The sequence below is a fragment of the Fodinibius sp. AD559 genome, assembly GCF_052712805.1.
This window is the reverse complement of record NZ_JBQPVW010000006.1, coordinates 57,672-115,342: the sequence shown is the minus strand read 5'-3', so window position 1 is coordinate 115,342 and position 57,671 is coordinate 57,672. Positions and strand designations below refer to the sequence as shown.

The window sequence follows — 57,671 nt, the reverse complement described above, 5'->3', positions numbered from 1 at the left end:
TGAAGCCATTCCGCTAAACTTATTATTATTTACTTTCACCTTATCACCATTGGAAAGCTCACGAGATAGCATACGATAACTACCCGTAACTACCTGCTCACCGGCTTCAAGCCCTGATAAAACCTGAATATGGGTATTATCACTGATGCCTGTTTTAACTTCCTTCCGTTGTGCTTCACCATCTTCAACAACAAACACCACTTTTCGCATATCTTCTTCGGGGATAATCAGATCTTCATCAATATTGGTGGTATCACTTTCCGTAGTATCATTCTGTGCCGATCTATTTTCATCAGCAAAATCTCGCACTGTCACTGCTTGTATGGGAACCGAAACGACATTGCGCACGGTCTGTGTTTGAACGTCTACCGTCGCCGACATTCCCGGCTTAAACGATGGGATAAATTTATCTTCCGGCATTTCTTTCGAAGCCTGCTGAACCAGCTCTTTGTCCCCAACCATATCAAGATTGTGAGGCGTGGCTACCCGAATTTTTACTTCATAGTTAGTGACCTGTTCATTCGTCCCCTCTCCGGAAATTTCAGCAGAGTTAGCTATTTCTGTCACTACCCCATTAAATGTACGGTCGGGATAGGCATCAACCTCAATATTTGCAGTATCTCCGGCTGAAACATTTACGATATCATTTTCATTAACCTGTACCTGAACTTCCATCTGATCCATATTGGCTATCCTAAGGAGTTCCGTTCCTATGGATTGGGTATTCCCCAACACTCGTTCCCCAACTTCGACAGCTAACTTACTTATCGTTCCATCACGAGGCGATCTGATATTTGTTTTTTGCAATTCCTCCTTTGCCTGCTCAAGCTGGGCTTCACTGCTTTGCACCTGGTATTTTGCAGCGTTAAAGTTTGCCTTTTGAGACTCGTAGTTGGTTTTCGATTGTACGTATTCTGTCTTGGAAATAGCTCCTTTCTCGAAAAGCTGCTTATTCTGCTCATAAACCGATTCAGCTTCTAACAGCGAAGCACGGGCCTGTTCCATGCGTGCTTTTTGTGTGAGCAGCATAGCATTGGTTTCATCAATTCTGGCCTGATAAATATCAGGCTTTATACGTACCAAAAGCTCTCCCTGTTTTACATAATCCCCTTCTTTTATAGGTAATTCTATGATCTCTCCGGAAACTTCCGGACGTAAAATCACCTCTACTTCCGGCTGCATCTTTCCGGATGCCGATACAATCTGTGTTATAGTTTTTAGTTTGGCTTCGGTAGCTTCAACATTCTTTGCTGCCGGTTCGCCCCCTATCCATCCCATCGTCTTACCTAATATTGCCCCTGCTCCTAACAATACGATAAGACCTATACCTACGTATAATAGTTTCTGCGTAGCTGACTTTTTCTTTTTTGACATTTTGTTAAGTCTCTTCTCTTAATTTAACGACATTTCTTTATCTAACTTACCTAAGTAATAATCCAAGAGTTTTTCTTGGAATATCAGATTATACAACGCACGGGCATTATCTGACTTTGCCTGAACATAACTTGCATTGGCGTCACTAAGCTCAATTAAAGTACTCGCACCTACATTATATCGTTCTTGTTGGGTTTTATACGTTCTTTCAGCAGCCCGCAATGCCTTTCTTGTTGATTCTAACTCTTTTTGATACGATAAATAATCATTATACGCCTGTGTAACCTCTTGAATGATTTGTAATCTTGTATTTTCTAACCCGAGCTTCGCATTTTTTAAATTTATCTTTGCCGTCTGTATACGATTCATACGATTCCAATTGTTGAAGATTGGAATATTTAGTGAAAATCCTATCGACATCGTATAATTTTGATCGTAAAACTGATCACTAAAGGGAATTCCGCCGCCAAAATATTGATCGCTATATGAAGACGACAATCCAGCATTCGCACTTAAGGTAGGAATCAGGTTATATTTTGCCTGTTTCAACTGAAGCTCAAGTGTCGTTAGATCAGCCATTTTACTTTTAAGATCAGAACGATTCTCCAATGCATTCGTTATTAATTCATCAATATTGAACTCTTGTCCTCCTACCTGAATGTTGCCATCAGATTCAAGTTTCGGGTTTACAAACTCATAATTTCCACGGGGATCAATCTGCAATTGTCGAATTAGTGCAAGCCTGCTCATCTTTAAATTATTCTCTCGCTGTGTCAGGGTTAGTTCATTACTGGCTACCGTTGACTCTTGATTATATAAATCTACTGTAGGACGTGAACCGACTTCTACCTGTGCCTTTACCTGCTTCAACTGTTTTTTAGAGGCTTCCAGATTTTCTTTGGCAATTTGTACCAACTGCTCATCCAAGAGAACCTGCAAGAAACTTGATGCCGCATTGAAAATCACATCTTCTTTAGCTCTTTGCAGCTTTTCTTCAGAAGAAAGTCTATCTGCTTTGCTTATTCTAAGACTTAAAATATTTTCAAATCCATTAAAAAGGGATACGTCTGCACTCAAGTTCCCCCTTAAGCCATTAGTAACATTATCCTCAAACACCTGCGTATCTCCCTGCCGAACCAATTGTTGCCCTTTTCTACTTGATCCACTAAGGTTAGCGGAAATTGAAGGGGCAAAATCAGCATATTCACTCTTAATACTACTTTCAGCTAAATTTAAATTATTGGATGCTTGTTTAAGCTGATAGTTATTCTCCAGAGCTATATCAATAGCCTCTTGCAGTGAAATAGTTTTGGGCTGCGAATCCTGAGCATAGGCAGCAACACTCAATATTAATACACTAAATAATAAACAAATACCTTTGCGCATGTCGATAATTTAATTTTTGGGTTTACAACTCGGGAGGTTACACGATGAATGAGATGAATTGTTACAGAAAGGAAGGTTTTTTTGCGTAAAAGAATTAAAAGGCTTTATTAATCATCCTTTTCAGCATCGCTGGACGATAAGTGCTCTTCAGCCTTTTCTTCAAGGATATTCTCAACATAGTCAGTAGCAAAATTTATAGCTTTGCGAGTAGCAAGTCTCTTTAATTCAGATAAGAGTGCCCCGCTAAAATCTCCCCCATTATCAGATGTGGATGTAGATGACTTTCTTCTTTTATGACCCAATAAAAATCCTATTACCGCTGAGGCTCCAACAATAGGCAAGGGATGCTTCCGAATTATATTTTTGGGATTTAAACTGCTACCTACATCTTCACGAACCTGGTCAATAGAACTATCGAGCTCTCCCTCAATGTTATTTAATTCCTCTTCCAGCTCCTGCTTCTTTTTCTCCAGCTCATCAACTTTTTTTTGTGCCATAATAGTACCTTATCCTTCTTTGGATTTTGAATGCGCTTCTTTTTCAATTTTCAAAGACTCTTTGGCGGACTTTCCATTTTGCTCAATTGACTTTATTACTTCATTTTTAAACTGCTGTTGAATCTGCTTAAATACGCTTTCTGGCTTCAAATACATAAAAAGTCCTCCCACCAGCAATAACGGGAGTGATACCAATACATAGCCTAAACTTCGACTTCCAAACAGATCTCCAAGGTAAATAGCCAGGGCAAACAGAAGAAAACAGATGCCACCCAAAAGCAGAAAAACGCCAATTCCACGCTGTACCGAAGCAGCCATTAATCCGGAAATAGCTTCTCCTATATTGAGCATCGTGAGCTCAATACGCTTTTCGAGATATAGTTTCAAATCAGAGGTTATAGCTCGTAATCGCTTACCCAGCTGATCTTTCTGTTTATCGCTATTCATTATTTTTAGTCTTCTGAACTCAACAACTTGCCAACGATATAACCAATCAATAATCCACCTGCTAAACTTTTAACAGGATGTTTCCGGATTAGATTTTCGGCTCGTAATTTTAACTCCTCAATGCGTTTCGCCAGCTCTTCGTCTTCTACCATTTGGCGGCCACGATCGAGTGCGCTATCCAGCTCTTCATTTAAATTTTCTAAAATCTCTTCATCCATGATTTTGGTAATCTTGTTAACGTAATAAGCTACATCCTCTTAATTATAAGGAAATATGTGGACTTTAAATATTACATATTCTTATTTTTAGCTTCAATCCAGCGTCCCATATACTTTGTACTTTCAGCAGTATGATGCATTAGCATTTGACCGATAAAATTATGGGCACGATGCTCTTGGAGATGTTTCTGAAGATAGTTTAACCTCTCTATTAACTGCCTATTGAAATCCGGTTTTATAAATTCCTTATTAAGAATTAAAAACCCCTTTTCCTGCGCATCATTCCATGTTTTTTCAGCACAATAAAGATTTCGCGCTGCAGCAGCAAAGTCTTCAGGATCATCGACAATTATCCCGGCCCAATTATCTCTATCACGAGTTATACCCTCTGCACCCATACTTGTAGTGACACTTGGCGTTCCGCACTGCATAGCTTCTACCAACTTGCCTTTAAGGCCCGCCCCAAACCGAAGGGGAGCTAACAGTACTTTTGCATTAGCTACAACCTGTTTAGCATCCTCTATCCTGCCTTTCACCAAAAATCCTTCTTCAGGGCTGTGCATCTGTTCTGCTTCCTGCGTAACATAAGCTCCATATACGCACAGCCGTGCATCAGGCAGTTCCTTTCTAATCAACGGCCAAATCTTCTTTTTTAAATACCTGACCGCATCCATATTCGGGGGATGTCTGAAGTTACCAATAGTTACGAAGTCACTTCGATCACTAAAGTCCGGCAACGCGTTCTTTTCATCATCCGTCATTGGATCAAGCAGAAAAGGAACATATTGCAGCAAGTCCGAATCTATATTGAATACGTTACGAAGCAGATCCATTTCGGTATAAGAAATAATTAGAGACAAATCCGATCGAAAAATACTTGCTATCTCCCGCTTGGCATCTTTCGATGATAATAGGTCTTCATTCGTACAGACCCGATTTTCATTATGTGCTTTTTTTCGCGCCCTTCGCAAAAAATGCAAATCTTCGGTATCCAGTATCCGCAGTGCATCCGGACACTCCTCGGCAACACGCCATCCGAACTGTTCTTCAACTACAAATCGATCAAAAAGAACAATAGAAGGATTAAGCTCTCTGACAAATTCGTTAAATGTTGAGCTATTCATCTTGATAGAAACCTGGTCGATACCAATATCCTCCAAGTTGCTCATATGATCTGTTTCGGCAGCAGAGCTTGCGAACGTTACTTCCCACCCCTGATCTTTAAATAGGTGGATTAGTTCAAGCATGCGTTTGCCGGCAGCCGAGGAATTGGGCTCGGGCCATACAAAACCAATTATCAGAACATGCAGTTGATCATCTTTCATTATACGACAGAGAAAATTATTCGTAGCGAAGACTATCGATAGGATCTAAGCGGGCAGCTTTATAAGCAGGATACACTCCAAATAACAAAGCAATGAAGAACATCCCAAAAAAGCCGGTCAACACCGCCCATATCGGGATAACAGGTTCGGTTTCAATCCATAAAGCCATGCCATTGCCAGCCAGTATTCCAAGCGCAATTCCTATAAGTCCACCCAGCTGACAAATAAAAATTGTTTCCGTAAGAAACTGAGACACAATTGCTTTTTTCGTTGCCCCTACTGCTTTGCGGAGCCCAATTTCACGGGTACGTTCGGTTACAGACACAAGCATAATATTCATTACCCCGATACCGGCCCCAAATAGCGTAATACCGCCAATTACAAAACCGACAGCATACAGGATAAACGTAAACTGATCAAAGGTACCTGCCAGAGAATCATTCGTTTCAATTTCAAAATCATTTTCGGCCCCGGGAGCCACTTTGCGAATAACTCTCATTACCCCCGTAATTTCATCCATAGCCGCTTCTATAAAATCCATCGCCGGCGCTTTAACCTGGATATCAATATTGCGGTCACCACCATAAATCATAAGGCCTGCGGTATAGGGAATCAGCACAAACTTATCCTGCGATTGGCCAAAGACACTCCCCTTCTCATCTAACGTACCAATAATCCTGTACTGCTGTCCCGCTATTCGTATACTTTTCCCAAGGGGATTAACATTTTGAAATAACTCTTGTTGAATATCATGCCCGATAATCGCTAACAACCGTCCATACTGGATATCTTCAGAACTAAAATTACGACCCTCACTCAGTTCATAAGCATTGTTATCAAGGTAATACTGGTTACTCCCGATTATTCTCACCGTGGGATCCGTTTCCTCATCCCCATACATTACTTTGGTATAATCAAATGTCTCATCCGGACTCACATCCTCTGCCAACCGTAACATTTCTTGCAGCCGTTCGGCTGTTTCGAAAGTAATATCCTGGCGATTTCGTACATTTTCTGCACTTCCGCCCATCTGAACAGATGGTGTTTTCGAAACGTTAATCACATCTCCTCCCATCACACTCATCGTATTCTGAAAAAAGTTATCCAGTACGGCTACCGCTGTAGTAGAAACAATCACCGAAAAAACGCCTACAACAAGAGCCAACAAGGTTAGTGAGGACCGTAACTTATTGGCCCAGAGAGAATCAAACGCCTGTTTAAATACTTCTTTAATATTCATCTTATTCGTATCTCAATGATTCTATGGGATCTGATTTTGCAGCACGATAAGCCGGGATAAATCCAAAAACCAGGCCTACAATCGAGCACAATATAATAGCTGCAATAACAACGCTGATATCAATGCTGGCCACAAATATCTGGTTCAATAACATGCTCAGTGGATAAGAAAGCAAGAGTCCTATCAACCCACCTAAAAGACACATGATTACGGCCTCAATCAAAAACTGGTATAATATTTCCCACGCTTTGGCTCCTACTGCTTTACGGATTCCAATCTCTTTGGTGCGTTCACGTACTGATACAAACATGATGTTCATCACACCGATACCCCCAATTATTAATGAGAGCGCTGTAAGCCCTCCTCCCACCATATAGAGACCAGCTTTAAATGATGCGAGCTGAGCTTCAAAAGCCTGAGGTTTGTTCAGCTCAAAATCATTGTCTTCGGTAGCATCAAGACCGCGAACACGACGCATTATGCCCTCTATTTCATACTCTCCTTCTTCCAGAATCTCTTCATTTGGGAATTTTACAGCGATTTGAATATTGCTGCGTAAACTAAAAAGCTGCCCATAAGCTTTAATCGGTGTTATAGCACGCCGATCCATATCAGCTAATCCCAAAAATTTTCCTTGTTTTTCCAGTAATCCAATCACCCTAAACCGCTGACCACCGATACGAACCTCTTCATTTAGCGGATTCTTACGATCAAATAGGTTTTCTGCCAGTGTTGCTCCCAAGACCGTCACTTTAGCTCCCCGTTGTATTTCTTCGGGGGTAAAAGCACGACCCATTTCGATGTCCAGTCCGGCCGTATCAAAATATTTATCCGTAACCCCGGCAATAAAAACGCCATCCGCACTCACATCTTCATACCTGATCGATGTCCCCCGCGATGCCGATGCTGAAACAGCAGAAGCAAGCCGACTCGACTCACGGATATCTTCAACATAATCCAACTTAATATCTCTTCGACTGCGATACTTCCACCACTCATAATTAGGTCCCCTATTCCACGGATGCTTCTCAACATATACCACATTCTGACCCATCATAGCCATGCTCTTATCAAATTCAGCATCCATGCCATTACTCACAGCATTCATCAGCGTTACCATCACAATACCAATAATGATGCAAAGCGTCGTGAGAAAGGAACGAGTTTTATTAATGCCCAAAGCGCTCAAAGAAATCTTGAGTCCCTCCCAGCTGCTATTGACAAATCGACTTATCTTAGACATACCCTTCTTTCAGGTTTAAATTGTATAACGTCTCCTTTACGAGCTAAAATAAAAATCGTTACAAGAAAGTTAAGAATTTCATTTTTTAGCGATCCCTCAAAATTCAGCTATATTATACGGTAAAATTGAAAAAACTACATGATATGGAACTGGATATTTTAGCACTGTCTTCTCATCCCGATGATACTGAACTTTGCTGCGGAGGCACACTTGCAGCACTCGTAAATAAAGGCAAAAAAGTTGGAGTAATTGATTTTACGCAGGGAGAAATGGGAAGTCGCGGCACTCCCGAACAGCGGCTGCAGGAAGCCCAAAATGCTTCCAATATTATTGGACTCGAAGTACGCGAAAACTTAGGACTGCCCGATACCAAGCTCGAAAGTACAAGAGAATATCAGAAAAAAATCATCCAAAAAATTCGGAAATACCAGCCGCATATCTGTTTGGTAGGGGCTCCTTCGGATCGTCATCCCGATCATGGCAATGGCACGCAGCTGGCTTTGGATGCCATTTTCTTTAGTGGTCTAACGAAAATTGAAACTTTTGACGAGCAGGGTGATCCACAAGAACGTTGGCGTCCTTCGCATGTGCTCCATTTCATGCAAGATCGCCCCTTTAAGCCCGACATTGTCTTTGATATTTCAGATACGTTTAAAACCAAGAAAGAAGCTATTTTAGCTTTTGAATCCCAATTTAACGTACAAGATCCCGGTGACGAGCCCGAAACATATATCTCCAACGAACAGTTTTTCGAGGGAATTGAAGCCCGTGCCCGGCACTATGGTCATCTGATTGGAACCACTTATGGTGAGCCGTTTAAATATCACAACGGACCGGTACCGATGGCTTCCTTTAATGCTTTTTTTGAGACAGAACCAAGACGGTAACAGACGTTAAACGTGAGATGGCAGACATAGTAAGAGTACTATTAAACATCTGCCATTTGCCGTTTATACGTTTGCTTTTATCTCATCCTTATCAAAATAATTTGTCATCTCTTCTAACAGAAATTTATGCACCACTGGATTTCCTGCTATAATTCGTTTACCAAAAAGCCAATCATCGCCGCCGGACCAATCAGTGACTTTTCCACCTGCCTCCTGAACAATTAAAGCTGCCGCCCCCACATCCCATGGATTAAGAGCATACTCATAGAACCCTTCAAAGCGTCCACAAGCCACGCAGCACAAATCATAGGAAGCCGCCCCCGGACGACGAACGCCCTGAATATTGCTCATCAACATGCGGAAAAACTGCAAATAATTATCCGCAAGACTTAAATCGTTATAAGGAAATCCCGTGCCTACCAGTGCGTCAGCAGGATTATCGAGCTTGGATACCGAGATAGGATTGCCATTCAAATAGGCTCCCTTATCCTGTATAGCTGTAAAACACTCGTCACCCGCAACTTCAAGCACCAATCCCATTTTAGATTCGCCATGTTCCCAAAGTCCGATCGAAACGCAGTACACCGGAAAACCATGCGCAAAGTTTGTGGTGCCATCGATGGGATCAATTAACCAAGTTCGTCCCTCAGGCATTGCCTGTTCTACCGATGACTCTTCAGCAAGAATGTGATCTTCTGGAAATTCCTTTTTGATCACAGAGAGGATTTCTTCTTCCGCCCTTACATCCGCTTCGGTAACCAGATCATTTTTGCCTTTAAAATCGACCGAAAAGTTACTGTCCTTCTGATATTTGCTAATAATTTGAGCCGCTGATTTTGCAGCCTTCTTAGCAACGTTTAATTCTATAGTAAAATCAGACATTCGAACTAATTAATATTTGATTATTACTCCTCACGTTCATGCTTCATTTTATACTCAAACACTTTATCCGACACTTTTTTTGCTACATCAGAATCAGGATCGGGAAACAGTTCATCGATTGGAGATTCCTGCATTAACGTCCGCTGACGCCCCGCCTCTTTCATCGCCTTCATCACCTTTTTTTGCTCACCCTCTTCTTCGGATGAATTATAACGCTCGTATAAATCAACTTGCAGACGATCCAAGTAATGAATCTTAAGTGCCTTTAGGGCACCTTTGGCCGTACGATAAGGATTTTTATCCTTCTTATACTGCACGCCAATTTTTTCGTGGTGACGCTCACTTACGGAATGCTCCTCGAGCACGATTTCACCCACCAGCTCGGGATAGGGATGCTCGCGTTCGGCATAAGCCTCGACCGAAACTTCTTTCTCATCCTTATATCGTTCGATAATATCCTTATAAAAATTGCGGAGCTGCTTATCCTCAAATTGCTGCTCGTTACACTGCGAACCGATATAGTCAATTATATCCCGGTCATACATCAGCATCAGGCGAATCAACTCCTTTTCATAATTGGGACGCTTTTTGGGCGGTTCGGGCTGGTTCTTTTTGGGTGACTGGGAGACTTCCCGATCATTATATCCAACCGAATGAGGTACCGGAGCCTGTGGCCGCTGATCTCCGTCATCCTGTTGCTCCTGTTGACGTCGAGCCTCCCGTTCTTCTCTTCTCTTCTCGCGCTGGCGGGCTTTTTTGCGTTCATCCTTCAGCTGCTTTCGGATTTTACCGAGCTCATCAAAAAGCGCGCGATCTCCAATTTTTGCTTTGCTGTTTAAATGCTGCACATAGGTTTCGCGAGATACCTGATCCGGCATATGCGCAATACTTTCCAGAATCTCGGAAATTACTTTTTTCTTCTCTGCCGGCTCCTCCCACCGTCCCTCTTCTTTTGCTTTATGGATCTGGTAACTCAGAAAATCTTCAGCCTCCTCGCGTTTTAATTCCAAGAATGAGTCTTTTCCAAACTGGCGAACAAATGAATCGGGATCTTCACCCTCGGGCAGCTCCAACAATTTTACATCCATTCCCTCGCGCAGAGCTATATTGATGCCGCGTTTCATCGCACGCTGTCCGGCAGAATCTGCATCATAAATCATCGTAATCGTATCACCATAGCGATGCAGCAGTTTCATCTGATCGGGCGTAAGAGATGTTCCACTTGATGCCGCCACGTTGTTGACTCCATATTGCTGCAGTGAAATCACATCCGTATAACCCTCAACCAAAATAACTTCGTCGGTTTTCCGAATATCATTCTTGGCAAAATTGATGCCGTAAAGTACCTTACTTTTGTTATAAACTTTTGTCTGTGGAGAGTTAATATATTTGGCCGTTTTCTCGTTCCCAAGCACTCGTCCTGCATAGGCAATAACTTTTCCCGAGGGATTGAAAATCGGGAACATCAGCCGACCGCGGAAAGCATCGTAATATCCATCGCCCCTGTTGCTCGGCTTTATGAGTCCGGCTTCAAACAAATATTCTTCATTAAGACCGGAATCCAACGCCGTTCTGTAAAGTTTTTCACCATCCGAAGGTGCATAGCCAAGACCATATTTTTTGATAATACTACGATCATAACCTCGCTCTTGCAAGTAGTCACGGGCTTTTTGGGCTTCCTTGGTTTCCATTAAATGCCGGTGGAAAAATACCCCCGCATATTTCAGCGCATGATATATTCCCTCACGAAGATTATGCTCTTCATCAAACTCTTCGGCATCCTCTTCAGGCAGCGAAACGCCGTAGCGATCGGCAAGAGAGCGCATCGCCTCCACAAAACCCACACCTTCCATCTCCATCACAAAATTAAACACATCACCCGATTCTCCACATCCAAAACATTTATAGATTCCCAGATCGGGAGTCACATGAAAGGAAGGCGTTTTTTCATCATGAAATGGACAAAGACCTTTCCAGCTGCGCCCAGATCGCTTCAATTTTACATAATCCTCTACCACCTCGACGATATCTGCCGCGCCGCGTACTTCTTCTTTTTTTTCATCGGGAATCATAGTAGCCATAACAGCGAAATAATAACAGAAATGCTGATGATAATCATCCCTTTATAATTAAGAATTACGAATAAAGAATTAGTAATTAAAAGATGAAATTAATCCAGCAATTACAACTTTTAAACCACCTTCAAGAGAATAATTCCAAATTTAAAATTCTTAATTCGTAATTAGTTCTTAACTTTTGCCAAATCATGATGATGTCGGTATATTCCGACCGACTTAAGGAAATTATTTTAACTTAATTTAGGAAAGTTCATGAGCGTACTTGTAGGTAATGATACTCGATTAGTTGTACAAGGAATTACCGGCGGCGAAGGAAGCTTCCATGCCGAACAGATGATTGACTACGGCACCAATGTGGTGGCAGGTGTTACGCCTGGAAAAGGCGGACAAGAACACCACGGGCTACCCGTTTATAATACGGTGGCCGATGCGGTGAAAAAAGAAGATGCCAATACATCGGTTATCTTCGTGCCCCCCGCTTTTGCCGGTGATGCGATTTCTGAAGCTGCTTTTGCAGGAATAGAAACCATTATCTGTATTACGGAAGGTATCCCTGTTAAGGATATGGTTACCGCCAAGCAGATTGTTAACAGTCATGGAGCAACGCTCATCGGACCCAACTGCCCTGGCGTGATTACCCCCGGCGAAGCCAAAATTGGAATTATGCCCGGCAATATTTTTATACCCGGTAATGTGGGTCTTATTTCTCGTTCCGGAACACTCACTTATGAAGCTGTTGATCAGCTTACAAAAGCCAATCTCGGACAAAGTACCGCAATCGGTATTGGCGGTGATCCGGTTATCGGGACCACACACACCGATGCTGTAAAACTTTTTGAAGCTGATGATGATACCGAAGCTATTGTACTGATTGGAGAAATCGGTGGTACGGCAGAAGAGGAAGCAGCAGCTTATATCGAAGAAAATGTAGATAAACCTGTTGTAGCATTTATCGCAGGTAGCACAGCCCCTCCGGGCCGACGCATGGGCCACGCCGGTGCCATTATTTCTGGCGGAGAAGGTGGCGCTGATGCCAAGAAAAAAGCGCTGCGTGATGCAGGTGTAACTGTTGTTGACAGTCCCGCTGAAATAGGCATCACACTTAAAAAACTTTTAAAAACAGCCTAACTATCCAACTCGTCCGGTCATAACATCTGATCGGACGAGCTTTTTTTACTATTTCCGAATTTATGACCTACTTCATTTTTGGATTCGCAGTTGGTATTTTCGTCAGCGGACTAATTGAAAAATATCATAAAAATGAAGCAACAAACTGGATAAATTCGTCTTACCTTTTCCTGATCAGCGGCATCGCCTTTGTTATCTACCTATATTTAGACTGGTCTACCCTCCGACAGGTGTTTGATAATCTATTTTCCTGATATACTTCTATCTCTTAGCACTTGCCCCTTCCTTTCTCCATTAAATTTACCACCTTCTCTCACAAGCGTACCATTTACCATAATCCAATCGAAACCATCAGCTAATTTATGGGGGTTGGTAAACGTGGCTCTATCCTGAACATCTTTGGGATCAAATATCAACAAGTCAGCTTTCATCCCTCCTTGTATACGACCCCTATCTTCTATTCCGAGTGTTTTCGCCGGTAAGCCGCTCATTTTATAAATGGCTTCTTCAAGACTAAGTAACTCTTTTTCATTGACATAGTACCGAATCACTTTTGCAAAACTCCCATAACCTCGCGGGTGATGCATCGTCGGACTCCCATCCGAACTCACCATCACACTTTCACCTAACATCAGTCGATCCTGAAGCTCCTGATCCATCACAAAATGAGCCGCAGAAGCTGACTGTGGTCCCATCTCCATTAGCAAATCAACCGCGGATTTGTTTTCCTGATCTGCAGCTTCTTTGAGCGTTATTCCAGCAAATTCACCCGACCCGAAGAGAATGGCTTCCGGACCATTACGCTGGGCTACTTTATTTTCCAAAAATTGACGAAGTACTTCGGGACGCTCCTGCAAGGCATTCTTCCACTCTGATTCGGTTTTAGCCCAATCTGGAAATACAATGCCAATCCCGGTAAAACTGGCCGAATATGGATATATATCAGCCGTTAGATCAATCCCCTGATTGCGAATTTTACTAATATAATTCAGGATTTCTTTTGCCCGATCAACACCTTCTCCGTACACTACTTTTAGATGCGATGCATGAACGGGAGCATATTTACCTTGCATAGCAAGCTCATCCAACGAGGATTCAATTTCAGAATTATCCTCGCTGCGCATATGACTCATAATTATGCCATTTGCATCACCAACAACTTTGGATAGTTCTTCCAGCTCATTCTTCTCGGCATACATGCCTGGCACGTATTCCAATCCCATGCTCATCCCAAATGCCCCGGCATTCAAATCCGATTGCAATAGTTTCCGCATTCGCTTTAACTCTTTTTGCGTAGGATTCTGTTTACCGATATTTACCTTGGAACGAATGCTCCCATGTCCCGAAAACAGCACTATATTAACTGCGGAACTTTTCGCCTCGACCTCTGCAAACCATTCATTTAAGGCTCCCACAGCAGGCGAAGAGCCATCTTGTCCCAGCACAATAGTCGTAACTCCCATCGCCAGAAAGTTGTTGAACTCCGGTGTTTCCAACGGATCACCATGGGCATGCGGATCAATAAAGCCGGGAGTAATAACTTTTCCGGAAGCATTTATAACATGTTCTGCTCGAATGGTATCAGCATTCACCTCCCCGATATAACCAATAGAATCACCGCGAACTAAAACATCAGCCTTGTAGGAAGCTTCTCCAGTTCCATCCACAACTGTGCCTTTTGATATATGCCAATTCCACTGCTGCTGTGCCAAAGCGGAACTCGTCCATAATATTCCTAATGCAAAAAATAAAACTGAACGTTTGATGAGTTTCTCCAAAATCATATAACTCTTTTACTGAATTAACTGTATCGAATAAAACTAAGTTTTACGAATAGTATAAACTTATAGCCTCAGAAATATTTTTTTACGTACTTTAATTTGGTTCACAGACGTTAGTGTAATAATTTGGGAACTACTATGTTAAAGCGTAGAATTAACATATCGACCGGATTCTTGCTGATCCTCCTTCTGGGTATCAGCCTTTCTTTTTCTACGTTACACTCCCACCATAACCTGGAGCTTCACAATTCTTCAGAATTTGCTGATACGGGACATTGCATTACCTCTGATGACACACTTTGTCCCATTTGTGCCAATCTTATCGAACCTGAATTTTTATCGGTAATTGAATCGAGCACTCCCTTTTTCAAAACCGAAGGGCTTATCATAGTTACTGATGATAAAGTACGTTCAGGTTCTATTATCAGTAATCGAGGCCGCTCTCCTCCCCTTCTTGGTTAATAACCGGTCTTTTTAAAAACATGGTTAAAGCATGATGGTCGTGCTGTAACCATAACCCACCTTTAGATATAAAACCAAGAACAATGAATATTTCTACAAATATTTCAAACAAACTAATTGCGTTAACTTTTACCGTTGTAATACTTTTTGCTGGATGTAATAACCTTGCCAGCAATGATGATGACCACGAAGAACATACTGAACCTGATACGATTGAGTTTCTCATAAATGGAGATGTTATAGTTTCCTATACCTATTCAAGTAAAATCACCGAAGGTCAATTCAACGTCACTGTAGGTGAGCAAACGCCATTAATTACCGCTGAATTTAAAGATGAAGACGGGAATGAAGTTCATGATGAAGACCTAAGGGATGAGTACAGTTTAGACTGGGAAATAGCCAATGCTGACATTGCCGAAGTCGTACAAACAGACTCAGATGGACGCTGGCAATTCCATATCACAGGTAAAGCTGCAGGAGAAACCGCTGTTAAATTTACCCTTGATCATAATGGTCATCCAGATTTTCAAACCCCAGGTACAGAACAAGATAATGCGATAACCATACAGGTAACAGAATCAAGTCAATAATAAATACAGCCGAAGATATTATTTATTTCCGGCTATTTATTTTCCCACATCACTTAATAAGACTATTATGGCAAAGTCTTTTAAATTAGTTTTCATCTTCATGGCTTTGGCATTCTCTTGGTTACTGCCACAGTTATTAGCTGCATCTGAACTTCCAAACAATACTCTTACGGGCGTTGTTATCGACGAAGAAACAGGTGAACCCATCAGCTATGCCTATTTATTTATAGAAGGAATTAATCGCGGGCAAACCACACACAGTGATGGTACCTTTACATTTAAAAATATTCCAAGCGGAACCTATAGCATTAAGATGCAGCGGATTGGCTATCAAACACAATCACAAACCATTGAGGTACCGGCCAATGATACACTTAGAATTACTCTGTCAATGACACCTACCATTCTAGATAATGAGGGCATAGAAGTTGTTGGACACCGTCATCAACAAAGCAGCAATCACTTAGAAAATGCAACGCAAACTATATCGGGGCAAACTCTGCGGCAAAACCTCTCTTCCACGCTGGCTAATACACTGGAAGATATACCGGGATTGAGTACGCGGTCGATGGGGGCCGCACCCGGACGACCGGTTATGCGCGGCCTGGGTGGTGAACGACTAATGATTTTACAGGACGGTGAGCGAACCGGCGATGTATCATCACAATCTTCTGATCATGCTGTCACATTAGACCCAATGTCAGCAGAGGAAATTCAAATTGCGCGTGGTCCAACGGCCCTGGAATATGGTTCCAATGCCATTGGCGGAGTAATAAATGTGGTCCGAAACCAAGTGCCCTCAAGTCATCCCGATCATATCCATGGAACGGCCACCCTGCAGGGAGAATCAGTGAATACCGGCGGCGCTTCAGGAATAGAACTTCTTTCCCCACTATCTAAAAACTTTGCATTAAAAATTGACGGAAATCTTCGTTCTGCACGTAATACTAACACCCTCAACGGCAATCTTGAGAATTCAGGGATATTTTCTACCAACAACTCCGTGGGTATCGGCTATATCCGTCCCTGGGGACATGCGGGACTTGCTTCCAGTTTGTACCTGAATAATTATGGAATACCTCCTGACTCCTTGGGCGGACATCCCAACGGCGTAAATATCGAGATGGAAAAACTTCAAATTGAAGGTAAGACTGAAATTTTTGTGAACAACTCCGTTTTCGAAAAGCTGCAAATTGATCTCTCTCATAAAAGCTATTATCACCAGGAAATTGAGTCGAGTGGTATTGTTGGAACCGAATTTGGTGTTTTAACCAGCAATGTCTCTTTAAAAGCTGATCACAAAGCACTTGGCATTTTTGACGAGGGAAAGTTCGGAGTCTGGGCCGAGCGGAAAAACTATGCTGTAAACGGAACCCGAACACCGGACTCAGACTCGTACAGCCTCTCAGGCTTTGTGATTGAAGAAATGGATATCGGGCCACTGCATCTCGAACTTGGAGCACGTATCGATCATACGACCTCACTACCCGATGTAGAAAACCAATTTATCCAAGGTCGGGAAATTCGCGATCGAAGCTTTACCGCCCTGGCAAGCTCTGCCAACGCCGTTTATGACTTCGGCGGTGGCTTTTTTACGGGAGCAAGTATCATCCATTCATTCAGAGCTCCCTCCCAAGAAGAGCTTTTTTCGCAAGGACCACACCTTGCATCCTACTCTTTTGAGGTTGGAAATCCCGACCTTGATCCCGAGCGAGGTCTCGGCAAAGAAATCTATTTCAGGTATCGAAGCTCCGATCTACGTGCTGAGTTCACCGTTTTTCACAATAGATTTTCCAATTACAACTATGCCCGCAACACCGGTCAGCGATCTTCCCAAAACCAATCACTTTTCATATATCAATTTACCGGTACTAAAGCAGTACTTTCGGGTATCGAATTTAGCTCGCAGTTTAAGTTGTCTAGTAATTGGGCTTTGTCAACTTCAGCAAGCTATACGCACGGCAAGCGTAAACCTTTTGAAAGTGAGCAAACAAATATCAGCGAAGAATGGAAGCCATTACCTGTAATTCCACCATTTAAAGGAAAAATTGAACTCTCTTACACCTATGACAAGTTGAAAGTTGGAACCAAAACTAAAATTGCTGCTGCCCAAAAACGTACCGGTGAATTTGAAACGCCCACTGACAGCTACACTGTTTTCAGCGTATTCAGTCAGTATCGATTTGAAAAGTGGGATCTGCTCCACACCATATCGTTAAACGCAAATAACATTTTAAACACCACCTATCGTAATCATCTATCGCGTATAAAAGAAATTTATCCCGAACCGGGCCGCAATATCTCATTGCTTTACCGGCTGTATTTTTGATCTGAAGAATGATCACAGATCGACTTTTGCTGTGCAACTTTAAAATCAACCAAATTTTGTTTCAGTACTTTTAAACACTCAATGACACTACGCCCAACCATAACGAACCGTGCATTCCTGCTGGTGGTTGGACTATGTCTTATCGGGATTTCATTCCACATTCACGACGAGATTCCGGTGCACTCTGGGCAACATCAGCTTGAACACCACATCAGTCTCGACCAGCCGGATTGCCTGGCATGCCTTCACCTACTCCAAAGCCTGCCCGCCCAACCCCAGACGGGAAGCACCCTAAGTTTTCAAAACCATACTTTTCTACTTCAAAATCAGCTTTTTGCAGGAACAGGTGATTCTCACCGTATTTCAAATAAGTCCCCGCCGAGAACCATATAACAAATAACACTCAATTCACTCACAGACTTATTTGAAATTAAATAATTGCTATGTTGCATCGATTAACAACCAAGATTCTATTATTTATAGCCTTTTTATTAACTACAGGGTTATTTACTTCATCCCTGCACGCCCAAAATCAAACCAATAATACAGCTATTATTACAGGTACTGTTACCGACGTCAATGAAGTTCCTATACCGGGCGTCAACATTGCTTTTATTGAACTGGGAGAAGGAACATCAACGAAAACGGACGGAAAATATCGGATAGAAAATCTCCCCTCTGGTACCTATTCTCTTACCTTCTCTTTTGTAGGATACACTTCTCAAACCAAAGAAGTGTCTCTCCGAGATGGTGAAATTACCACCCTTAATGTCACCCTCCAGCAACAGAGATTGCAATCAGAGACCATTACCGTAACCGGCACACCTTACGAATCAGATCCCCTTACAACACCTGCAGATGTTGATATATTAACAGGCAATACCAAATTTTCCCGTCAGCAAACTTCGCTGGGTGCAACCCTCGAAGAACTGGCCGGAATTTCCACTATCTCAACAGGAACTCAAACAGGCAAACCGGTTATTCGTGGACTTAGTGGTAGCCGCGTGCGTGTGCTCGATGACGGAGCTGCCATGGATTACCAACAGTACGGTGTACGCCACGGGCCTAATGTTGATCCGTTTACCTCAGAACGTATCGAAGTGGTACGAGGCGCCGCAAGCGTACAGTACGGATCGGATGCGCTGGGCGGAGCCGTCAATGTGATCTCAAATTCACTACCAGACGCAATCGATTCCAATCCCTTCTTACAGGGAGAAACACTCGGTGAGTTTTCATCCAACAATAATGAACTGGTCGGGGGACTACACTTTAATGGCGCTACCGGGCGATGGGGCGTTACCGGAACCATCATTCGTCGCTCTGCCGGTAATATGAAAGCACCCGACGTGCCTACTTTCCAGGAAAGCAATAACACCTCTGCCCCCAAGTTTTCTGGGGAATTAGACCATACCGACTATGATCAACTAAATGGCAGCTTCGGGATTGGCTACAAAACGGGAATTGGGCAAATTTCCGGAGAATATACCCGTTGGCAAAACAATCACAATTTCCTGCTACCCAACGGTCGTGGACTGGGACAAAATTTAGAGAATAACTCTCTGCAGATTGAGGGAAATCTGGATCTGGGGAGTGGCTTCAACTTAAATCCTCAGTTTACCTATAGCCAAAATCTGCGTCAATCCAATCCGGGCGGAGCCAATGCCGAACCGCGGAATGAGCTACCTGATGAAGGCTTTGCACACTTGGATATCCTGCTAAATAGTTATACTGCAAAAACAGATCTCAAACATCCAGCTGTAGGACCCTTCTCAGGTACCGTCGGTGTTGAATATAAGTTTCAAGATCAGGATACGCGCGGTATTGAACCCTTGGTACCTTCAGCTACTATTCAGAATATGGCAGCTTTTGTTTTTGAACAGGCCGAGATAAATAATTTAACGCTCTCTTTCGGAGCGCGCTTCGACGCACGTTCTCAGGAAGCTGAACCAAATGCTGATCTCAACCTGCCCGATGTAAATGCCGGTGAAACGGATAACGTACTGGATCAATCTTATTTTGAATTCAGCGGTTCTGTTGGAGCTACCTATCAATTTACCGAGTCTTTGGCTTTAGCCGGAAATATAGGACGTGGCTTTAGAGCCCCCAGTCTTTTCAATCTCCACGTTGATGGCGTTCACGGGGGTATTGCTGCCTACCAGGTTGGAAACCCATATCTGGATTCCGAACGGTCACTTACCACGGACTTATCCCTTCGCTGGCGATCGGAAAAGGTACAGGCCAAAGCTACCGTCTATCGAAATGCCATCGATAATTATATGTTTTTGGTTAATACCGGTGAATTTGCTGGTCCTAATAACGACGGTCCGCCTATTTTAGAATTTGTACAGGGCAGCGCCCGATTAGTCGGGGCCAATGCTGATCTCACCGCACAAATACTACCCTGGCTGCAATTATCAGGAACCTTCGAAACAGTCATCGGCCAAAACGTGGACGAAGATATTTCGGAAGTTGACGACCTGCCGCTTTTACCCCCAACAAAACTAAGTGGCAAGGTAAAAGTGATGCGTTCATCAATAGGTAAACTTGATAATGCCTTTTTTAGTGCAGGCATACAATATGCATTAGCAAAAGAAGCAGCCGGGCGCTACGAACCATTTTGGCAGTTTGGCAATTCGCCTCAATTTAGCGACTTTGGAGTCGCTTCTACCGATGCCTACACCCTATTTAATGCTACTGTCGGTGCGGAAGTATCTCTCTGGAATCGCCCCATTGCGCTGCAGTTATCCGGCAATAACTTATTTAATAATGCTTATAGAGATTTCTTGGATACCTACAAAGGATATGCGTTAAGTCCCGGTAGAAATATCACATTGCGAATAAAAGTGCCATTCACTGTTTTATAAATACGGGTCAAAATAAGTCCGAATTAATAATTGATAATTACAAGGGAATAAAGTTAGTTTAACCCCGTTCGAAAAGTGACGGATGAACAAAACATAATTTTATTATCTAAGTAATGACTAATACTCTCAAATACCTTTCTACTATTCTATTGGCAGTCGCACTCATCGGGTGTCAAAGTGATTCGACCGAGGAAACACCGCAAAAACAGCAGCAACAACAGGCTCAACAGCAAGGACCTATAGGACAAATGCAGCAACAGCAGGCACCTAATGTTGATGTATCTGATGAAGAAGCTGCCACCTTTGCCGATGCAGCCATGAAGGCGCAACAAGTACAGATGCAGGCACAAAAACAAATGATGGGCATCATTCAGGATGAAGGACTTGATATTCAGACCTATCAAAAAATTGCGCAATCTAAGCAGATGGGACAAGGTGATTCTACGCAATTCAGTGATAACCAAATGAAAAAATTTGATGCGGCTACTTCTTCTATTCAAGAATTGCAAACTGAAATCCGGGATAGCGTAACAAAAGCTATCGAAGATGCCGGTATGAAAATGCAACGTTTCCAAAATATTAGTCGTGCCGCTCAGCAAGATTCTGCGCTGCAAATGCAAATTCAGCAGCAGATACAAAAACGAATGGGATCACAAATGCAACAGCAACAACCCGCTCCACAAAATTAAAAATAACGTATCATTTAACCTTGAAAGTCCGCTGTTAATACACAGCGGACTTTTTTATTTCGAACGACTTTTATCAAGAAATGTTAATATAGAAGGTTGATCCTACGCCAACTTCACTTTCCACCTCGATGGTCCCTCCGTGGGCTTCCACAATATGTTCGACAATAGCCAACCCAAGACCTGTGCTTTTTTCTCCCGCCGTAGCCTCAACACTAATGTCTGAAAATGGTTGAAACAACTTGTCGATCTCCTCTTCGGGAATACCTTGGCCATGATCCTTGACATACACAGTAACATCTCCTGTCTCATCTACAGGGTTAATGCCCACCTCAACCTCAGTGCCAGGATCCGAATACTTAATAGCATTCGACAAAAGATTATCGAACACTTGTCGAAATTTATGACAATCAATGTCCTTGCTGACTGATGAATCGGGCAGATGCGTTGTTATAGCGATATCTTTTTTCTGAGCCGAAGAACGACTAAGTGAGACAATATTCTCAATGAAATCAACAAGATCACAGCTCTCTTTTTCCAGGGTTATATCTCCGGATTCAAGAGCAGACATATCGAGCATATCTTCTATAATGTGCACCATATACTCGCTCGATTCTTTCATTTGTTTGATCATCTGAAATTGGTCTTCCGTAAAATTCGCCTCCCCTTGAAGGTGATCGTCTAATAAAAAGTCGGCATAATTTACGATGACATTCAACGGATTCCGAAGATCATGGGCCGCCATTCCCATGATTTGATTCTTGCGTTCATTCGCACGCTCAAGTTCCGCCGTCTTTTTCGTGAGTTCGCGCTGCATATTGGCCAGCTCATTATTGAGCCCACTCATTTTATTATACAATGCCCGCTCATCTTCCTTAGGTTCATCGGGCTTCCCCTGCTGCTCCTTCATAAAGGCCCGTAACCTATTTATCGACTCGTTGTTCATCTCCATCAGCCCATTTAGAAATTGCTCACTATCATCCCGGTTGTCCGTCCCTATTAACACGTTTTTGCCGTCAATCCTAATGCCGGAAAAGCGAAACAGGCTAATTTCACCATCATTTTTAATATGCAGTTCCCAGTTATAGGCCATATCATTCGTTTTAATCCGTGCAAGAAACTGGTAGGCTTTGGAAAGGCTATCACTGCCCACGCAATCAATGAAAGAAATAGTCTCGTTACTGTTTGATGAACACAAGTGGTAGGAATCTCGGATCACCTTTTGAAGGATTCCTTCATCATTTACAATGATAGCAATTCCATTGGGAACGTCTTGATGTTGTTTACTCAATTTGCGATCAGTTTATTTGCGGTTTCAATGGCATCATCAGCAGATTCTGCCCAACCATCAGCGCCAATTTTTTTCCAGAGGTCGGGGATTTTTTTAAACGGATATCCTCCGACTATGACTTTTACCTCATCGAGCTTACGATCATCTCGCAATATTTGAATCAGGTTTTTAGCCTTGCTGATATGCAACGGAATGGTAACTGAAATAGCCAGTACATCGGCATTATTTTCTTTAATCGACTTTATCAAATGATCATCAGGCATATTAGCTCCTAAATAGTAGGTATCCCATCCTTCCATCTCAAAGAAATCCGTCACCATGCGAATCCCGATTTCATGAAGTTCATCGGCCACCGAACACGCGACCAGCCGTTTATCGCTCTTCTCCATGGCAAATATTTTGGGATACAATCGTGACATAATCAGCTGTGTAGCAGCAGTACAATAATGCTCTTGTGCTACCGTAACTTGATTTGTCTGCCAAAGAGCACCAATCTCATACTGTGTCTTTTGAAAAATATGCTCGTATATATCTTTTATAGATGTTCCATCTTCCACCAGTCCTTCAATAAGATCTGCTGCTTTCTTACGCTTACCGGCCAGCAACAAATCCAAATAGGTCCGTGCCTCTTCATCAAGAAGATCATCAGAATTAAAAAATGTTATCCTTTCTATATCCCTATCTTCCAAATAAGAAAGCCCCTCATTAATAATATCAACCAGAATTGCAGCTTCTTTATCCGGCAATAACTTTTCTATTTCTTCTCGTATAACTACAATATTATCAACAAGATCGCCTTTAGGAATATCCTGTTCTTGCTGCCTGGTTCGTGCCCAATTCAAGTAATTATTAAACAGTTCCTTACTATCAATACGAACGGCCTGCTCCAAGTAATCGAGGTGCGAAATGGTATCCTCATAGCACTTTGTTCTCCCCTCTTCTCCGTAGCGCTCAACCAGTTCTGGATGACGTTCAAAATGCCCAGAAGTAACCAAATCAGCCAGCTCATTTTTATGAGCTATTAACTTTTGTACCACTTCGCGTTCAGATCCCGGCATCATATGATCTCTTTAAGAGTTATATCATAAAAACAGTTGAGTGTAAAACTCCGTCTTACCAGCACTAATCCTTAGGAATATTCTGACGTGATTCGCTACGATGATTATCATACCAATGATGGAATGACTTCTCATCCTTCCAATGTTATCAGCCAATATTCTACGGGGGGTTAGCCTTTTCAGTGAAATAACATTAAATTCACATAATTATCGACGTCTTCAACCAGTTCTGGACGATTCCTAAATGCCTCCGTACTTCAGCTTCCGAATAATTCGCTAATAATTATATTGCTAACTTTCCTAAATACTACTACCTAAAGATAAAGCTCCTTTCTATTATTTATTAATATAACATTTATAAAATTTAATATTAAAATAGTTTGCAAATTACCCAATCAGCAAAATATTTAAGCGTGAAATTCCTTTTCTTGCTACATAGTATCCTTTAATAGTTGTTCAGGAATTTTGTTATCCTCCCGCTCGGAGTTCCAAGTAATATTAGTTATCCACCAGCGATCCTGATCATACACTAACTGCACACTATTTACTCCGCGACGGGTCACGTCCCCATCCTTGGCAGATTTAATTTTAAAGGATGTCTGAACTGTAGCAATTTCTCCGAATTGAAAAATTTCTCGGCCTATTTCCTCTTCCCAAAACCCATTTTTTTTAAAGTATTCAGCATTACGCTGCTTATACTCTTTCGGCGTCATTGATACAAACCTCAGTTCCCCATCTTCCGACTGGGTCATTGCTCCCATTGAAGCCCCATCCTTGAACAGAGATGAAAATCGTTCCCAATCCCTTTCTCCGGCAGGACCAGAAATTACATCGTATATGGCCTCAATAACATTATCAATACTACCAACATCATCCGAATTGGGCTCCTGTCCATAAGAAATACTACTTAAGGTGAAGAGAAAAATAATTAGTAACCCGTAAAATAATCTCATGCTAATTAATATTTATTTAGATTGAAAATAAGTTTTGCTGAGAGTCCGCAAATAAGTTACATCTAAATTCTATTTGTCGGAACGCTATCTCCGTTCATTTTATTTACATGCCATGCACTAACTCACTAAACAACATAGTAAAATAATTTCTACCGAAAAGAAGCGACCTCTTCTAAAAGATCTTAATCTCTACGTCATTTTCGGAATCACCCTGTCAGCGGTGATGGGGGTTTCCAGCATTGCTCCCGCCCTGCCCAAAATGGCCAATGTGCTGGATGTGTCTAATGAACGCATTGGTTTACTTATTACGGCGTTTACTGTACCCGGCATGTTTCTGACACCATTTTTGGGGGTCTTTGCCGACCGCATTGGGCGTAAAGTTATTCTGGTGCCCTCGCTGTTCATTTTCGGAATTGCCGGAACAGCCTGTGCTTTTGCTACCGATTTTACCTGGCTTCTTATCCTTCGATTTCTCCAGGGTATCGGCGGAGCTTCGCTCGGGGCACTAAACGTAACCCTTATCGGAGACCTCTATGAAGGAAACCGACGGGCCACAGCTATGGGATACAACGGCAGTGTACTCAGCGTGGGTACAGCAGCATATCCGGCTGTCGGTGGTGGACTGGCACTGTTGGGATGGTTTTACCCCTTCTTTCTAACACTGATTGCCATTCCTGTAGGATTGTTTGTGCTGGCTAAGCTGGATAACCCCGAACCCGACAATCACAAAAATATCAGGTCGTATCTGGGTGATATCCTCAATGCGCTCAAGTCAAAAAAAGTTATCGGCCTCTTTGCTGCAAACTTTCTTACGTTCATCATCTTATACGGCGGCTATTTAACCTATTTCCCCATCCTGCTCGACGAACTGTTCAGCAAGTCATCACTGGTTATTGGAATTATGTTATCCGGGTCATCCCTTATTACAGCCTTCGCTTCTTCTCAGCTCGGAAATTTAACCAAACGCTTTCCCGAATCTACTCTCATAATTACAGCAGCTATTCTCTATCTCAGCGTATTCTTAAGCATCCCCTTTATTGAAAATATCTGGCTGTTTACATTTCCTATTATTGTGTTTGGATTCGCACAGGGCATCAACATCCCCAGTATTTTAAACCTCCTTACCCACCAAGCACCAAAAGAATACCGGGCCGCATTTTTATCGGTCAATTGGACGATTATCAGAAGTGGACAGGCGGTGGGTCCGTTTGTATTGGGATTGGTGTACGGAACTATTGGTCTCAACGGAACATTTTGGATATCTGCATTGTCAGCATTTTGCCTTTTTTTAGTGGCGAGTCTCGCAATAAAAAGCTAAATCAGTCTATAATTAAAACAATGCCCCGCCCCTATAGCCAACAGCTACTATACCAAATAATTGCTGCCACCCCTATTTCTGTTTTTCAAAAGCTATTTCATCTTGAGTATCTTAATTTCTCTTACTGAAAATATATCCATCTGCTTTCAGTTCACACAAATATTCACTTTTCCTGATAACCTGTATAAAAGTTCAGAGGTATACATCCAATAAAAAAGGGCCTCAGGAGTATCAGTCCTGAGGCCCTGTGCTTTAGGTTTCAGCATTTAGGAGTGACTAAAGTATCTAGTTGGCTAACTAGATGGGTCTAAAGAGACAATAATAGTGCGTTCTATTTTCAAGAGTATTGCGATCCCCTTTTGTTACAAAAAAATTTATCTTGCAATATACATCGCATATTCAGCCTGTAATATCACTATTTCAACAGTTCATCAATTAACTTAACCTGGGCACTATTAATGACCTTTCCCAATTATATATCCGTAATTCTGTTAACATGCGCTCTTTTTTTACTGGATGGATGTGCCGCCCTTAAAGATTTATCCAACTCTATCCAAAAACCACACCTTTCGGTAGAGAATGTCCGGGTCAGTGATTTCAACTTTGAAGAGATGGAACTCACTTATGATATAAAAGTAAATAATCCAAACGCACTGTCGGTGCAAATGCTGGCCTACGATTATAATCTTGATATCAATGGAAATGCACTGGTAACCGGTGACCAGAAAAAAGGGCTGGCTATCGAGGCTTCCGGAGCCAGCACCTTCCACATTCCGATGCGACTTAATTTTTCAGAGGTATATCGAAGCGTCCAAAGTCTACAGGATTCTGAGGAAGCATCTTATACCTTTTTAAGCAATCTTACATTTGATCTGCCCGCCCTGGGACAAACAAAGGTTCCGGTTAGCAAAGAAGGACGTATTCCACTATTGAAAACACCTAAAATAAGTCTTAAGGATTTTAACGTCACCGGAATTAGTTTCAGCAGTGCCGATCTTAATCTGCAGCTGCATTTTGATAATCCCAACAGTTTTGGGATCGACGTTAATGCTCTTAAGTACGATTTAATGATTAACGGCGATCGATGGGCTGAGGGTACAACACTTAAAGGCACAACCATTAAAGAACAAGGCGTAACCGTACTCAACATCCCGATATCGCTGAATATTTCAGAGATGGGGATGTCGGCCTATCGCCTGCTGACCCGTGGAGAAACCTTTGATTATCAAATAAAAGGAGATTTTGACCTCACTGCCCGACATAAACTGCTCGGCCAAACCACTTTTAATTTTCTGCGTTCCGGTAATCTTTCACTATCATCAAACTAAATCTTAATCTCAAACGGGAATTCACATCATTGTCAAAAGACTACACAACATACACCCAGTCCCCTCTTGGTCCTCTTCAAGTTAAAGCCAAAGAACATGGACTAACTGCCATCAACTATTGCGATGATAACCCGAGCGAATCATTGGACCAGCACCAACATCCGGTGCTCACAAAGACCATCGACCAACTAAATGAATATTTTGGGGGCCAAAGAAAAACTTTTGATATCCCACTGATTTTAAAAGGAACCAATTTTCAAGAAAAGGTCTGGAAGCAGCTACAGAAGATTCCTTATGGACAAACAATATCCTATAGCGAGTTGGCTGAGCGGCTCGGAGATGCCAAAAAAGCGCGTGCCGTGGCCGGTGCCAACGGTTTAAATCCTATCCCCATTATTATCCCCTGCCATCGCGTTATCGGGGCCGATAACAAGCTGACCGGCTACAGTGGCGGTATTGAGAGAAAAGAGTCCCTCCTAAAACTTGAAGGAGCACTACTTCTCTAATTTTGGGGCATGCAAATATTCCACTGTGAATAATTACCGTTTCAATTGCGAACACTTGAAACAGCCATACTTCTGATCGATTTTCCAGTTTAAAAAACGGACATAAGAATTGTGATCGAACGACAAAGGATGCGGGTATGTATTTTATACCGGTCGGTAACATTGAAATAATTAATCACCTTAAAGGACCATTAAAATACATGCATTCTGCAGTCCAGAGCTTGTACTACCAAGTACAGCCTACATAGCTTTAAGCTATTCCAACGTAATAATCCCTTGCACATGGTAGTACTGGGCTCACAATTCTCAGTCTTGACCTTTTAATCCCTTTTGGATCAAGCCAAAAGGGATACACCCCAATATCTTTACTGTCAAAAAATGTACATATAGCCGTACTTTATTTCTCTTCATTTAAAACTTTTTACTGTCATCCCCTGCATCTGATTATTACATTCCATCAAATCCTAATTATCGATTCAAGCCTCATGACCAAATACACAGTTTTGATAGCATCACTCCTCATAATATTTCTAATTGGAATCGGCAGTGCCAACGCCCAGATACAAGAAGCACCTGATCGAACTATGGGTGAAGGTCCCTATGATCGCATGATCATCCGGGGTGTAACCCTTGTTGATGGTACCGGTTCACCACCGCGCGGTCCGGTTGATGTGGTTGTTGAAGACAATAAAATTGCCTCAGTACAGTCGGTCGGATATCCCGGCGTGCCTATTGACGAGAATAGTCGTCCCAAAGCCGATGAGGATACCAAGGTCATTGATGCAGAGGGCATGTACCTCCTACCCGGTTTTATTGACATGCATGCTCACACAGGCGGCGAAGCACAGGGGACGCCCGCTGAATACGTGTACAAACTCTGGATGGCACACGGCATTACTACCGTCCGCGAACCGGGCTCTTTCAATGGCATGGATTGGACGCTAAAACAAAAAGAGCGCAGCTCAAAGAATGAAATTACCGCGCCACGTATCTTTTCATATATTGGATTTGGAATGGGACACAATGGTGAAATAACATCCCCCGAAGAAGCCCGCAAATGGGTTCAAATGATTGCCGACGAGGGAGCTGATGGTATTAAGTTTTTTGGAGCTTCTCGTCCTATTTATAAGGCCGCTATCAATGAAGCTAACAAATTGGGGCTCGGCACAATGACCCATCACGCCCAAACACGCGTTGTATATAATAATGCTTTGGAATCTGCCCGACTGGGCCTTACAAGCATTACCCACTGGTATGGCATTCCCGAAGCGCTATTCACTGATCAGCAAATACAAAACTATCCTGTCGACTACAACTACAACAACGAGCAGCATAGATTTGAAGAAGCCGGCAAGCTCTGGAAACAGGCTGCTGAACCGTACAGCAATAAATGGAACAGCGTGATGAATGAAATGCTGGAACTTGATGTAACACTCAATCCCACCTTTTCTATTTACGAAGCCAGCCGTGACTTAAGTGCCCAGCGCCGCGCCGAGTGGCATGAAAAATATACGCTTCCCTCCCTTTGGGAGTTCTACAAACCGAGCCGCATTTCGCATGGCTCATACTGGATCAACTGGGGAACCGAACAGGAAATTGCCTGGAAAGAAAACTTCGACCTATGGTTTGAATTCGTCAACGAGTTTAAAAATCGGGGCGGACGCGTAACGCTTGGCTCCGATGCCGGATACATCTATAAATTATATGGTTTTGGGTACATTCAGGAAATGGAAATGCTTCAGGAAGCTGGTTTTCATCCGCTGGAAATTTTCCAATCGGCATCACTTAAAGCAGCCGAAGTTCTTAATTTGGATGATCAGTTAGGAACCATCGAGGTAGGAAAACTGGCCGATATGGTACTGGTGGATGCCAATCCCCTTAAAAACCTGAAAACCCTTTACGGTACCGGGGCCGTTCACGTAAATAAGGATAACGAACCAGTTCGCATCGGTGGCATTAAATATACCATTAAAGACGGTATTGTTTATGATGCCAAAAAGATGTTGCAACAGGTAGAAGAGATGGTGCAAAAATCAAAGGAAGAAAAAGATTACGAAATCACCCAGCCGGGATTAGATTACTAATTTTATTAAACGGTTATTTATAAGGGCAACTGAAATTTATATTCCAAGTAATCATTAGATTACTGTCAATACAAATTTTGCAATCGCAATTGCTAATAACTTTTAAGGATATCTCCTCATTCGAACGTTTTATAACAAACTGAGAAAATTATCTGCGATAACTTTAGAATCTATTTTAGGGTAACAACTAAAAACGCCTTAAAGACAGAACTATGCTGGCCGATCGGCATAAAATATTCCATAACTGAATCCAATGTAAGAAGATTTTTTGAATTAATAGCTACATTAAATTTCTCCTATAGCACTTGTTTTTTTGGAGCTGAAGAGCATATGCTATTATCTTGAATAACAATTTTTTTACCTATTCCCATGAGCATCAATTTACGAAAGGATTCCCGAAAATTACATCGCTGGGGCTCCATACTGATTGCACTTCCCTTTATAATAGTGTTGATATCCGGACTTTTTCTACAAGTCAAAAAACAGTTTGACTGGATTCAACCGCCATCGCAAAGCGGTAACACAATTGGTGCCTCGGTCCCCTTAGACAGCGTGTTAACGATTGCCAAATCGATACCCCAGTTAGAAACTAATAAGTGGACAGATATCGACCGGCTGGATGTACGTCCCGATGACGGCATCATAAAAATACGGGGGACAAATGGATGGGAGGTACAGATTGATTCCCATTCCGGTGAAATTTTACAAGTTGCCCAACGACGTTCGGATATTATTGAGGCCATCCACGACGGATCTTGGTTCCACGAGGAGGCCAAGCTCTGGATCTTTCTGCCGTCAGCTGGAGTGGTAACCATCTTGTGGCTGACAGGCATCTACTTATTCTTCTATCCATTCTGGGCCAAATATCACAATAAAAAGCGGCTAAAAAAACGAAAAGAAAAACGTCAGAAAGAGCAAGAAACGTTACAATTATAACCTCCTTTTTAAAAATTACGCAAAAAGGCAGAAGAACTTCACATTGATAGAGTTCACCGGCATATTTTCTTCTGCGCTGATCAAATAAAGCTCAAATGCTATAAAAAAGAGATTGGCCTCAAAAGCTGGAAATTTTTCAAAAGGCGGCTCAAGAAATTAAATCTGGACGAAAAAAGGGTGGATCTACATCACCAAAGCAAACCGCCTGCGTATCTAAGAAAAATCCCGTTGTACTTGTATATCCCGAGGGCATCTGGTATCACTCCTATAAGCCCGAAGTGTTGGAGAGAATTCTCCAAAAGCATCTTATCGGCGGTTAACCCATGGAATAATATATGATTGTGGAACAACAGCTGAAATATTGAAAACCAATCTAAAAACAAAACCCGACAGTTTTTAGACTGCCGGGCTTTAGTAAAACGTTCATTATAATCTACATATCGTGCAGTAGCATCACCGCATTTTGCATCATCCGCGCGGGCCCAACCCAGAACATGCGATACTGCGTGTTATCCAACAAAAACACCACTTTACCTAAGCCTATCTCCTGGACACCGGCAAAACCTTTTCCGGCTGCGTGCTCTCTATTTTTTTGAGATGCGGATCCTGCTGCCATCACTGACTCTGGATCACGATCATAATAACCTACTAACTGCCAATCGGTGGACGGCTGCAGCGCTTCATTACTAAATTTCAGCGAATATAGGCGATCCGGAATACCAAATGCCAATGGATTCGTATTATCGATATGTCCTTTGAATGCAGATCCGGGAATCCGTTTTAATCCCGACGTATCTTCCCGCGCGGCATAAGTGGTAAATGCTTCGGGATCCACTTCATCAGCTGCTTTTTTCTCTTCTTTGTTCTCCTCCTCTAACAACTTGACCGAGGTCAATCCAGATTTATCTTTAGTAGCAAATTCGGCGGCATCTTCATTAAGTACACTGCTGCGTGCTGATTTATACCAGTTGACATAACGATCTCTTCCATCGGGATTTAGCATCGGATCGATAATAGTAATAGCTTCTTCACGCATGCGTTGGTAAGCTGATCTTACAATACGAAGACTTTAAAATTTCACTTCTTGATGAGGAAGGTTCTGGAGAAAGATTTGGTAATATAACAAAATCACTTCTGGCAAATACCTTCAAAATTAAGTCAGATAATAAAGGGGAAGACCTGCGGGTCTCCAAAATTAATTTTGAACGGATAAAACATAAATCCGTTTTCAATTATTGGTGGAAAAGCTTACTCTCAGGCCTTAAAGAAAATATTGGCCTTTAAATTTGTTTTTGAACTAAATCGGAAAGCATGTCAAATATCCCCACATTCAAACAAATCCAGAAAGCATATCTTAAAATACGTGACAAAGTACATCGCACCCCGGTATTGAAAAGTCAAAAAGTTAACGAACGAGCAGGTGGAGAACTATTTTTTAAGTGCGAAAACTTCCAAAAAGTGGGTGCCTTTAAATTTCGCGGTGCAACCCATGCTGTTGGAGAGCTACCGAAAGAAAAAGCACAAACCGGTGTTGCTACGCATTCGTCCGGCAACCATGCACAAGCCGTTGCGCTTGCCGCCAAACAGCGAGGTATTCCGGCATATATCGTGATGCCCGAAAACGCCCCAAAAGTAAAAGTAAATGCCGTTCGGGATTACGGGGCCGATATTACGTTTTGTGAATCCACCCAGCAGGCCCGGGAATCAACATTGGAAACGGTCATTGATAAAACCGGGGCCACTTTTATCCATCCTTACGATAATCCGCATATTATTATGGGTCAGGGAAGCGCCGCTATCGAACTGCTGGAAGATCAGCCGAATTTGGATGTCATATTGGCTCCTGTTGGAGGCGGCGGATTAATCAGCGGTACAGCTATTGCTACCTCGGGCTTTTCCCCCGATACGAAAGTCATCGGCGTTGAGCCGGAAGTAGCAAATGATGCCTATCTTTCATTCAAAACAGGAGAACGTCATCCCGTACAAAGCACTGATACTGTGGCTGATGGATTGCGCACATCGCTCAGTGAACTTACCTTCAGCTGTATTCAACAACATGTAGATGATATTGTAACCGTTTCCGAACAGGAGATTATTGATGCCATGCGATTTATCTGGGAACGGATGAAAATCATCATTGAACCCTCAAGCGCTGTCCCGGCCGCTGCAGTTTTCAACGGTAAAGTTGATATTGAGAACAAAAAAGCCGGTATTATCATCAGCGGTGGAAATATGGATCTGGATGCCCTACCCTGGCAATAGAATTAGGAATTAAGAGTTGAGAATTAAGAATTTGGATTTATAAATGACTGATAAAATTACTGTTATCGGAGCCGGTGTTTCTGGTGTTACGACTGCACTAACATTGCAGCTTCTGGGATACAACACAGAAATTATTGCCGACAAAACGGTTTCTGATGTGTCTCACAAGAATAACTATCCCAAATTTGCCAGCTTATTCCCTTCGGCTTCGGTTATCCCTCACTCGGTCTATTCCGATCGGCTTGAAGAGCTCTTTAAACAGTCTCAATCTTTTTTCTACCAACTGCGCAAGCATACATTTGCCGGTATCACCATCCACAAACATTTTGAAGTTTTTGAGCTTGAGACCGATCCCCCTAAATACTGCGACTGGATGCTGAACTTTTCCCCCATCGATGATTTATCCGAAACAAAAGTACCCAGAAGATCCGACAATAAACCGCTTTACGGCTGGGTATTTGACTGCATCTTTGCGGATTGGTCGCTCTACTTTCCTGCTCTCATTGCACTTTATCGAAAAAGCGCTGGAACCATCACACAACAAAAACTAAAGAAAAAAGATATTCCCGATCTTTCTTCAGAAATTATCATCAACTGCAGTGGTACCGGCGGACCTTTACTATTTAATGATCCCAGCGAAGATCAGCTGATTATGCGCGGTCATCTGCTGCATAAATCCGATGCCCCATTGATTACAAACAATGCTGGTGAGATCATCTCCTATAATTATATGCCTCAACCCCATGTCTATTCCGACGCTGAGGGCAATGCCTGTGATGTGTATTGTTACCCCCGAAAAGACGGTTGGATACTCGGCGGCAGTCGTCAGGTGGGACATTTAAACAAAGAAAATAACTGGAAAAACGTAGAGAATTCTTCAGCTTATACTGTCAAGGATGTCCAATTTCCACGGCAGATCATTGATTTAAATAATGAGATTATCAATCATTCTTATGGTTATTCTCTTGATGAATCTGATGATATCACTCCTTCGGTGGGATACCGCTATATCCGTAATCACAGAAATGGGCTGCGACTTGAAAAAGAAAAATCCTCAGGTAAAACAGTATATCACAATTATGGTCATGGCGGAGCGGGCGTTACGCTGTCATGGGGATGCGCAATAGAAATCGCTCATCAAATTTCAGCAAAAGATAAAGAGAACGTAAGAGCTGAACTGTTGGAAAACATCAGCGAGGATGATATGGAAAAGCTATCCTAACTTTTTAGTTATAGATCTGCTTTTCGGCGCAATCAGGGCAATCCAACCAGTTTTCTGATGGCATCTGCGGCAGTGCTTTGGGGCTACTCCCCTTCTCAAAAACAGGGCGATATAGCACATCACCTTTCTCATGGGACTCTCCACAACTATGGCAACTTTCCTCACCATCGAGCTCTTTGGGGGTATATCCCGCGATAATCCAACCTTCGTGACCAGCATGAACGGCCAAACTTTCCAGCGCCGCCCGAACCGTTTGGGACTTGTTACCACTGTAAAATTTACCAGAGAGCTCCTCCAAAAGTTTTACCGTATCGTCATCGAGCGTAAAGTTTAATCGTTTCATACTTCACAACCTACTTTGTGTTTATTTTGATGAAATTTGTAGTTAAACCAATGCCCGGTTACCAGCAACGCACTCCCCGCCATCGTTACCAGAGATTCGCCCCACAATCCTAACCATTCGTGGAAAATCCAAGCCAGCGCTACAACTACTAATCCCGAATACAACAAAATCGGAATTCGTTGTGGAAGATTGTTATGGCGCAATGCAAAAATTACTGTAGGTACAATCAACAAGAAAAGCAATGGATGGGTCCAAAAGTGAACTGATTCTGCTACCGGCCAAAGGGGTAATAGTGCTATTGCAACCGGAAAGAATAAGCAGTGTACGGCACATAAGCCTGAAAGGGTAATACCTATCTCATCCCAAAAAGATTTCGAAAACAAAAGTGGTACAAATTGATTGCATTTTTAATGTGTATTAAGATACACACTTATCGTTACTCTTACAAGCATATTATGCGAGTGGAAGGTTAAAATTATTTACAAATAATTTCATGACTCAGTTTCATAATTTCTACAACCTTCTATTTTAAGAGTAACAAATCTTTAATAAACGGTATCAAAAAATGTTAAATAGTAAAAGAATTTTTACTCTGTTAGGAGTTGTTTTTCTAACGCTTTGTTTGACGGCTCCATCTCTTGCCCAGCAGAATAACTTTTCCAGTGAAGATTACAAAAAATCACAGTATGATATTGAGATGCGTGACGGCATCAAATTGCATACCGTGGTGTATGTTCCAAAAGACACTACCCAGAAATATCCTATCTTGATGAAACGGACCCCCTATAGTTGCCGTCCGTATGATGAAGGAAAAATACCAGAACGCATCATGCATAATCCGCACTTGCAAAAGGAAGGGTTTATCTTTGTCTGCCAAGACGTGCGCGGACGTTGGATGTCGGAAGGGGATTATACGACGATGACGCCAAATCGTGAGGATCCCGATAAAATTGACGAAAGTTCTGATACCTACGATACGGTCGAATGGCTTATCAATAACATCCCCAATAATAATGGCAAAGTGGGACAGTGGGGTATTTCGTATCCCGGATTTTATACCACGGCTGGATTACCTGATGCGCATCCGGCTATGGCGGCTTCTTCACCACAGGCTCCTATCTCGGATTTCTTTTTTGATGACTTTCATCATCACGGAGCCTATTTCATGAGCTATTGGTACGTAACGCCCCTATTTGGGATACAGCACGAACAACCTACTGATACCTCATGGTATAATTTTGCAGATACCGGTACACAAGACGGCTACCATTTTTACAAAAGTATAACCCCCCTTTCTAAGGCAGATAATTATTACTCTGGAGAAAATTTCTTCTGGCAGGAACTAAAGAACCATCCCAATTATGATGAGTTCTGGCAAAGCAGAAATATCCTTCCACATTTAGATGATATTGACCACCCGGTTATGACCGTCGGTGGCTGGTTCGATGCTGAAGACCTGTACGGCCCGTTAAATACGTATCGATCAATCGAGGAGAAAAATCCTGATACCAAAAATACTATTGTAATGGGACCATGGAGTCACGGACAATGGGCCAGCGCCAATCCCCATCAATCAGTAGGAGAAATCTATTTTGGAGAGGGAATCTCTGCATTCTACCAAAAAGAAATTGAATATCCATTCTTTATGAAGCATTTAAAAGGTGTTGATACTAAAGACCTTCCCGAAGCTTATATGTTTGACACCGGTAAAAAAACATGGAGCACTTTTGATCACTGGCCACCTAAAAATATTGAACAGAAATCATGGTATCTACATGGTGATGGTAGTCTAAATAGTGACAAACCAAACAAAACCAAAAAGAACTATACTGAGTATAAAAGCGACATCGACAATCCGGTACCCTATAAAGAAGAAAGCGACCTCGTTTTTATTCCCCAAGATTATATGACCGACGATCAGCGATTTGCCGCGCGACGTCCGGACGTTATTACCTTTGAAACCCCCGTACTTAAAGAAGATGTAACCCTGGCTGGTGACATACTTGCTAATCTCTTTGTCTCAACCTCTGGAACTGCTTCGGATTGGGTTGTTAAAATAGTAGATGTGTATCCTCCCAGCACCGAAGAGAACGACTATACACCTGATGACGTAGAGCTTGATAACTATCATCAGATGGTGCGTAGCGAAGTTATGCGTGGGCGTTTTCGTGACAGCTATAAAAATCCCAAACCATTTAAGCCCAATAAAGTAACCAATATCGAACTTCCCCTGCAGGATGTGTACCACACCTTTAAAAAAGGTCATAAGATACAGATCCAAATTCAGAGCACCTGGTTTCCACTCGTAGATCTAAATCCACAAAAATATGTGCCAAATATTTTTAAAGCAGAGGAAGATGATTTCCAGGATGCACTTCAGCGCATTTATCACAGTTCTAAATATCCTTCTTCTATCAATGTAAAAGTGTTGAGAAATAAATAGGCTGATATAAAAGCTGAATTAAAACATTTATTTATTACTTAAAATAAAAAAGGCTCCGATAACAATCGGAGCCTTTTAACTTAAATACTATTCGAAAACAGCTTAACCTGCTTTCTTCTTCGCTTTAAAGCGATTGATAACACCACCATATAACACAGCCTCTTTCTGCCGATCACTGAAGGTATGTTTTACGGTATATTTCTTTCCTTTCGTCTTGTTGTGAATAACGACTTCGTTGCCATTTTTAATAGCTTCTCGGATATCATTCACTTCAAGAATATCTCCCTGATCGATGTCTTCGTAATCCACATCATGCTCAAATTCTAACGGTGGAATTCCGAAGTTAATCAGGTTTTGCCAGCCAATACGAGCATAGCTTTTGGCAATTACAGCTCGCATACCAAGATATCGGGGTGCAATAGCTGCGTGCTCACGACTGGAGCCCTGCGCGTAATTTTCACCCGCAATCACTACATGTCCGTTATGCTCTTTCTTGGCTTCCATGGCACGATCGTGAAAGTTTTCATCCACAACATCGAGCGTAAACTTACTGATTTCGGGAATATTACTGCGATAAGGAAGTACCTCAGCTCCGGCACGGAGAATTTCATCCGTCGAAATATCATCACCCATTTTTAGCAGAACGGGAACGTCGAAATCTTTGAGCTCATCAAAATTGGGCATAGTTGAAATATTTGGTCCCTTCTTGATTTCCCCACGTTCCTCCTTCGGCTTCGGTGGCGTAAGCATCTCAGTATTAACAACCAGTTTCTCCGGATGCTCGTATTTAGGATACTCCATATTGTAAAGATCTTCGAGATCACGAGGATCGGTAATCTTACCGGTCAGTGCAGAAGCAGCTGCCGTCTCGGGACTAACCAGGAATACCGAATCTTCGGGCGTTCCTGAACGATCTGGGAAGTTCCGCGGCACGGTGCGCAGGCTGTTCTGCCCTGATGCCGGCGCCTGTCCCATCCCAATACAACCGTTACAACCGGCTTGGTGAATACGAGCACCGGACTGTACCAAGTTATACATTACATTATTCTTAACCATATTCTCAATGATCTGTCGTGATGTTGGGTTGATATCCCAAGAGACATTGTCTTTGGTCGTTTTATCTTTTACGATCTCAGATGCCATCCAGAAGTCACGATATCCCGGATTGGCAGAAGATCCCACATAGGATTGATAAATATCTTGACCCTCTACTTCGCGAACGGGAACAACATTACCCGGACTGCTGGGCAGAGCAATCAATGGTTCAACATCATCAAGGACAAGCTCTTCATACTTATCATATTCAGCACCTTCATCGGCTTTGAGCTCAACAAATTCATGTCCCCGCTCCTGCGATTCCATGAAGCGACGCACTTCTCCGTCGGCAGGGAATACAGTACTGGTTGCGCCCATTTCGGTACCCATGTTTGCAATGACATGGCGATCCATAGTAGAAAGATTTTTGAGTCCTTCTCCAAAATATTCGATCACATATCCGGTTGCTCCGTCAACGTCATAACGACGCAACATTTCAAGTACTACATCTTTGGCACTTACCCAATCAGGTAGATTCCCTTTTATCTCAACACCTAATACTTTAGGCATTTTGATGTATAGAGGTTCCCCGGCAATAGCAAAAGCGACATCCAATCCGCCTGAACCAATTGCAAGCATACCCATACATCCGGCTGCAGGGGTGTGGCTATCGGAACCGGCTAATGTTTTTCCGGGAATGGCAAAACGTTCGGTTTCAATGGGATGACTCACTCCGTTACCCGGACGACTGAACCACATACCAAACCGTTCAGCAGCGGATTTTAGAAATACGTGGTCATCCGGATTTTTAAAATCCGTTTGGATCAAGTTGTGATCAACATATTGGCACGATAATTCGGTTTGTGCTTCATCCAGTTCCATAGCCTCAAGCTCAAGCATCACCATAGTACCAGTGGCATCTTGCGTGAGGGTTTGGTCAATTTTAAGACCAATTTCCTGGCCCGGAACCATTTCACCATCAACGAGATGGCTTTTAATTAGTTTCTCAGTAGCATTAAGTGGTTTACTCATAAATATATAATTGGATTTGTTTCCGCTGTATAGTTGATTACCTAAAGTAAAATTCTTCTAAAATCGTTTCTTAAAATACCGCACGATGCCCCTATTCTTCAAGTAAATGCACAAGAAATAATAATTTATACATATTCTAAGCTATAAGTAGAAATATATACTTAGTTTTTAAAGTTTTTTTTCTTAATTAACAATACTTCATAAGCTGCAAAGATAACCTGAGTTAAAACTTCGTATGAACACGAGCGATGTAGTAGCAATGCTTGCCAAAAATTGGGATATGACCCAAGCTGAAGCACGTAAATTGTTAGATGTTATTACCCAAACATTTAACGAAAATATTGCTACCGGTAATTCTTTTTCGATTCCGGAACTGGGGACGTTTGGCACTACTACTCGAAAAAAACGAAAATCTTATAATCCCCACTATGAGCAATACATGAAGCTACCTCCAAAACGGGTTGTTGATTTTAATCCCAGCAAGGGACTAAAAGAAGACTTAAAACAAGTGGATATAGACGATGAGTAAAAAGGTCACATTCGGAGAACTTATTGAGTCGATTGCTGAAGAAACGGATAACAGCAAGGAATTTACTCACGACTTTCTCAAGGATTTTGTGGACGTCATCAATGGCGGACTCAAAGAAGACGGTAAGGTAAATATTGCCGGCTTTGGAAAGTTTGAACTTCAACGTGTGGATGAGCGTGAAGGGTATAATCCGCAAACCCAAGAGAAAATGACAATTCCGGCTCATAACAAAGTGGTATTCAAGCCATATAAAGATCTCAGAGAGCTGGTCAATGCCCCCTATGCACATATGGAACCGCAGCTGATAGAAGAAGAACCTGAATCTTCTGAAAAAGATTTTTCTCCCTCTGATCAGCAAACAATAGAATCCCAAACAGAAGAGTCTGGTGTTGAGAACGACAGAAGCACTGACGAAGAAACCGAGCAATTAGAACAGGAACAGAAATCAGGGCCTGATATTACAGAAAGTTCAGAAGAGCAGGAACTTATTGAGGATGATTTTATCCCCACTGCTCCTCCTACCTTGCACGAACAAAAGAGCAATGAGGATGAAGCCCAAGGTGAAGATCAGGAAGAAACAGACCAGGAATCTCCTTTTGATTTTGGAGTGGAACAAGATTTTGCTGAGAATACGGCACAGACCTCAACCCCTGAAAGTTCAGAAGGTATAAAAGATGACGATGACAATGGAGATATTGTCGAATTCGGTGCTACCCAGTCGGAGGAGGAAGATGATCTCCTTGAAGAGTTCATCGGTTCACAAGAAAAAGAACAAGAAGATGAGTCCTCTGAGGATTTAGCAGCTGAAGAAGAGCTTGAGCCAGAAAAAAACGAGATTCACGAAAGTGGTGACGAACCAGCCGAAACAGTATCAAGCGATAAAGACGATAAAGAGAAAGAGCCAACAAAATCGGAAGAAGAAGTTCTGGCAGAGGAAGTTGAAAAACTTGAAGAAACTGCTGAAGATTTAAAACAGGATCAACCAGATCAGTCTGACCAGCAAGATGTGAAAGAGACCTATCGCACTGCTACAACAAGCCATCGGTCTGACCGAGGTTCTTCATTTTCTTACGTAGCGGCAGCTGTAATTATCCTACTACTCATTGCAGGAGGAGCTTGGTATTACAGCACAATACCTACGAATGATACTACCCTATTCTCTTCGTCTGAAGAAACAACAACCTCAGCTGACGTGACCGACCAACAAGATAATAACACCCAGCCACAGTCTTCAGAACAACAAGAAGCCGAAGACGCTCAACAGACCACACAAAGTCAGGCACAATCAGGATCACAGACTCCGGCAACAGCACAATCAACAAATAATAAAACACCAAATAACCAGGCTGTTGAAATTGAAGAAGGACAAACCTTGTGGAGTCTTGCCAAGGATCGTTATGGGAATCCCCGTTTATGGCCCTGGATTTACGGCAATAATGGTTCGCTTGATGATCCCGATCTGATATATGCCGGCAGCTCACTTTCAGTTCCGCTGCCATCGGGACCGCAAAATACGCTTACCAGCACTGATTCAGTGGGCGTTGCAAAAGGATTTATCGCCACCTACAAATGGTATAAAAGCAATGAGCAATCTAAAGCTAAAAATCACCTTTGGGCTGCCAAGTTGTATCACGATAATTTACAACAGCTTGCTGATGTACCGATAGATAAAACAGATCTTTCTTATGCCAACAGAGCCCGCTAACGGTTCCTTTGGCAAACTTTAGACCCTTAAATAAAATTTGTAATAAAAGCACACCATAGGAGTAAATATATGATTCGTCACGTAGTAATGTGGAAATTGAAAGAGGAAGCGGAAGGTGCCACCAAGGAAAAGAATGCCGAAAAAATGAAACTTATCCTGGAGGGACTAAAAGTAAATATTGACGAAATTAAAAATGTGGAAGTCGGAATCAATATTTCTGATGATGATGACGAAGCGGGTTCACCGTATGATGTAGTGCTGATCTCCGATTTTGAAACCGAGCTGGACTACACCATGTATACCCGTGATGAAAATCACAAAAAAGCCCTTAAATTTATTAACTCAGTAATCGACGAACGCCACTTTGTTGATTACAAAGTAGATACCTAAGAGCTGATAAATACTATTGTTATATATTATAGCAGGGGTTTTACCATAAGCCCCTGCTTTTTTATTTCCTCATCCTTGCCCCGGCTTCTGTTACCAGCTGTTTAAAAATTCTGCGCTGCGCCGGTATCTGTGGCATATATTCCGGATGCCACTGTACGCCCAAAACAAAATCCCGTTCGGTATGTTCAATAGCCTGTACAATACCATTTTCTTCTTTTGCAACAACGGCTAAACCTTCGCCCAGCTCATCTACAGCCTGATAATGCAATGCATTAACCCACACCCTTTGAAAGACCAGAATATCACGCAGCATGCTATTTTCATCCACTTCTACCCTCTTTTTCGGCCAGACGCTATGTATCCTGGGTACTTCGGTATAGTAACTCGTGATATCCTGATAAAGAGTACCTCCAAAATGAATATTTAGCAACTGAGCTCCCCTGCATATTCCCAATATTGGGATATCTTTATCCACTGCCTCTTTGATTAAAGCAAACTCAAGTTCATCACGGTTGTCATCAATATCTTCCGATGATGCAGAAAAAATCTTTCTCAAAAAATAAATAAATGGGAAGAAAAAAATTGTCAATAGGTAGTTAAAAAACCTCCGGAAGTTCGATACTTTATCATCTTTCGAAAACAAATCACGAAGATCTTCCGCTCCATAACGATCCGGGTTGATATCTGCGCCCCCTCCTATAATAAGACCGTGAATATCTTCCTTAGGCAACCCTTTTTGTGGTTGGATATGGATAGCATGGCCGCCATGCAAAAACACCGCAAAACGGGTAAACCACCAAGCCGTCCGCCCGCCTTTATCGGGTCCTGTTACCCCAATATTTGGTCTACTGTTGTTCATCAAGATCCAGTAATATTTCTAAAGTTTTTGCCCATCCTTTACGAAATGATATTACAGTTTGACCACGATGCAGTAAATATAACCGACTTAACTTCTCAAGCATTTCATCAGCAGCAAGCCTCTCCACCACCAGCCAGTGATTCCATTCATCCTCAAAACGCCAGTCTGGATCATCAATCCTGCTGTTCGGCAAACGGTAATGAAAAGTGGGACGCGGTTCGTTCTTTTCGCCCTCCATTACGGGTGCGATAAGCTCTTCATTTAGCATCCCAAAAATAGGCATCATATCAACCGGACGATTACGTGTTGGATTAAATTCGATATAATCCTCAATAAATTGATCCGAATCCGGGGCATAACCCGGATCCAAAACCTTCTTTACGTATTTTTCAGGAAAGGGATCCACAAACGGAGAAATACGCCTTGTCATATCAATATCGTGAGCTTCTAAAAGCCAAGGATATACAATAAGAAACGCTCGCAAATAACGCAGAAGCGTAGATATTTGTATGTCCGGGGCCTCAATATTCAAATGCATTCCAAAGGCATGCATCATAGATGCATATGTTCCTTTCGCTTTATTTTGCTGAAGAGCCTCGCGAAGCTTTTCTAACTTTTCCAATTCCTGTATAGTAACCGGTGGCATAACAATCTCGAGCGGCACTACCGACCGCGCCATTTTATCAACCACATCTTCTATCGATTTGCGGATAGAATCTTCCTCAAGGCTGATTCCCAACTTATCAAAAATATTTTCTTCGGCCATCCTTCGAAGAATACGCGCATCCAGCTCTACCCTAAAATCTCCCAGATCACTGCCAGAAATATTAATCTGATATCGGTGCTCCCGAGTTATTTCACCGCCAAAAACGGATGTAATAATCTTAGCCGCCTCCATGGGCTCAATACCGGCGAACTCAATCTCAAGTCCCACTTTTCTGGGGTTGCCGTCGTTATTTTTTGTAATCGGAGGTGATAAAAAGGACATTTAGCATCGAAATTGATTGTGAGAAGTTATGACAGCGACATACAAATCTAAATGACTGTAATAGCTTGGAAAAACAGTCAGTTGTAAAAGCTTGCAAATGAGCCCATTGATAATTTGCCAACAAATTAGCTTCTTAGCATAATCAAGTTTTGAAGGACTGCAAAATCTCATTAACAAAATTCAGGGAAAACTTATGAAACGACTCATCCGGCTTAGCCTACTGCTGATCTTTTTCTTACCCATCATGACAGTAGCGCAGCAATCCAAAGTTTTTACAGGAGCTAAAATCATTCCCATAAGTGGTGAACCCATTGATAATGGCGTGCTCGTCACCAAGGGTGATAAAATTGTTGCTGTAGGACCTGAAGGAGAAGTTGATATTCCATCTAATGCAAAAGAATTTGATGTATCCGGCAAAGTTATTATGCCCGGGCTCGTGGATTCTCACTCTCATATTGGCGACGGCGACGGCGGTGATCGCTCTGCGGCACTCCATCCCGATGCCCGAATTATTGACAGTATCGATCCGCACAGCGAAACGTTCAAAAAAGCACTGGCCGGAGGCGTAACAACGGTGAATGTGATGCCCGGCTCAGGTCATTTGATGAGCGGACAAACGGCTTATCTCAAACTCCGTAATGCGGATAAAATTGAAGAAATGCTTTTTGTAGATGATCCGCGAAACGAAATAGCTGGTGGACTCAAAATGGCGAACGGCACGAACCCCATAGGTGATCCCCCCTTCCCCGGAACCCGGGCCAAATCGGCTTCGATGGTTCGGGAGCTATTTATAAAAGCGCAAAACTATAAAGAAAAAGTTGAACAGGCTGACGGAGATCCCGAAAAAATGCCCAAGCGTGATATAGGCATGGATGCACTGGTTGAGGTGCTGAACGGAGAACGTATCGTCCACTTCCATACTCATCGACATTACGATATCCTCACTGCTATTCGACTGGCCGAAGAGTTTGATTTTCGATTAGTTTTACATCATGTAAGTGAAGCCTGGAAAGTCGCCGACGAAATTGCAGAAGCCGATGTCCCGGCATCTATCATTGTACTTGACGCTCCCGGGGGAAAACCCGAAGCCACAGATATAAAATATAAAAACGGAGCTGTACTTGAGGAGGCCGGAGTAACGGTAGGATATCATACCGATGCCTCCATTACCGATACGCGGCTGTTTTTACGGTCCGCAGCATTTGGCGTACGCGCAGGAATGAGTCGTGAGGCGGCACTCAAAGCACTGACCATCGAAAATGCCAAAATGATGGATCTGCAAAATCGGGTGGGAACGCTCGAAGCCGGCAAGGATGCTGACTTTGTGGTTTTATCCGGCGATCCGCTAAGCGTCTATACGAAAGTTGAACAAACATGGGTCGAAGGTATTAAGCGATTCGATTACTCAAATCCCAAAGATCGCAAGTATTCCACCGGCGGTTATGATGTATTCCGAGGTTCGGCTCACAATCATCACGGTGATAAATAATTCGCCGCTAACTCAAATTGTAATGCCATATTGAATTTGATTCAGCATCCTCAAGAATTTAAGCTTATAAAAATTAGCGCTATGAAAAAACGAATTACACTTTTTGTTTTTGCACTATTGATTGGATTAAGTACCGTTACACAAGCCCAAATGGCTGTCCAGGCCGATACGCTTTACACCATGGAAGGCAACAAAATTGTGAACGGTGTTGTTCTCATCACGAACGATAAGATTGAAGCAGTCGGCTCAGCTTCAGAAATTGAGATCCCTTCTGATTATAAAACCCACCAGGCTTCGGTTGTTACGCCGGGACTGGTGGACGCCCACAGTGTGGTAGGCCTGGCGGGAATATACAACCGAGACGATGACCAGAATCAACTCGAAACTTCAGATCCCATCCAACCCGAACTGCGAGCCATCGATGCCTATAATGCCCGTGAACAGCTGGTGAAATTTGTGCTCGATAAAGGGGTGACTACCACCCATACGGGACACGGACCCGGGGCCTTGGCCAGTGGACAAACGATGATTGCCAAGACCCCATATAACACGGTTGAAGAAGCGCTTGTGGATTCTTCAACAACCGTCGCTTTTACACTCGGCTCTACCGTTGGACGCAACTTTGACAGTCCCGGCACAAGTGCCAAAGGGATTTCCATGCTTCGGCAAAAGTTCATAGATGCACAGGAATATCTCGAAAAACGTCAGGCTGATGACCCCGAAAAGCGTCCCGCAAAAGATTTAAAAATGGAAGCTCTTGCTGATGTTCTAAATGGAGAGCTCACGGCTTTGATTACCGCTCAACGATCCAATGATATTATGTCGGCCCTGCGACTGCAGGAAGAGTTCGGTTTTGATATGATTCTGGACGGAGCGGCCGAAGCATATTTGCTATTAGATGAAATCAAAAAAGCCGGAGTGCCGGTTATTATCCATCCCACGATGGTACGTACTTATGGAGATACCAAAAATGCCAGCTTTACCACGGCCGGTAAATTAGCCGAAGCGGGCATTCCTTTTGCTTTTCAAAGTGGATTTGAAAGCTACGTACCTAAAACTCGAATTATTCTCTATGAAGCGGCCATTGCCACCAGTTACGGACTTGATCGGGAAAAAGCATTACATGCCTTGACAAAAGCTCCCGCCGAAATACTCGGTATAAGTAACCGCGTTGGATCGCTGGCGGAAGGCAAAGACGCTGACCTTGTATTATTTGACGGCGACCCCCTTGAATACACCACCCATATTAGTTCTGTAATTGTTGATGGAAAAGTCGTAAAGGAAAAGGAATAGAAATATCTCAAATCCTCAGGATTTAAAACTCTTTAATCTTTCATTTAGACTTTGAGTCTTTGTAAAATCCTGAGGGTTTATAAAATATTAATCAATTGTTTGTATAAGCTTCGCGGATAGTTCCGCGGAGCCTTTCTTTGATCCCTTCATCGGTAAAAGCGTGATCAATGGCCTCAAGATTACAGCGTAACAGCTGTTCAATATTCCAATCAAAAATATTGGAGAGCGTCTGATATTCTTCATCTAACCTTACATCAGAAATCGTACGCGTATCTGTATTTACGCTCAGCGAAATCCCTTTTTCGTATAGCGTATCAATCGAATGGTCGTGAATCGTATCAAAAACATTGGTTTGTACATTACTTGTGGGACAAACCTCCAAATGGATTTCGTGCTCTCTTAAATAATCAAGCAGCTCATCATCTTCTGCACTTCGAACACCGTGACCAATCCGTGAAGGCTTAAAATGCCCAAGCGTCTCCCAAACACTTTCTGCCCCACAGGCTTCTCCCGCATGAGCGGTACAGTTCAATCCTTTTTCATTGGCATATTCAAATGCCGGAATATGATTGTCGATCGGAAAACCCGCCTCGTCTGCGGCAATATCGAACCCTACTACTCTGCTGCCGGCAAACTGTTCAACAAGTCTAACCGTTTCCATACTCTGATTCTCAGAATAATTACGCAGCGTGCATAAAATAATACCGGCCTCAATGCCCGTTTCTTTCACCTGTTCTTCTACCGTTTCATTCACTGTATCAACCACCTCCTCCGCCGACAACTCTTTTCGAGTATGCAACAGCGGAGCAAAACGAATTTCTGCATAGATTACATTATCTGCCTGTAATTGTTCAAACAAATCTTGGGTTACCAACTGCAGCGCTTCCCGATCCTGCATTAACGCTACAGCACTTTCAGAACGACTTATATAATCTGCCAAATTCCGGCATTTATCCGGTGCAATAAACTTTTCTCGATATTTTTCCTTACTTATATCAGGATCTAATTGCTGCACCACATCAAAACTTAGCGAACAGTCTAAATGTAGGTGTAACTCAACTTTTGGGAGGTCAGAAAATACCATATTACGATCAATTTGGAGAATTAAATAAAACGACTGAAAATCGGGAATTTATCAGAAAGCACAAATAGGCTTTGCAATAGAATAACAACATATTCCATTATCTCTTGCCCTAATTTGTTATGATCAACGTTTCTAAGTGGTGCTTGGGTTCCTTATTTTATATGGCAATCAAAATAAGCTATACAAATATCCGTTTTAGTATTATCGACCATTCATGACGTATCTTTCCACTGAAAACCTGTCAAAAAATTACGGACACAAGGTATTATTCGAAGGACTTACTTTTGGGATTTCCGAAGGAGACAAAACAGCGCTCATTGCCGAAAATGGTACGGGTAAATCTACGCTCCTTCATATTTTAGCCGGTAAAGAAACACCGGACGAAGGCAAGGTAATGATTCAGAATGACGTTAGTATCGGTTTTTTAGAACAGGATCCTCAACTCGATGAAAATCTCACTATCCGGGAATATATAGCTCAGAGCAACAATGAAAAGGTACATCTGATCCAGGAATATGAGCGCGCCGCAGAGGCTCAGGCTAAAGATTACAACGAAGAAACACAGCAAGCTTTTCAAAAAGCCGCCTCTAAGATGGATGCTGCCAATGCCTGGGACTATGAACAACGGATGGAACAGATCCTCGGGAAGCTCAATATTCACGATCTTGATCAATCTATTGCAACGCTTTCGGGTGGACAGCGAAAGCGCGTAGCCTTGGCTTTTGTGCTATTGGATGATCCCGACATGCTCATTCTCGATGAGCCCACCAACCATCTGGATGTGGAGATGATCGAATGGCTGGAAGATTATCTTAAGTCGACGAATAAAACACTGCTAATGGTAACGCACGATCGTTACTTTCTGGACCGGGTGTGCGATCACATCATCGAACTGGAAAATGGCAAGCTCTATCATCACCAGGGAAATTACCAGTACTTTCTACAGAAGCGTGCCGAGCGACGGGAAATTGAGCGCAAGCGCGCCCATAAAGCCAATCAACTTTACAAACAAGAGCTGGAATGGATGCGCCGATCGCCCAAAGCGCGGACCAGTAAATCAAAATCCCGCATCGATGATTTTAAGGAACTCGAAGATGAGCTCGATACCGGTCCCGATGGACCCGAACTACACCTGCAAATGGATATGCAGCGCATGGGCGGTAAAATTTTAGAGCTGCTAAATGTATCCAAAAGTTACGGTGATGAGAAGATTCTGGACAGTTTTTACTACGACTTTGAGAAGGGTGAACGTATCGGCCTCATCGGTGAGAACGGCGTGGGTAAAAGCACCTTTCTAAAAATACTTACCGGTGAAGAGTCATTTGATTCCGGCAAGCGGCGCGTGGGTGAAACGATCGTATTTGGCCACTACCGCCAAGAAGGGCTCAATTTTGATGAAGATCAGCGCGTAATTGATATCATCGAAGACGTGCGAAAAGTGGTGGAACTCGCGGACGGATCAAAGATATCGGCCTCACAGTTCCTCAAGCATTTCATGTTTACTTCAGATATGCAATATACGCCGGTCAAAAACCTTAGCGGCGGCGAAAAACGCCGATTAAGCCTGATGATGGTACTGCTGGAAAATCCCAATTTCCTGGTCCTTGATGAGCCTACCAACGATCTGGATCTGCTTACACTCAACAAGCTCGAAGAATTTTTAATGGGATTTGAGGGCTGCCTGATTATAGCATCACACGACCGCTTTTTTATGGATAAACTGGTCGACCACTACCTTATTTTTGAGGGAGAAGGAAAAGTTCATGATCATCACGGTTCTTACGAAGAATATCGACAGCTAAAAAAAGAACGCGAAGCCGAAGAGCGTGCTAAAAAGAAGGCAGAATCTTCGAACTTCAAAAATGGTCAAAAAAACAATTCTGGCAATTATAAAGAACGCCTGAGCTATAACGAACGCCGTGAATACAATAAGCTGGAAGATAAAATTGCAGAGCTTGAAGAAAAGAAAGAAGAATTAGAAGCAGAAATAAGCAGTGGAAAACTGGATCACGAACAACTTCGCGAAATGTCAGATAAATACTCAGCGTTAAAAGCCGAAATTGAAGAGTGTACAGAACGCTGGTTTGAATTGGCCGAACGGGCATAATATTATGCCTTCAATATCATCACTGTTAAAAAGATAAGTTAACACTTGAAGCCATACTATTTATTTACTGGCGACTGGTATTAACCGTCATATTTGTCACCTTGGCGCCTGCAGAGAGAGAAAAACGATTAATAACTTATTTAATATTACTGCTCTCCTTCCTAAATTATATTTCTACAAAATGCATCTAATTTTAAGATTATGGAACCTAAGAAAATTCCTATTGATGGGACTCTTGATCTACATACCTTCAAACCCGAAGAGCTGGGCTCACTCATCCCCGATTATATTGATGAGTGCCTGAAAGAAGATATCTACGAGATTCGTATTATTCACGGTAAAGGGACGGGAAATCTTCGGCGTTCGGTACATGCTCTTCTTGATAGAAATGATAACGTACAGTCCTACTCACTGGCCAGCGACCGTAGCGGATGGGGCGCCACTATTGCCATCCTTATAAAAGTTTCGTAATTGTTATCCGTTTAAAAATAGATTACAAATTGGATACTAAGCCCGTGTAAACAAAACACACTAATGCATGACAGTCTTCAATCATTGTTACTACTATAATTCTTATTTCTGCTGATTCTATTAGGATACAATGCTTTTATGAGCTACAAGTGGCATAAAAATAATTTAGGAGAGTAATACAAAGCTGAAACCAAACATTTCTACTGGTACGTTATCTATTACAATCCAAACGATCCGCGATTATTTAAACCTCGCGGTGGAGGTTATACCCTTAACTTTACCGGACCCATAGCAATTATAGCTACAACAATAATAATTGGTAGTTATATTCTTATCCTGATTTACTTGTAAGTAGTAATTTTAGCGATTATTCCCGAAGCATAAACATAATAGGAAGCGTATATTGCACGCGTACCGGAACCCCACGCTGTTCCCCGGGTTCAAACTTCGCTAATTTTACAACACGTAACGCTTCTTCGTCACATCCTCCTCCAATACCGCGAATAATTCTCGGATCTTCTACCTCTCCCTTTTCATTGACAATAAATTGCACGATGACCCGACCTTCTATACCGGCTTTTTGAGCCCTGTCAGGATAGACAATTTTCTTTTGAAGTTCTGCTAAACTGGTTTTCATCTCAGGCATTTTTTCCACCGAAACAAAGAAATCCTCTTCTTCCTCCTCTTCAACAGCTTCCTCCTCTTGGGGCGGTGGCGGCATATCCAAGGCTTCCTCCATATCAATTTCCGCATCAATATTGATTTCAACATCTTCGATAATCTCACTGTTAGGAACAGCTACGGGAACCTGTGGTTGCGGGGGTGGGGGTGGGCGATCTTGCTGCTCAGTTTGTACCACCTCTTCCATCTCAATAACCTCTTGTTCCCCTTTATATGTTATTTCTGACTTTTCAACATCAAAATCTATTTTTGTCAATCCTATAAATATCAGGAGTGATACGATAAGTCCTACTTCCCAAAAAAGTTTATAATAAGTTCTGAGATCATATTTTGGATTTTTCATATCTGGACACATAACAACCTCCTTCTTAATTTGGAGAGCCGAAAACAGGTGGCCCATCGGGCATCAAAAAAATATAAGCTGCGATCATAATACTCTATTCCAACTTATTCTAATAGTAGTAGTACAAGAATCAGACCATTCTTTAATTTATACAGTCATGCGCTCTTAATTCTCTAAACACGATATTTTCAGGCATTCCAAGATCTTTATTGCATCGGTGCAAGAGTTGTATCACCCGAGGTTGTAACATTGCATGACAAAGAATACATCCCTCTTATACTATTTTCGAATAATGGTATTAAAACTGATTCAATCTCAAATTCTGTAGTAATAATATTTTGCAGTTTATAAATCTGCCTTTAACTCGACTTTAATCATTTCGAGTAACACAAATTTCTTTATATTCAACTGATCAAGATCAAACCATCCAATAAACTTTTTGTACGATGAAAATTATTCAGCTTTTAATTTTATCGCTGGCATTCAGCCTACTGCTGTCATCCTGCGATCAATCCAACAGTGAAACAGACTCCATGCAAAACAATCCCCTATTTTCTGAAAGCTCCCTACCCTATGAAGCACCCCAGTTTGATGCCATAAAAGTTGAGCATTATCGCCCTGCTTTTGAGGCAGGAATGGACCGCGAATTGGAAGAAATGGAAGCTATTGCTACGAATCCGGAGCCGCCAACTTTTGAAAATACTATTGTAGCAATGGAAAAAAGCGGAGAACTCCTTCGACGGACCAGCTCCGTCTTTTACAACCTTACATCAGCCCATACCAACGATCAGATCCAGGAGATACAGTCAGAAATGGCTCCTAAACTGGCCGCCCATTCTGATGACATCCTGCTTAATCCCGATCTTTTCGATCGCGTTAAAACCCTTTACCAAAAACGTGACGAACTTGACTTGGATGAAGCCTCATTGAAACTACTGGAGGACACCCATCGCGAATTTGTCCGTGCTGGGGCCGAACTAACAGAAGAAGAGAAAGAACGAATGCGCGAAATCAACGAGCGCGTTTCTACCCTTACAACCCAATTCCAGGATAATCTACTCGAGATAACCAAAGAGCGCGCCGTTTTGGTTGATGATGTAAAAAAACTGGACGGACTCAGCGAAGATCGCATTTCAGCGGCCAAAGAAGCTGCTGCAGAACGTGGTGAAGAAGACAAGTATTTGCTCAGTATTACCAACACCACCCGTGTCCCTATTTTAAAAAGCCTGAATAATCGTGATCTGCGCGAACGTGTTTGGAAAGCCTCTGCCTATCGCGGAATTGGACAAGATGGTGGAATAGATAATCGCCCCATCATCCTGGAGCTGGCAAAACTGCGCGCCGAAAAAGCGAACTTGTTGGGATATGAGAACTATGCCGCCTATAAGCTCGATCCTCAAACAGCTAAAACACCGGACGCCGCACTTGATATGCTTACGGATCTCATTCCACCGGTTATCCAAAACTCAAAAAATGAGGCCGATGCTATTACTGAAATGATGCGAAAAGATGGAATCGACGGCAAAGTACAGCCGTGGGACTGGAATTACTACGCTGAGAAAGTTCGCAAAGCCGAATACAATATCGATGAATCAGAAGTACGTCCATATTTCGAGCTGGACCGGGTGTTAAAAGACGGCGTATTCCATACTATGGAAAAACTGTTTGGCATCACCTTCGAGGAACGAAATGATCTGCCGGTCTATCATCCTGATGTACGAACATTCAACGTATATGATGAGAACGGCGAACAAATCGGGCTGTTTTACGCGGATTATTTTGAGCGCGATTCCAAACGCGGCGGAGCCTGGATGAACTCATTCGTCTCGCAATCACATCTACTCGACAAAAAGCCAGTGATTGTCAACGTCATGAATATCCCACCTCCCGCCGAAGGGGAACCTGCACTCATCAGCTTCGACAATGTTACGACCATGTTCCACGAAATGGGACATGCCGTCCACGGACTTTTCTCCGATGTAAAATATCCATCACAATCGGGAACCTCTGTTCCACGCGATTTTGTGGAGTTTCCATCAACATTTGAAGAAGACTGGGCTATACAGCCGGAAGTGCTCGAAAATTATGCCATCCACTACGAAACAGGAGAACAAATTCCACAGGATCTGCTCGACAAAGTCATCGAAGCCAGTAATTTTAACCAAGGCTTTGATACGCAGGAATACCTGGCAGCAACCATGCTCGATATGGAATGGCACCTGCTGGGTCAAAATGAGATCCCTCAAGATGTTCAAACATTTGAAAACAATGCCCTTGCAAAATATGATTTGGACATGCAGGCCATACCACCGAGATATAAATCGCCCTATTTTGCCCATATTTTCTCTGGCGGATATGCAGCTAATTACTACGCCTATATCTGGAGCGAAGTACTTGCTGCAGATGCTTTTGCCTATATGCTCGAGCAAGGTGGTTTGGAAAAAGAAAACGGTGATCGTTTCCGTGAGTATATTCTTTCTCAAGGCGGCAGCGACGAAGCAATGGAGCTCTACAAACAGTATCGCGGCCAGGAACCGGATGTCAAACATCTGCTAAAACGCAGAGGACTTGAGGTGGACAATTAATATTTAGTCCATCGGGTATTAACATTTACTATCATAGGCTGGAATTTGAATAAAATTCCGGCCTAACTTATTTATATCCATCTTACCCCATATACCACCAGGTATATCACAATATATTTGATAAAAGAACCAGACTTTTTTAGAATTCTAAAGAATTGTTAACAAAGCTATTTCTGATGCGACAGATTAAACAGTTACTGTTCATTTTATTAATTGCAGTTACGGTAACCCACTGCAATAATCTGAAATCTTCTCAAGATGCCGACCTTTACTTCGATGGAGAAGTAACCTATATGGAACTTGAAGGTGGTTTTTGGGCAATCCAAACTGATGCAGAGACCTATGAACCCACCAATCTGCCCTCTGAATTTCAGAAAGATGGGCTTGAAGTTACGGTCTCTGCGAATGTAGAAGAAAACAGAGGAAGCATTAGAATGGTCGGGCCTGTTATTCATATTATTGACATAGAAAAAAGATAATTCATCTCTTCCCATGTTAGCTATAAATTACGCCTGAGGTCTTTTAACACAATCAGGTCTCGGATATCTAATTAGCAAGCCCATATCCCCTTCTATCTTTCACACTAACTAAATGCTTACAATTTTTTTATCTATTTTTTGAAACTTCGAATCAAATTTTTCGTTTGATCACTTTGACTGATTTCGAAACCATCATAATCCGAAACACAGTTTGATGATAACAATAGGTAAGTAAATAAGCGTGTAAATTTTCATTTTTTTAAAATAATACCATTGGTATTCCTGACGATTTGAATTATAATGTTTTACTTTGCTGATCATCTGTGCTATCAAAAAATCTCGATATTTTTTTAACAAAAAATAAAAACTGAACGGTTTGAATTCTTTAAAAATACTATTGGCACTTCTTCTCTTGGCAGGAACCACAGCTTGCCAAAACACTAAAAAAGCAACAAAAAAATCTTCAGCTGACACCGCTGATAAATCTGAACTTGAAGAGCTCTATTGGGATCGTATTGAAAGCTCCCGAACATCATTCACCAAAGCTGATGTCAAGTTTATGACGGGAATGATTGCCCATCATGCACAGGCACTCGTTATATCTCGCTTAGCCCCTGAAAATGAAGCCAGCCCTAAAATACAGCGACTTGCAGCACGCATCATCAATGCTCAGCAGGATGAAATAAAATCTATGCAGCAGTGGCTCCGTGACCGAGATCAACCCGTGCCTAATATTGAAATTAGAGGGCTTAATTTAATGATAGAACTCAACGGTGAACCCTATACCATGTACAAGAAAATGCGCGGGGTTTTGTCGCAGCAAAAGATCGAAGAATTAGCTGCTGCAAAGGGATCAGATTTCGATAAACTTTTTCTTAAATATATGATTGAGCATCATGCAGGCGCCGTATATATGGTTGAAAACCTGTTCGATACCGATGGTGCCGCTCAAGATGATCAAGCATACAGGTTAGCATCCAATATACAAGTAGATCAACGCACTGAAATAGAACGCATGCAGCAAATGCTCGATCAGCTTACCAAATCAGGATAACATATTTTAATAACGCTTCACCTTTAACCTAAAACTATCTTTATGAACTCTTATTACAACCGCATACTTTCTGCTACCGGATTAGCCGGAGAAAATAAGCGCTGGCTGGGACTATTACTTATGGTAGTTCTATTCGGCACTTATGCCTGTTCTCCTTCATCATCGGTAACAGATAATCAGCAAGAACAAACTACCGAATCATCTAACATACAATCACTGGATGAAGTAACGCCTCCCAGTCCCGATCCACGCGTAGGTCTTCAAGGGGGATTATTTGATGCCGAAGAGGCAATCTGGAATCTCGAGATGCTTTCTACTACTCCACCCCCTAAAGATTTTGTGGGTTCAACAAACTCTGACTTGGCATTTAAAGGAAATTATGCCATCCAGGGAAATTATAATGGCTTTATGGTTTGGGATATATCCAATCCTTCAGATCCAAGTCTTGTAGTTGATTTCCTTTGTCCAGCTTCTCAAAGTGATGTTTCTGTTTATGGTGATCTTCTTTTTGTATCCGGTGAAGGACTCGGCGGACGTCTCGATTGTGGCACCGAAGGAGTTGATAAGAAAGTAAGCGACGAACGGCTGCGCGGAATACGAATTTTTGATATCAGCGATATCGAAAATCCCGAATACGTTTCCAATGTACAGACCTGTCGTGGTTCGCACACACACTCAGTCTTAGATGATCCGCAGGAGGATGAAAACGTCTATGTTTACGTATCCGGATCTGCTCCCGTACGACCCGAGGAAGAACTACCCGGCTGTTCTGATGCACCTCCCTCCGAGGATCTAAACTCTGCCCTGTTCCGAATCGAAGTTATTCAGGTTCCTTTAGATAATCCCGAGAATGCCAAAATTGTAAATTCTCCGCGCATTTTTGAGAATCTAACCGAAGCACCTACTCACGGAATGTCTCCCGCTGATAAAGAACAGATTGAAAAAGCGAAAGAAGAAGGAGCATTCGTAGCAGAAATTTTTGGTCAACCTCGTATTATTCCAGATCGCTACGTTCAGCAGATGCTTGCACAGGTTGTAAAGCAACGTGGCGGTGAAGGAGAACCAACCGCGCAAGACAGTGCTGCCCTGCGTGAAAACATTGGTGAAATGATTGAAGAGCGCTTTGGCGGCAATGACGAGGAAGAGGAAGAAAATCTCATGGCTAATCGTGGTCCAAATCAGTGTCACGATATTACACTTTATCCCGAAATTGGATTAGCTGGTGGAGCCTGTGAGGGATACGGTCTTCTTTTAGATATTGAAGATCCCGCTAATCCCAAGCGCGTTGATGCGGTTGCCGATTCGAACTTTGCCTACTGGCACTCTGCTACTTTCAACAACGAAGGAGACAAAGTGCTTTTTACAGATGAATGGGGCGGCGGCGGTCAACCAAAATGCCGGGAGAAAGACCCTATGGAATGGGGTGCAAACGCCATCTTTACTATTGATGAAAACAATGAGATGAATTTCCAAAGTTACTTCAAAATGCCGGCGCCACAGACACCACAAGAGAACTGTGTAGCGCACAACGGCTCACTGATACCGGTGCCCGATCGTGATATTATGGTACAATCCTGGTACCAAGGTGGTATCTCCATTTTCGACTGGACCGATCCCAATAATCCTGTTGAAATTGCATACCATGATCGCGGACCTATTGACTCTACTCGCATGCAGATGGGGGGAAGCTGGTCGGTATACTGGTATAACGGCGTTATTGTAAATTCCGAAATTGCCCGGGGACTTGATATCTTTGAACTAAAACCCAGTCCTTATCTCACCAAAAATGAGATTGCAGCTGCCAATACCGTTACTTTTGAGCAACTCAATCCACAAGGACAGCCAAAATACGATTGGCCTGCCACTTTCGCTCTTGCAAAAGCGTATATAGACCAGCTTGAACGAGGCGAAGGACTTTCTATGAATAGTATAAATAATGCCAGAAAGCAACTTTCTGCAGCTGAGAATGCATCAGGAGCAAAACAACAAGAGCTCCTTAATGGATTAGCTGATAATATGGAGAGTCAGGCATCAGCATCCAGCCAAACTGCGAAGGTAAACAAACTGGTTAACACCCTGCAGAAACTGGCTGCTAAATAAACCGCTGTTTCCTAACGGAGCATTTTATTTGTGATACAATTGGCTCTTATTGGAATTGCTTGAGTGCATTCCGATAAGAGCCTTCTTTATTTCAAAATGTTGCAGACCCATGTTAAAAGCCAAAAAAAAGTCCGGCAGCTAAAAAAGCTACCGGACTTTACTAATCACCTATTATAAGTTGTTTAATATTTTTATTCAGCGGCTACCAAGAAAACCTTGTCAACCACATGAACTTCACCGTTTGAAGCATCAACAGAACCTAAAATTTTGGCCCCATTAACATAAA

The 57,671-nt window shown here is 42.4% G+C and carries 50 protein-coding genes (2 of these 50 cut by a window edge); 27 read left to right on the top strand and 23 right to left on the bottom strand.

Annotated features, from left to right (window positions below; translation table 11 throughout):
* The 8 genes from ACQ4LT_RS11790 to ACQ4LT_RS11755 all read right to left on the bottom strand — a co-directional run.
* On the bottom strand, window positions 1–1,374 hold the 5' portion of the coding sequence (locus tag ACQ4LT_RS11790) for an efflux RND transporter periplasmic adaptor subunit (RefSeq protein ID WP_445666254.1). It extends 6 nt beyond the left edge of the window; only the first 1,374 of its 1,380 coding nucleotides appear in the window; it begins with the start codon at window positions 1,372–1,374; the stop codon falls past the left edge of the window.
* Window positions 1,375–1,392: 18 nt separating this feature from the next.
* Window positions 1,393–2,760: a TolC family protein gene (locus ACQ4LT_RS11785; RefSeq protein WP_445666253.1), complete on the bottom strand. Its 1,368-nt coding sequence runs from the start codon at window positions 2,758–2,760 to the stop codon at window positions 1,393–1,395.
* A 107-nt stretch (window positions 2,761–2,867) separates the two neighbouring features.
* Complete coding sequence (locus ACQ4LT_RS11780; RefSeq protein ID WP_445666252.1) at window positions 2,868–3,257, bottom strand: hypothetical protein; 390 nt, start codon at window positions 3,255–3,257, stop codon at window positions 2,868–2,870.
* A 9-nt stretch (window positions 3,258–3,266) separates the two neighbouring features.
* Window positions 3,267–3,704, bottom strand: coding sequence for a phage holin family protein (locus ACQ4LT_RS11775; RefSeq protein WP_445666251.1), 438 nt, complete (start codon window positions 3,702–3,704; stop codon window positions 3,267–3,269).
* A 5-nt stretch (window positions 3,705–3,709) separates the two neighbouring features.
* Window positions 3,710–3,922 (bottom strand): hypothetical protein, encoded by a 213-nt coding sequence (locus ACQ4LT_RS11770; RefSeq protein WP_445666250.1) that lies wholly within the window; start codon window positions 3,920–3,922, stop codon window positions 3,710–3,712.
* Window positions 3,923–3,993: 71 nt separating this feature from the next.
* Window positions 3,994–5,247, bottom strand: coding sequence for a glycosyltransferase (locus ACQ4LT_RS11765; RefSeq protein WP_445666249.1), 1,254 nt, complete (start codon window positions 5,245–5,247; stop codon window positions 3,994–3,996).
* Window positions 5,248–5,263: 16 nt separating this feature from the next.
* Window positions 5,264–6,487 (bottom strand): ABC transporter permease, encoded by a 1,224-nt coding sequence (locus ACQ4LT_RS11760; RefSeq protein WP_445666248.1) that lies wholly within the window; start codon window positions 6,485–6,487, stop codon window positions 5,264–5,266.
* 1 nt (window position 6,488) lies between these two features.
* Window positions 6,489–7,730: an ABC transporter permease gene (locus ACQ4LT_RS11755; RefSeq protein WP_445666247.1), complete on the bottom strand. Its 1,242-nt coding sequence runs from the start codon at window positions 7,728–7,730 to the stop codon at window positions 6,489–6,491.
* A 125-nt stretch (window positions 7,731–7,855) separates the two neighbouring features.
* Between ACQ4LT_RS11755 and bshB1 the strand changes: the two genes are divergently transcribed.
* Window positions 7,856–8,617, top strand: coding sequence for a bacillithiol biosynthesis deacetylase BshB1 (gene bshB1, locus ACQ4LT_RS11750; protein ID WP_445666246.1), 762 nt, complete (start codon window positions 7,856–7,858; stop codon window positions 8,615–8,617).
* 63 nt (window positions 8,618–8,680) lie between these two features.
* On the opposite strand, the gene ACQ4LT_RS11745 is transcribed toward bshB1, so the two are convergent.
* Together ACQ4LT_RS11745 and dnaG are read right to left on the bottom strand one after the other, a co-directional pair.
* Window positions 8,681–9,499, bottom strand: a complete 819-nt coding sequence (locus ACQ4LT_RS11745; protein WP_445666245.1) for an inositol monophosphatase family protein — start codon at window positions 9,497–9,499, stop codon at window positions 8,681–8,683.
* A 23-nt stretch (window positions 9,500–9,522) separates the two neighbouring features.
* Window positions 9,523–11,580, bottom strand: a complete 2,058-nt coding sequence (dnaG, locus tag ACQ4LT_RS11740) for a DNA primase (RefSeq protein WP_445666244.1) — start codon at window positions 11,578–11,580, stop codon at window positions 9,523–9,525.
* Window positions 11,581–11,829: 249 nt separating this feature from the next.
* Here dnaG and sucD point away from each other — a divergent pair, with 249 nt between their 5' ends.
* Entirely contained in the window at window positions 11,830–12,705 is an 876-nt protein-coding gene (gene sucD, locus ACQ4LT_RS11735; protein WP_445666243.1) for a succinate--CoA ligase subunit alpha, read from the top strand.
* A gap of 242 nt (window positions 12,706–12,947) precedes the next feature.
* Here sucD and ACQ4LT_RS11730 read toward each other — a convergent pair whose 3' ends face one another.
* A complete protein-coding gene (locus ACQ4LT_RS11730) occupies window positions 12,948–14,489 on the bottom strand; it encodes an N-acyl-D-amino-acid deacylase family protein (RefSeq protein WP_445666242.1) in 1,542 nt (513 codons plus the stop codon).
* Between the two features lie 135 nt (window positions 14,490–14,624).
* Here ACQ4LT_RS11730 and ACQ4LT_RS11725 point away from each other — a divergent pair, with 135 nt between their 5' ends.
* From ACQ4LT_RS11725 to ACQ4LT_RS11700, 6 genes are all read left to right on the top strand, one after another.
* Entirely contained in the window at window positions 14,625–14,948 is a 324-nt protein-coding gene (locus tag ACQ4LT_RS11725) for a hypothetical protein (RefSeq protein ID WP_445666241.1), read from the top strand.
* Window positions 14,949–15,031: 83 nt separating this feature from the next.
* Window positions 15,032–15,538, top strand: coding sequence for a hypothetical protein (locus ACQ4LT_RS11720; protein WP_445666240.1), 507 nt, complete (start codon window positions 15,032–15,034; stop codon window positions 15,536–15,538).
* 67 nt (window positions 15,539–15,605) lie between these two features.
* Entirely contained in the window at window positions 15,606–17,867 is a 2,262-nt protein-coding gene (locus tag ACQ4LT_RS11715) for a TonB-dependent receptor (RefSeq protein WP_445666239.1), read from the top strand.
* Window positions 17,868–17,948: 81 nt separating this feature from the next.
* Entirely contained in the window at window positions 17,949–18,260 is a 312-nt protein-coding gene (locus tag ACQ4LT_RS11710) for a hypothetical protein (protein WP_445666238.1), read from the top strand.
* Between the two features lie 50 nt (window positions 18,261–18,310).
* The gene (locus tag ACQ4LT_RS11705) at window positions 18,311–20,731 is read left to right on the top strand and encodes a TonB-dependent receptor (protein ID WP_445666237.1); all 2,421 of its coding nucleotides are present in this window, start codon (window positions 18,311–18,313) and stop codon (window positions 20,729–20,731) included.
* A 113-nt stretch (window positions 20,732–20,844) separates the two neighbouring features.
* The gene (locus ACQ4LT_RS11700) at window positions 20,845–21,420 is read left to right on the top strand and encodes a DUF4168 domain-containing protein (protein WP_445666236.1); all 576 of its coding nucleotides are present in this window, start codon (window positions 20,845–20,847) and stop codon (window positions 21,418–21,420) included.
* Between the two features lie 73 nt (window positions 21,421–21,493).
* On the opposite strand, the gene ACQ4LT_RS11695 is transcribed toward ACQ4LT_RS11700, so the two are convergent.
* The 3 genes from ACQ4LT_RS11695 to ACQ4LT_RS11685 all read right to left on the bottom strand — a co-directional run bounded on the left by ACQ4LT_RS11695 (window position 21,494) and on the right by ACQ4LT_RS11685 (window position 24,719).
* Entirely contained in the window at window positions 21,494–22,708 is a 1,215-nt protein-coding gene (locus ACQ4LT_RS11695; RefSeq protein WP_445666235.1) for a sensor histidine kinase, read from the bottom strand.
* Window positions 22,705–23,769 carry a cobalamin B12-binding domain-containing protein gene (locus ACQ4LT_RS11690; RefSeq protein WP_445666234.1) on the bottom strand — a complete coding sequence of 355 codons (1,065 nt, stop codon included), beginning with the start codon at window positions 23,767–23,769 and terminating at the stop codon, window positions 22,705–22,707. The genes ACQ4LT_RS11695 and ACQ4LT_RS11690 overlap by 4 nt, the downstream gene beginning before the upstream one ends.
* A 428-nt stretch (window positions 23,770–24,197) precedes the next feature.
* Entirely contained in the window at window positions 24,198–24,719 is a 522-nt protein-coding gene (locus ACQ4LT_RS11685) for a nuclear transport factor 2 family protein (protein ID WP_445666233.1), read from the bottom strand.
* Window positions 24,720–24,861: 142 nt separating this feature from the next.
* Between ACQ4LT_RS11685 and ACQ4LT_RS11680 the strand changes: the two genes are divergently transcribed.
* From ACQ4LT_RS11680 to ACQ4LT_RS11660, 5 genes are all read left to right on the top strand, one after another.
* Window positions 24,862–26,037: an MFS transporter gene (locus ACQ4LT_RS11680; protein ID WP_445666364.1), complete on the top strand. Its 1,176-nt coding sequence runs from the start codon at window positions 24,862–24,864 to the stop codon at window positions 26,035–26,037.
* 458 nt (window positions 26,038–26,495) lie between these two features.
* Window positions 26,496–27,365 carry an LEA type 2 family protein gene (locus ACQ4LT_RS11675; protein WP_445666232.1) on the top strand — a complete coding sequence of 290 codons (870 nt, stop codon included), beginning with the start codon at window positions 26,496–26,498 and terminating at the stop codon, window positions 27,363–27,365.
* A gap of 29 nt (window positions 27,366–27,394) precedes the next feature.
* Complete coding sequence (locus tag ACQ4LT_RS11670; protein ID WP_445666231.1) at window positions 27,395–27,871, top strand: methylated-DNA--[protein]-cysteine S-methyltransferase; 477 nt, start codon at window positions 27,395–27,397, stop codon at window positions 27,869–27,871.
* A 485-nt stretch (window positions 27,872–28,356) separates the two neighbouring features.
* Window positions 28,357–29,955: an amidohydrolase family protein gene (locus ACQ4LT_RS11665; RefSeq protein ID WP_445666230.1), complete on the top strand. Its 1,599-nt coding sequence runs from the start codon at window positions 28,357–28,359 to the stop codon at window positions 29,953–29,955.
* Between the two features lie 369 nt (window positions 29,956–30,324).
* Window positions 30,325–30,891, top strand: a complete 567-nt coding sequence (locus ACQ4LT_RS11660; protein WP_445666229.1) for a PepSY domain-containing protein — start codon at window positions 30,325–30,327, stop codon at window positions 30,889–30,891.
* A 433-nt stretch (window positions 30,892–31,324) separates the two neighbouring features.
* Here ACQ4LT_RS11660 and ACQ4LT_RS11655 read toward each other — a convergent pair whose 3' ends face one another.
* Window positions 31,325–31,927: a hypothetical protein gene (locus tag ACQ4LT_RS11655; protein WP_445666228.1), complete on the bottom strand. Its 603-nt coding sequence runs from the start codon at window positions 31,925–31,927 to the stop codon at window positions 31,325–31,327.
* A gap of 275 nt (window positions 31,928–32,202) precedes the next feature.
* On the opposite strand from ACQ4LT_RS11655, the gene ACQ4LT_RS11650 reads away from it, so the two are divergent.
* Together ACQ4LT_RS11650 and ACQ4LT_RS11645 are read left to right on the top strand one after the other, a co-directional pair.
* Window positions 32,203–33,153 (top strand): threonine ammonia-lyase, encoded by a 951-nt coding sequence (locus tag ACQ4LT_RS11650; protein ID WP_445666227.1) that lies wholly within the window; start codon window positions 32,203–32,205, stop codon window positions 33,151–33,153.
* A gap of 43 nt (window positions 33,154–33,196) precedes the next feature.
* Window positions 33,197–34,375: an FAD-dependent oxidoreductase gene (locus tag ACQ4LT_RS11645; RefSeq protein WP_445666226.1), complete on the top strand. Its 1,179-nt coding sequence runs from the start codon at window positions 33,197–33,199 to the stop codon at window positions 34,373–34,375.
* Between the two features lie 4 nt (window positions 34,376–34,379).
* Here ACQ4LT_RS11645 and ACQ4LT_RS11640 read toward each other — a convergent pair whose 3' ends face one another.
* The gene (locus ACQ4LT_RS11640) at window positions 34,380–34,718 is read right to left on the bottom strand and encodes a hypothetical protein (RefSeq protein WP_445666225.1); all 339 of its coding nucleotides are present in this window, start codon (window positions 34,716–34,718) and stop codon (window positions 34,380–34,382) included.
* On the bottom strand, window positions 34,715–35,101 hold the full coding sequence (locus tag ACQ4LT_RS11635) for a MerC domain-containing protein (protein ID WP_445666224.1): 387 nt from the start codon (window positions 35,099–35,101) through the stop codon (window positions 34,715–34,717). Before ACQ4LT_RS11635 ends, ACQ4LT_RS11640 begins: the two co-directional genes overlap by 4 nt.
* Window positions 35,102–35,283: 182 nt before the next feature.
* Between ACQ4LT_RS11635 and ACQ4LT_RS11630 the strand changes: the two genes are divergently transcribed.
* Window positions 35,284–37,161, top strand: coding sequence for a CocE/NonD family hydrolase (locus ACQ4LT_RS11630; RefSeq protein ID WP_445666223.1), 1,878 nt, complete (start codon window positions 35,284–35,286; stop codon window positions 37,159–37,161).
* Between the two features lie 102 nt (window positions 37,162–37,263).
* Here the strand turns inward: ACQ4LT_RS11630 and ACQ4LT_RS11625 are convergent, their stop codons facing one another.
* Window positions 37,264–39,228: an aconitate hydratase gene (locus tag ACQ4LT_RS11625; RefSeq protein WP_445666222.1), complete on the bottom strand. Its 1,965-nt coding sequence runs from the start codon at window positions 39,226–39,228 to the stop codon at window positions 37,264–37,266.
* Window positions 39,229–39,463: 235 nt separating this feature from the next.
* Between ACQ4LT_RS11625 and ACQ4LT_RS11620 the strand changes: the two genes are divergently transcribed.
* From ACQ4LT_RS11620 to ACQ4LT_RS11610, 3 genes are all read left to right on the top strand, one after another.
* Window positions 39,464–39,757, top strand: a complete 294-nt coding sequence (locus ACQ4LT_RS11620) for an HU family DNA-binding protein (protein ID WP_445666221.1) — start codon at window positions 39,464–39,466, stop codon at window positions 39,755–39,757.
* On the top strand, window positions 39,750–41,462 hold the full coding sequence (locus ACQ4LT_RS11615) for an HU family DNA-binding protein (RefSeq protein WP_445666220.1): 1,713 nt from the start codon (window positions 39,750–39,752) through the stop codon (window positions 41,460–41,462). The genes ACQ4LT_RS11620 and ACQ4LT_RS11615 overlap by 8 nt, the downstream gene beginning before the upstream one ends.
* A gap of 69 nt (window positions 41,463–41,531) precedes the next feature.
* Entirely contained in the window at window positions 41,532–41,852 is a 321-nt protein-coding gene (locus ACQ4LT_RS11610; protein WP_445666219.1) for a Dabb family protein, read from the top strand.
* Window positions 41,853–41,913: 61 nt separating this feature from the next.
* Here ACQ4LT_RS11610 and ACQ4LT_RS11605 read toward each other — a convergent pair whose 3' ends face one another.
* On the bottom strand, window positions 41,914–42,711 hold the full coding sequence (locus tag ACQ4LT_RS11605) for a gamma-glutamyl-gamma-aminobutyrate hydrolase family protein (RefSeq protein ID WP_445666218.1): 798 nt from the start codon (window positions 42,709–42,711) through the stop codon (window positions 41,914–41,916).
* A complete protein-coding gene (locus ACQ4LT_RS11600; RefSeq protein WP_445666217.1) occupies window positions 42,698–43,699 on the bottom strand; it encodes an amidoligase family protein in 1,002 nt (333 codons plus the stop codon). Before ACQ4LT_RS11600 ends, ACQ4LT_RS11605 begins: the two co-directional genes overlap by 14 nt.
* A gap of 193 nt (window positions 43,700–43,892) precedes the next feature.
* Between ACQ4LT_RS11600 and ACQ4LT_RS11595 the strand changes: the two genes are divergently transcribed.
* Together ACQ4LT_RS11595 and ACQ4LT_RS11590 are read left to right on the top strand one after the other, a co-directional pair.
* Entirely contained in the window at window positions 43,893–45,188 is a 1,296-nt protein-coding gene (locus ACQ4LT_RS11595; RefSeq protein ID WP_445666216.1) for an amidohydrolase family protein, read from the top strand.
* An 81-nt stretch (window positions 45,189–45,269) separates the two neighbouring features.
* Window positions 45,270–46,481 carry an amidohydrolase family protein gene (locus tag ACQ4LT_RS11590; protein WP_445666215.1) on the top strand — a complete coding sequence of 404 codons (1,212 nt, stop codon included), beginning with the start codon at window positions 45,270–45,272 and terminating at the stop codon, window positions 46,479–46,481.
* Between the two features lie 91 nt (window positions 46,482–46,572).
* Here ACQ4LT_RS11590 and add read toward each other — a convergent pair whose 3' ends face one another.
* On the bottom strand, window positions 46,573–47,565 hold the full coding sequence (add, locus tag ACQ4LT_RS11585; RefSeq protein WP_445666214.1) for an adenosine deaminase: 993 nt from the start codon (window positions 47,563–47,565) through the stop codon (window positions 46,573–46,575).
* A gap of 214 nt (window positions 47,566–47,779) precedes the next feature.
* Between add and abc-f the strand changes: the two genes are divergently transcribed.
* Together abc-f and ACQ4LT_RS11575 are read left to right on the top strand one after the other, a co-directional pair.
* A complete protein-coding gene (gene abc-f / locus ACQ4LT_RS11580; RefSeq protein WP_445666213.1) occupies window positions 47,780–49,672 on the top strand; it encodes a ribosomal protection-like ABC-F family protein in 1,893 nt (630 codons plus the stop codon).
* Between the two features lie 201 nt (window positions 49,673–49,873).
* Window positions 49,874–50,143, top strand: coding sequence for a Smr/MutS family protein (locus ACQ4LT_RS11575; protein WP_445666212.1), 270 nt, complete (start codon window positions 49,874–49,876; stop codon window positions 50,141–50,143).
* Window positions 50,144–50,510: 367 nt separating this feature from the next.
* Here the strand turns inward: ACQ4LT_RS11575 and ACQ4LT_RS11570 are convergent, their stop codons facing one another.
* Window positions 50,511–51,167 carry an energy transducer TonB gene (locus ACQ4LT_RS11570; RefSeq protein ID WP_445666211.1) on the bottom strand — a complete coding sequence of 219 codons (657 nt, stop codon included), beginning with the start codon at window positions 51,165–51,167 and terminating at the stop codon, window positions 50,511–50,513.
* A gap of 446 nt (window positions 51,168–51,613) precedes the next feature.
* Between ACQ4LT_RS11570 and ACQ4LT_RS11565 the strand changes: the two genes are divergently transcribed.
* The 4 genes from ACQ4LT_RS11565 to ACQ4LT_RS11550 all read left to right on the top strand — a co-directional run bounded on the left by ACQ4LT_RS11565 (window position 51,614) and on the right by ACQ4LT_RS11550 (window position 57,385).
* Complete coding sequence (locus ACQ4LT_RS11565) at window positions 51,614–53,752, top strand: M3 family metallopeptidase (protein WP_445666210.1); 2,139 nt, start codon at window positions 51,614–51,616, stop codon at window positions 53,750–53,752.
* Between the two features lie 176 nt (window positions 53,753–53,928).
* Window positions 53,929–54,231 carry a hypothetical protein gene (locus tag ACQ4LT_RS11560; RefSeq protein WP_445666209.1) on the top strand — a complete coding sequence of 101 codons (303 nt, stop codon included), beginning with the start codon at window positions 53,929–53,931 and terminating at the stop codon, window positions 54,229–54,231.
* A gap of 376 nt (window positions 54,232–54,607) precedes the next feature.
* Window positions 54,608–55,285 (top strand): DUF305 domain-containing protein, encoded by a 678-nt coding sequence (locus ACQ4LT_RS11555; protein ID WP_445666208.1) that lies wholly within the window; start codon window positions 54,608–54,610, stop codon window positions 55,283–55,285.
* Window positions 55,286–55,327: 42 nt separating this feature from the next.
* Window positions 55,328–57,385, top strand: a complete 2,058-nt coding sequence (locus ACQ4LT_RS11550; RefSeq protein ID WP_445666207.1) for an LVIVD repeat-containing protein — start codon at window positions 55,328–55,330, stop codon at window positions 57,383–57,385.
* A gap of 191 nt (window positions 57,386–57,576) precedes the next feature.
* Here ACQ4LT_RS11550 and ACQ4LT_RS11545 read toward each other — a convergent pair whose 3' ends face one another.
* On the bottom strand, window positions 57,577–57,671 hold the 3' end of the coding sequence (locus ACQ4LT_RS11545; RefSeq protein ID WP_445666206.1) for a fasciclin domain-containing protein. It continues 481 nt past the right edge of the window; only the last 95 of its 576 coding nucleotides appear in the window; its start codon lies beyond the right edge, outside the window — the gene reads right to left on this strand; the stop codon is at window positions 57,577–57,579.

Bases quoted from the DNA above. Each gene is read 5' to 3' on its own strand.
- ACQ4LT_RS11785 (WP_445666253.1), bottom strand. From the start codon at position 2,760: ATGCGCAAAGGTATTTGTTTATTATTTAGTGTATTAATATTGAGTGTT.
- ACQ4LT_RS11780 (WP_445666252.1), bottom strand. From the start codon at position 3,257: ATGGCACAAAAAAAAGTTGATGAGCTGGAGAAAAAGAAGCAGGAGCTG.
- ACQ4LT_RS11775 (WP_445666251.1), bottom strand. From the start codon at position 3,704: ATGAATAGCGATAAACAGAAAGATCAGCTGGGTAAGCGATTACGAGCT.
- ACQ4LT_RS11770 (WP_445666250.1), bottom strand. From the start codon at position 3,922: ATGGATGAAGAGATTTTAGAAAATTTAAATGAAGAGCTGGATAGCGCA.
- ACQ4LT_RS11765 (WP_445666249.1), bottom strand. From the start codon at position 5,247: ATGAAAGATGATCAACTGCATGTTCTGATAATTGGTTTTGTATGGCCC.
- ACQ4LT_RS11760 (WP_445666248.1), bottom strand. From the start codon at position 6,487: ATGAATATTAAAGAAGTATTTAAACAGGCGTTTGATTCTCTCTGGGCC.
- ACQ4LT_RS11755 (WP_445666247.1), bottom strand. From the start codon at position 7,730: ATGTCTAAGATAAGTCGATTTGTCAATAGCAGCTGGGAGGGACTCAAG.
- ACQ4LT_RS11745 (WP_445666245.1), bottom strand. From the start codon at position 9,499: ATGTCTGATTTTACTATAGAATTAAACGTTGCTAAGAAGGCTGCAAAA.
- dnaG (WP_445666244.1), bottom strand. From the start codon at position 11,580: ATGGCTACTATGATTCCCGATGAAAAAAAAGAAGAAGTACGCGGCGCG.
- sucD (WP_445666243.1), top strand. From the start codon at position 11,830: ATGAGCGTACTTGTAGGTAATGATACTCGATTAGTTGTACAAGGAATT.
- ACQ4LT_RS11730 (WP_445666242.1), bottom strand. From the start codon at position 14,489: ATGATTTTGGAGAAACTCATCAAACGTTCAGTTTTATTTTTTGCATTA.
- ACQ4LT_RS11725 (WP_445666241.1), top strand. From the start codon at position 14,625: ATGTTAAAGCGTAGAATTAACATATCGACCGGATTCTTGCTGATCCTC.
- ACQ4LT_RS11720 (WP_445666240.1), top strand. From the start codon at position 15,032: ATGAATATTTCTACAAATATTTCAAACAAACTAATTGCGTTAACTTTT.
- ACQ4LT_RS11715 (WP_445666239.1), top strand. From the start codon at position 15,606: ATGGCAAAGTCTTTTAAATTAGTTTTCATCTTCATGGCTTTGGCATTC.
- ACQ4LT_RS11710 (WP_445666238.1), top strand. From the start codon at position 17,949: ATGACACTACGCCCAACCATAACGAACCGTGCATTCCTGCTGGTGGTT.
- ACQ4LT_RS11705 (WP_445666237.1), top strand. From the start codon at position 18,311: ATGTTGCATCGATTAACAACCAAGATTCTATTATTTATAGCCTTTTTA.
- ACQ4LT_RS11700 (WP_445666236.1), top strand. From the start codon at position 20,845: ATGACTAATACTCTCAAATACCTTTCTACTATTCTATTGGCAGTCGCA.
- ACQ4LT_RS11690 (WP_445666234.1), bottom strand. From the start codon at position 23,769: ATGATGCCGGGATCTGAACGCGAAGTGGTACAAAAGTTAATAGCTCAT.
- ACQ4LT_RS11685 (WP_445666233.1), bottom strand. From the start codon at position 24,719: ATGAGATTATTTTACGGGTTACTAATTATTTTTCTCTTCACCTTAAGT.
- ACQ4LT_RS11675 (WP_445666232.1), top strand. From the start codon at position 26,496: ATGACCTTTCCCAATTATATATCCGTAATTCTGTTAACATGCGCTCTT.
- ACQ4LT_RS11665 (WP_445666230.1), top strand. From the start codon at position 28,357: ATGACCAAATACACAGTTTTGATAGCATCACTCCTCATAATATTTCTA.
- ACQ4LT_RS11660 (WP_445666229.1), top strand. From the start codon at position 30,325: ATGAGCATCAATTTACGAAAGGATTCCCGAAAATTACATCGCTGGGGC.
- ACQ4LT_RS11655 (WP_445666228.1), bottom strand. From the start codon at position 31,927: ATGCGTGAAGAAGCTATTACTATTATCGATCCGATGCTAAATCCCGAT.
- ACQ4LT_RS11650 (WP_445666227.1), top strand. From the start codon at position 32,203: ATGTCAAATATCCCCACATTCAAACAAATCCAGAAAGCATATCTTAAA.
- ACQ4LT_RS11645 (WP_445666226.1), top strand. From the start codon at position 33,197: ATGACTGATAAAATTACTGTTATCGGAGCCGGTGTTTCTGGTGTTACG.
- ACQ4LT_RS11640 (WP_445666225.1), bottom strand. From the start codon at position 34,718: ATGAAACGATTAAACTTTACGCTCGATGACGATACGGTAAAACTTTTG.
- ACQ4LT_RS11630 (WP_445666223.1), top strand. From the start codon at position 35,284: ATGTTAAATAGTAAAAGAATTTTTACTCTGTTAGGAGTTGTTTTTCTA.
- ACQ4LT_RS11625 (WP_445666222.1), bottom strand. From the start codon at position 39,228: ATGAGTAAACCACTTAATGCTACTGAGAAACTAATTAAAAGCCATCTC.
- ACQ4LT_RS11620 (WP_445666221.1), top strand. From the start codon at position 39,464: ATGAACACGAGCGATGTAGTAGCAATGCTTGCCAAAAATTGGGATATG.
- ACQ4LT_RS11615 (WP_445666220.1), top strand. From the start codon at position 39,750: ATGAGTAAAAAGGTCACATTCGGAGAACTTATTGAGTCGATTGCTGAA.
- ACQ4LT_RS11610 (WP_445666219.1), top strand. From the start codon at position 41,532: ATGATTCGTCACGTAGTAATGTGGAAATTGAAAGAGGAAGCGGAAGGT.
- ACQ4LT_RS11605 (WP_445666218.1), bottom strand. From the start codon at position 42,711: ATGAACAACAGTAGACCAAATATTGGGGTAACAGGACCCGATAAAGGC.
- ACQ4LT_RS11600 (WP_445666217.1), bottom strand. From the start codon at position 43,699: ATGTCCTTTTTATCACCTCCGATTACAAAAAATAACGACGGCAACCCC.
- ACQ4LT_RS11595 (WP_445666216.1), top strand. From the start codon at position 43,893: ATGAAACGACTCATCCGGCTTAGCCTACTGCTGATCTTTTTCTTACCC.
- ACQ4LT_RS11590 (WP_445666215.1), top strand. From the start codon at position 45,270: ATGAAAAAACGAATTACACTTTTTGTTTTTGCACTATTGATTGGATTA.
- add (WP_445666214.1), bottom strand. From the start codon at position 47,565: ATGGTATTTTCTGACCTCCCAAAAGTTGAGTTACACCTACATTTAGAC.
- abc-f (WP_445666213.1), top strand. From the start codon at position 47,780: ATGACGTATCTTTCCACTGAAAACCTGTCAAAAAATTACGGACACAAG.
- ACQ4LT_RS11575 (WP_445666212.1), top strand. From the start codon at position 49,874: ATGGAACCTAAGAAAATTCCTATTGATGGGACTCTTGATCTACATACC.
- ACQ4LT_RS11570 (WP_445666211.1), bottom strand. From the start codon at position 51,167: ATGAAAAATCCAAAATATGATCTCAGAACTTATTATAAACTTTTTTGG.
- ACQ4LT_RS11565 (WP_445666210.1), top strand. From the start codon at position 51,614: ATGAAAATTATTCAGCTTTTAATTTTATCGCTGGCATTCAGCCTACTG.
- ACQ4LT_RS11560 (WP_445666209.1), top strand. From the start codon at position 53,929: ATGCGACAGATTAAACAGTTACTGTTCATTTTATTAATTGCAGTTACG.
- ACQ4LT_RS11550 (WP_445666207.1), top strand. From the start codon at position 55,328: ATGAACTCTTATTACAACCGCATACTTTCTGCTACCGGATTAGCCGGA.